General features: G+C 53.5%; 52 protein-coding genes (2 of these 52 only partly in view). 24 read left to right on the top strand and 28 right to left on the bottom strand.

From position 1 onward, the window contains the following. Positions 1 to 1,907, bottom strand: the 5' portion of a protein-coding gene (gene hrpB, locus OGV69_RS10940; protein ID WP_069324032.1) for an ATP-dependent helicase HrpB. Its footprint begins 523 nt before the window's first position; 1,907 of the gene's 2,430 nt are visible here — the first part of the coding sequence; its start codon is at positions 1,905 to 1,907; the stop codon falls past the left edge of the window. A gap of 73 nt (positions 1,908 to 1,980) precedes the next feature. Between hrpB and thpR the strand changes: the two genes are divergently transcribed. The 9 genes from thpR to panD all read left to right on the top strand — a co-directional run bounded on the left by thpR (position 1,981) and on the right by panD (position 9,152). Continuing rightward, the gene (thpR, locus tag OGV69_RS10935; protein WP_038637344.1) at positions 1,981 to 2,511 is read left to right on the top strand and encodes an RNA 2',3'-cyclic phosphodiesterase; all 531 of its coding nucleotides are present in this window, start codon (positions 1,981 to 1,983) and stop codon (positions 2,509 to 2,511) included. A 15-nt stretch (positions 2,512 to 2,526) separates the two neighbouring features. Beyond that, on the top strand, positions 2,527 to 3,231 hold the full coding sequence (gene sfsA / locus OGV69_RS10930) for a DNA/RNA nuclease SfsA (RefSeq protein ID WP_038637342.1): 705 nt from the start codon (positions 2,527 to 2,529) through the stop codon (positions 3,229 to 3,231). Between the two features lie 177 nt (positions 3,232 to 3,408). Continuing rightward, entirely contained in the window at positions 3,409 to 3,864 is a 456-nt protein-coding gene (gene dksA, locus OGV69_RS10925; protein WP_003018625.1) for an RNA polymerase-binding protein DksA, read from the top strand. Positions 3,865 to 3,934: 70 nt separating this feature from the next. After that, positions 3,935 to 4,831, top strand: coding sequence for a tRNA glutamyl-Q(34) synthetase GluQRS (gene gluQRS / locus OGV69_RS10920; protein ID WP_286469237.1), 897 nt, complete (start codon positions 3,935 to 3,937; stop codon positions 4,829 to 4,831). Between the two features lie 71 nt (positions 4,832 to 4,902). Next, positions 4,903 to 6,297: a polynucleotide adenylyltransferase PcnB gene (gene pcnB / locus OGV69_RS10915; RefSeq protein WP_204354934.1), complete on the top strand. Its 1,395-nt coding sequence runs from the start codon at positions 4,903 to 4,905 to the stop codon at positions 6,295 to 6,297. A gap of 110 nt (positions 6,298 to 6,407) precedes the next feature. After that, on the top strand, positions 6,408 to 6,899 hold the full coding sequence (gene folK, locus OGV69_RS10910) for a 2-amino-4-hydroxy-6-hydroxymethyldihydropteridine diphosphokinase (protein ID WP_069324035.1): 492 nt from the start codon (positions 6,408 to 6,410) through the stop codon (positions 6,897 to 6,899). 120 nt (positions 6,900 to 7,019) lie between these two features. Then, positions 7,020 to 7,811: a 3-methyl-2-oxobutanoate hydroxymethyltransferase gene (gene panB, locus OGV69_RS10905; RefSeq protein ID WP_038637330.1), complete on the top strand. Its 792-nt coding sequence runs from the start codon at positions 7,020 to 7,022 to the stop codon at positions 7,809 to 7,811. Positions 7,812 to 7,822: 11 nt separating this feature from the next. Then, a complete protein-coding gene (gene panC / locus OGV69_RS10900) occupies positions 7,823 to 8,677 on the top strand; it encodes a pantoate--beta-alanine ligase (protein WP_069324036.1) in 855 nt (284 codons plus the stop codon). A gap of 94 nt (positions 8,678 to 8,771) precedes the next feature. Then, complete coding sequence (panD, locus tag OGV69_RS10895) at positions 8,772 to 9,152, top strand: aspartate 1-decarboxylase (protein ID WP_023178331.1); 381 nt, start codon at positions 8,772 to 8,774, stop codon at positions 9,150 to 9,152. Between the two features lie 6 nt (positions 9,153 to 9,158). Here panD and OGV69_RS10890 read toward each other — a convergent pair whose 3' ends face one another. The 4 genes from OGV69_RS10890 to OGV69_RS10875 all read right to left on the bottom strand — a co-directional run bounded on the left by OGV69_RS10890 (position 9,159) and on the right by OGV69_RS10875 (position 12,692). Further along, positions 9,159 to 10,388: a polysaccharide deacetylase family protein gene (locus tag OGV69_RS10890; RefSeq protein ID WP_227408989.1), complete on the bottom strand. Its 1,230-nt coding sequence runs from the start codon at positions 10,386 to 10,388 to the stop codon at positions 9,159 to 9,161. A gap of 66 nt (positions 10,389 to 10,454) precedes the next feature. Then, positions 10,455 to 10,895, bottom strand: coding sequence for a PTS sugar transporter subunit IIA (locus tag OGV69_RS10885; RefSeq protein ID WP_069324038.1), 441 nt, complete (start codon positions 10,893 to 10,895; stop codon positions 10,455 to 10,457). A 103-nt stretch (positions 10,896 to 10,998) separates the two neighbouring features. Further along, positions 10,999 to 11,769: an ABC transporter permease gene (locus OGV69_RS10880; RefSeq protein WP_038637314.1), complete on the bottom strand. Its 771-nt coding sequence runs from the start codon at positions 11,767 to 11,769 to the stop codon at positions 10,999 to 11,001. Then, a complete protein-coding gene (locus tag OGV69_RS10875; protein WP_038637310.1) occupies positions 11,766 to 12,692 on the bottom strand; it encodes an ABC transporter ATP-binding protein in 927 nt (308 codons plus the stop codon). The genes OGV69_RS10880 and OGV69_RS10875 overlap by 4 nt, the downstream gene beginning before the upstream one ends. A 108-nt stretch (positions 12,693 to 12,800) precedes the next feature. Here OGV69_RS10875 and can point away from each other — a divergent pair, with 108 nt between their 5' ends. Beyond that, entirely contained in the window at positions 12,801 to 13,463 is a 663-nt protein-coding gene (gene can, locus OGV69_RS10870) for a carbonate dehydratase (protein ID WP_038637306.1), read from the top strand. A 93-nt stretch (positions 13,464 to 13,556) separates the two neighbouring features. On the opposite strand, the gene hpt is transcribed toward can, so the two are convergent. Next, the gene (hpt, locus tag OGV69_RS10865) at positions 13,557 to 14,093 is read right to left on the bottom strand and encodes a hypoxanthine phosphoribosyltransferase (RefSeq protein ID WP_042312274.1); all 537 of its coding nucleotides are present in this window, start codon (positions 14,091 to 14,093) and stop codon (positions 13,557 to 13,559) included. Positions 14,094 to 14,296: 203 nt separating this feature from the next. Between hpt and OGV69_RS10860 the strand changes: the two genes are divergently transcribed. Further along, positions 14,297 to 16,687, top strand: a complete 2,391-nt coding sequence (locus OGV69_RS10860; protein WP_069324159.1) for a glucose/quinate/shikimate family membrane-bound PQQ-dependent dehydrogenase — start codon at positions 14,297 to 14,299, stop codon at positions 16,685 to 16,687. An 85-nt stretch (positions 16,688 to 16,772) separates the two neighbouring features. Here the strand turns inward: OGV69_RS10860 and cueO are convergent, their stop codons facing one another. Further along, positions 16,773 to 18,383, bottom strand: a complete 1,611-nt coding sequence (gene cueO, locus OGV69_RS10855) for a multicopper oxidase CueO (protein ID WP_069324039.1) — start codon at positions 18,381 to 18,383, stop codon at positions 16,773 to 16,775. 153 nt (positions 18,384 to 18,536) lie between these two features. Here cueO and OGV69_RS10850 point away from each other — a divergent pair, with 153 nt between their 5' ends. Beyond that, entirely contained in the window at positions 18,537 to 18,884 is a 348-nt protein-coding gene (locus OGV69_RS10850) for a YacC family pilotin-like protein (protein WP_003018667.1), read from the top strand. A gap of 10 nt (positions 18,885 to 18,894) precedes the next feature. Here OGV69_RS10850 and OGV69_RS10845 read toward each other — a convergent pair whose 3' ends face one another. From OGV69_RS10845 to acnB, 6 genes are all read right to left on the bottom strand, one after another. Further along, entirely contained in the window at positions 18,895 to 19,662 is a 768-nt protein-coding gene (locus OGV69_RS10845; RefSeq protein WP_038637298.1) for a DeoR/GlpR family DNA-binding transcription regulator, read from the bottom strand. A gap of 9 nt (positions 19,663 to 19,671) precedes the next feature. After that, positions 19,672 to 20,655, bottom strand: a complete 984-nt coding sequence (locus OGV69_RS10840; RefSeq protein ID WP_077223888.1) for a D-threonate 4-phosphate dehydrogenase — start codon at positions 20,653 to 20,655, stop codon at positions 19,672 to 19,674. Further along, positions 20,645 to 21,916, bottom strand: coding sequence for a D-threonate kinase (dtnK, locus tag OGV69_RS10835; protein WP_069324041.1), 1,272 nt, complete (start codon positions 21,914 to 21,916; stop codon positions 20,645 to 20,647). The genes OGV69_RS10840 and dtnK overlap by 11 nt, the downstream gene beginning before the upstream one ends. Then, positions 21,913 to 22,866 carry a 2-keto-3-deoxygluconate permease 1 gene (locus OGV69_RS10830; RefSeq protein WP_069324042.1) on the bottom strand — a complete coding sequence of 318 codons (954 nt, stop codon included), beginning with the start codon at positions 22,864 to 22,866 and terminating at the stop codon, positions 21,913 to 21,915. Before OGV69_RS10830 ends, dtnK begins: the two co-directional genes overlap by 4 nt. A 180-nt stretch (positions 22,867 to 23,046) precedes the next feature. After that, positions 23,047 to 23,409 (bottom strand): protein YacL, encoded by a 363-nt coding sequence (yacL, locus tag OGV69_RS10825; protein WP_038637284.1) that lies wholly within the window; start codon positions 23,407 to 23,409, stop codon positions 23,047 to 23,049. A gap of 174 nt (positions 23,410 to 23,583) precedes the next feature. Further along, positions 23,584 to 26,181 carry a bifunctional aconitate hydratase 2/2-methylisocitrate dehydratase gene (acnB, locus tag OGV69_RS10820; protein WP_069324043.1) on the bottom strand — a complete coding sequence of 866 codons (2,598 nt, stop codon included), beginning with the start codon at positions 26,179 to 26,181 and terminating at the stop codon, positions 23,584 to 23,586. Between the two features lie 448 nt (positions 26,182 to 26,629). On the opposite strand from acnB, the gene OGV69_RS10815 reads away from it, so the two are divergent. Continuing rightward, entirely contained in the window at positions 26,630 to 28,231 is a 1,602-nt protein-coding gene (locus OGV69_RS10815) for a DUF3300 domain-containing protein (protein WP_069324044.1), read from the top strand. A gap of 10 nt (positions 28,232 to 28,241) precedes the next feature. After that, complete coding sequence (locus OGV69_RS10810) at positions 28,242 to 29,036, top strand: DUF2950 family protein (RefSeq protein WP_069324045.1); 795 nt, start codon at positions 28,242 to 28,244, stop codon at positions 29,034 to 29,036. Between the two features lie 62 nt (positions 29,037 to 29,098). Here OGV69_RS10810 and traT read toward each other — a convergent pair whose 3' ends face one another. The 6 genes from traT to pdhR form a co-directional block, all read right to left on the bottom strand. Then, positions 29,099 to 29,830, bottom strand: a complete 732-nt coding sequence (gene traT, locus OGV69_RS10805; protein WP_038637274.1) for a conjugal transfer complement resistance protein TraT — start codon at positions 29,828 to 29,830, stop codon at positions 29,099 to 29,101. Positions 29,831 to 30,038: 208 nt separating this feature from the next. Next, positions 30,039 to 30,323 (bottom strand): hypothetical protein, encoded by a 285-nt coding sequence (locus OGV69_RS10800; protein WP_060855471.1) that lies wholly within the window; start codon positions 30,321 to 30,323, stop codon positions 30,039 to 30,041. 270 nt (positions 30,324 to 30,593) lie between these two features. Next, positions 30,594 to 32,018 carry a dihydrolipoyl dehydrogenase gene (gene lpdA, locus OGV69_RS10795; RefSeq protein WP_003018686.1) on the bottom strand — a complete coding sequence of 475 codons (1,425 nt, stop codon included), beginning with the start codon at positions 32,016 to 32,018 and terminating at the stop codon, positions 30,594 to 30,596. 175 nt (positions 32,019 to 32,193) lie between these two features. After that, positions 32,194 to 34,086: a pyruvate dehydrogenase complex dihydrolipoyllysine-residue acetyltransferase gene (aceF, locus tag OGV69_RS10790; RefSeq protein WP_069324046.1), complete on the bottom strand. Its 1,893-nt coding sequence runs from the start codon at positions 34,084 to 34,086 to the stop codon at positions 32,194 to 32,196. A gap of 14 nt (positions 34,087 to 34,100) precedes the next feature. Then, entirely contained in the window at positions 34,101 to 36,764 is a 2,664-nt protein-coding gene (gene aceE, locus OGV69_RS10785; RefSeq protein ID WP_038637266.1) for a pyruvate dehydrogenase (acetyl-transferring), homodimeric type, read from the bottom strand. 162 nt (positions 36,765 to 36,926) lie between these two features. Then, positions 36,927 to 37,691: a pyruvate dehydrogenase complex transcriptional repressor PdhR gene (pdhR, locus tag OGV69_RS10780; protein ID WP_003018699.1), complete on the bottom strand. Its 765-nt coding sequence runs from the start codon at positions 37,689 to 37,691 to the stop codon at positions 36,927 to 36,929. 565 nt (positions 37,692 to 38,256) lie between these two features. Between pdhR and aroP the strand changes: the two genes are divergently transcribed. From aroP to OGV69_RS10765, 3 genes are all read left to right on the top strand, one after another. Next, complete coding sequence (gene aroP, locus OGV69_RS10775) at positions 38,257 to 39,630, top strand: aromatic amino acid transporter AroP (protein WP_087857667.1); 1,374 nt, start codon at positions 38,257 to 38,259, stop codon at positions 39,628 to 39,630. Positions 39,631 to 39,787: 157 nt separating this feature from the next. Next, on the top strand, positions 39,788 to 41,194 hold the full coding sequence (locus OGV69_RS10770; RefSeq protein ID WP_038637261.1) for a glycoside-pentoside-hexuronide (GPH):cation symporter: 1,407 nt from the start codon (positions 39,788 to 39,790) through the stop codon (positions 41,192 to 41,194). Next, complete coding sequence (locus tag OGV69_RS10765; RefSeq protein ID WP_069324047.1) at positions 41,194 to 42,144, top strand: glycoside hydrolase family 43 protein; 951 nt, start codon at positions 41,194 to 41,196, stop codon at positions 42,142 to 42,144. Before OGV69_RS10770 ends, OGV69_RS10765 begins: the two co-directional genes overlap by 1 nt. Positions 42,145 to 42,235: 91 nt before the next feature. Here the strand turns inward: OGV69_RS10765 and ampE are convergent, their stop codons facing one another. After that, positions 42,236 to 43,090, bottom strand: a complete 855-nt coding sequence (ampE, locus tag OGV69_RS10760; RefSeq protein WP_069324048.1) for a beta-lactamase regulator AmpE — start codon at positions 43,088 to 43,090, stop codon at positions 42,236 to 42,238. Beyond that, positions 43,087 to 43,650, bottom strand: a complete 564-nt coding sequence (gene ampD, locus OGV69_RS10755) for a 1,6-anhydro-N-acetylmuramyl-L-alanine amidase AmpD (RefSeq protein WP_038637254.1) — start codon at positions 43,648 to 43,650, stop codon at positions 43,087 to 43,089. Before ampD ends, ampE begins: the two co-directional genes overlap by 4 nt. 87 nt (positions 43,651 to 43,737) lie before the next feature. Between ampD and nadC the strand changes: the two genes are divergently transcribed. From nadC to hofC, 4 genes are all read left to right on the top strand, one after another. Then, a complete protein-coding gene (nadC, locus tag OGV69_RS10750; RefSeq protein ID WP_038637251.1) occupies positions 43,738 to 44,631 on the top strand; it encodes a carboxylating nicotinate-nucleotide diphosphorylase in 894 nt (297 codons plus the stop codon). 231 nt (positions 44,632 to 44,862) lie between these two features. Next, positions 44,863 to 45,300 (top strand): prepilin peptidase-dependent pilin, encoded by a 438-nt coding sequence (ppdD, locus tag OGV69_RS10745; protein ID WP_069324049.1) that lies wholly within the window; start codon positions 44,863 to 44,865, stop codon positions 45,298 to 45,300. 9 nt (positions 45,301 to 45,309) lie between these two features. Further along, entirely contained in the window at positions 45,310 to 46,692 is a 1,383-nt protein-coding gene (gene gspE, locus OGV69_RS10740) for a type II secretion system protein GspE (protein WP_038637246.1), read from the top strand. Beyond that, on the top strand, positions 46,682 to 47,884 hold the full coding sequence (gene hofC / locus OGV69_RS10735) for a protein transport protein HofC (protein ID WP_069324050.1): 1,203 nt from the start codon (positions 46,682 to 46,684) through the stop codon (positions 47,882 to 47,884). The genes gspE and hofC overlap by 11 nt, the downstream gene beginning before the upstream one ends. A 34-nt stretch (positions 47,885 to 47,918) precedes the next feature. On the opposite strand, the gene OGV69_RS10730 is transcribed toward hofC, so the two are convergent. Further along, the gene (locus OGV69_RS10730) at positions 47,919 to 48,962 is read right to left on the bottom strand and encodes a GMP reductase (RefSeq protein WP_038637240.1); all 1,044 of its coding nucleotides are present in this window, start codon (positions 48,960 to 48,962) and stop codon (positions 47,919 to 47,921) included. 225 nt (positions 48,963 to 49,187) lie between these two features. Here OGV69_RS10730 and coaE point away from each other — a divergent pair, with 225 nt between their 5' ends. The 3 genes from coaE to yacG are packed head-to-tail and all read left to right on the top strand — an operon-like array spanning position 49,188 to position 50,755. After that, the gene (coaE, locus tag OGV69_RS10725) at positions 49,188 to 49,808 is read left to right on the top strand and encodes a dephospho-CoA kinase (RefSeq protein WP_069324051.1); all 621 of its coding nucleotides are present in this window, start codon (positions 49,188 to 49,190) and stop codon (positions 49,806 to 49,808) included. Next, positions 49,808 to 50,551, top strand: coding sequence for a cell division protein ZapD (gene zapD / locus OGV69_RS10720; protein WP_038637234.1), 744 nt, complete (start codon positions 49,808 to 49,810; stop codon positions 50,549 to 50,551). Before coaE ends, zapD begins: the two co-directional genes overlap by 1 nt. Before the next feature lie 9 nt (positions 50,552 to 50,560). Further along, the gene (gene yacG / locus OGV69_RS10715) at positions 50,561 to 50,755 is read left to right on the top strand and encodes a DNA gyrase inhibitor YacG (protein WP_003018740.1); all 195 of its coding nucleotides are present in this window, start codon (positions 50,561 to 50,563) and stop codon (positions 50,753 to 50,755) included. A 90-nt stretch (positions 50,756 to 50,845) separates the two neighbouring features. Here yacG and mutT read toward each other — a convergent pair whose 3' ends face one another. The 6 genes from mutT to ftsA form a co-directional block, all read right to left on the bottom strand. Then, the gene (gene mutT / locus OGV69_RS10710; protein WP_038642991.1) at positions 50,846 to 51,235 is read right to left on the bottom strand and encodes an 8-oxo-dGTP diphosphatase MutT; all 390 of its coding nucleotides are present in this window, start codon (positions 51,233 to 51,235) and stop codon (positions 50,846 to 50,848) included. A gap of 56 nt (positions 51,236 to 51,291) precedes the next feature. Further along, positions 51,292 to 53,997 (bottom strand): preprotein translocase subunit SecA, encoded by a 2,706-nt coding sequence (gene secA, locus OGV69_RS10705; protein ID WP_069324052.1) that lies wholly within the window; start codon positions 53,995 to 53,997, stop codon positions 51,292 to 51,294. 60 nt (positions 53,998 to 54,057) lie between these two features. After that, complete coding sequence (gene secM / locus OGV69_RS10700) at positions 54,058 to 54,564, bottom strand: secA translation cis-regulator SecM (protein ID WP_069324053.1); 507 nt, start codon at positions 54,562 to 54,564, stop codon at positions 54,058 to 54,060. A gap of 282 nt (positions 54,565 to 54,846) precedes the next feature. Then, entirely contained in the window at positions 54,847 to 55,764 is a 918-nt protein-coding gene (gene lpxC / locus OGV69_RS10695) for a UDP-3-O-acyl-N-acetylglucosamine deacetylase (RefSeq protein WP_006686706.1), read from the bottom strand. A gap of 100 nt (positions 55,765 to 55,864) precedes the next feature. Continuing rightward, positions 55,865 to 57,016, bottom strand: coding sequence for a cell division protein FtsZ (ftsZ, locus tag OGV69_RS10690; RefSeq protein WP_003018753.1), 1,152 nt, complete (start codon positions 57,014 to 57,016; stop codon positions 55,865 to 55,867). A gap of 62 nt (positions 57,017 to 57,078) precedes the next feature. Further along, on the bottom strand, positions 57,079 to 57,671 hold the end of the coding sequence (ftsA, locus tag OGV69_RS10685; protein ID WP_003018755.1) for a cell division protein FtsA. Its footprint extends 670 nt past the window's final position; the window shows 593 of its 1,263 coding nt (coding positions 671-1,263); its start codon lies beyond the right edge, outside the window — the gene reads right to left on this strand; it ends in the stop codon at positions 57,079 to 57,081.

The raw sequence follows: 57,671 nt of genomic DNA, 5'->3' as shown, positions 1-57,671 counted from the left end.
CGCAGCCGAAACTGCTCGGCCTCCGGCGTCCAGTTGAGCATACTTAGCCCTTTATCGCGAATGCCATTCAACATCGCCTGGTGCAACTCCTCTTCCGAGGGTTTAGCCAGCGGCTGGACTTTTACCGTGAGCTGACCAATGCACGAGCGGCGTAAGGCTTTTAATGTGCCCTGGGTTTCATCCCACTCGATAGTGTCGGACTGCTTGAGCAGTTCAGGACATGCCTGCATCAGCACGTCAATCTCCAGTGGCAGAGCCAGCAAAATACGCGCATCCGGCGAAGCGCTGCCCTGTAGCAACAGGGGGGCTATCAGCCATTCATGGCGTCCGGAAGCGTCATCAGCATCCAGTATTGCGCCCATACCATTAGCCAGCTGATAACGCCCTTCCTGCCCGCGTCGACGCGCGATCCGGTCGGCAAACGCCTGCGCCAGCAACGGGGAAAGCAGCGTACTGTCGGGCTGTCCGCTGCGAGCATTGAGCCGTTTCAGCAATTGTTGGCTGCGCTGCTGCCAGGCGGGGTGATTGCGTGAAAACGCCACAGCCAGATCGGTACAGCCACCACGCGGCGGCTCCTCCAGAATCGCTGTCAGTTTTGCCGCCGTTGCCGCTTCGGTATCATTGCTGGCGCTGACCAGCATAGCCGCCAGGCGAGGATCGTTCCCCAACATCGCCATTTTCTGCCCGCGAGCGCTGAGCCTGTCACCCGCAAGCGCACCCAGCATCTGCACCAGTTGTTTTGCCGCCTGCAGGTTGATAGCGGGCGGCGTATCCAGCCAGTTTAGTTGCGCGGGATCGGTGCATCCCCATTGCAGCAACTCCATTAGCAGTCCGGACAGATCGCTCTGTAATATCTCCGGCTCCCCTTGCGAAGCCGCTCTTTCCGCCTGCTCTTTGGCAAGCAGATGCAGACAAATTCCGGGTTCCAGACGCCCTGCGCGTCCCGCTCGCTGCGTCATCGAGGCCTGACTGATGCGCTGGGTAATCAGTCGCGTCAGTCCAGTGCGAGCGTCATAGCGCGCCACGCGCTCCTGAGCGCAGTCTACCACCAGCCGAATACCTTCAATCGTTAAGCTGGTTTCAGCAATGTTGGTGGCCAGCACCACTTTGCGCTGGCCTTGCGGCGCGGGCAAAATCGCCTGACGCTGCTCGGCAAGCGTCAGCGCGCCATACAGTGGGCACAGCACAACATCGCTGCCCACACGCGTTGCCAGTTGCTCCTGCACGCGCTGGATTTCCCCAACGCCCGGTAAAAACAGCAGCAGCGACCCGCTTTCATAGCGCAGTAGCTCCGCCGTGGCTATCGCCACCGCTTCGTCAAAACGCAGATGTGCCGCCAGCGGTTGATACCGTCGCTCAACCGGAAATGTGCGGCCTTCAGAGATAATCATGGGCGCATCGGGCAATAACTGCTGCAAGCGCCCGTTATCGAGCGTTGCGGACATGATCAACAGTTTCAGATCGTCACGCAGACCCTGCTGTACATCCAGCAACAGCGCCAGCGCCAGGTCGGCCTGCAAGCTCCGTTCGTGAAATTCATCGAGGATCACTAATCCGACGTCCGTGAGTTCGGGATCGCGTTGGATCATGCGCGTCAGGACGCCTTCCGTCACCACTTCCAGCCGGGTCTGCGGCCCCACGCAGCTTTGCGCACGCATGCGATACCCCACGGTCTCGCCGGGCTTTTCGTTCAGCAACTCCGCCAACCGCTGCGCCACATTGCGTGCCGCCAGACGGCGCGGCTCCAGCAAAATTATCCGCCCCTTGATGCCACCATGCTCAAGCAGTCGCAACGGCAGCCAGGTCGATTTCCCGGCACCGGTCGGCGCGGTCAGCAGCACCTGCGGCGAGGCATCAAGGGCGGTAAGCAGTGCAGGCACTACGGCGGCAACGGGCAACGACGTCACAAATGGCTCCAGAGGGTTAACATTCTTCGCGCTGCATTGTAGCATCGCGTTAATTCATAACCGAGTATCCATCATGTCTGAGCCAAAAAGGCTGTTCTTTGCGATTGAATTGCCTGCCGAGGTTCGGGAGCAGTTAATCCACTGGCGAGCCGCGCAGTTCCCTCCTGAAGCAGGCCGTCCCGTCGCCGCTGAGAATCTGCATCTGACATTGGCCTTTTTAGGCGATGTCAGCGCAGAGAAGCAACAGGCGTTGTCGCAGCTAGCCGGACGCATTCGCCAGCCCGGTTTTACGCTCAAACTGGATGATGCCGGGCAATGGCTGCGTTCGCGAGTAGTGTGGCTGGGGATGCGTCAGCCGCCGCGCGGACTGTTACAACTGGCGAATATGCTGCGGGCGCAGGCCTCACGCAGCGGGTGCTATCAAAGCCCGCAGCCGTTTCACCCGCATATCACGCTGCTGCGCGATGCCGGACACGCGGTTCCCATTCCGCCCCCCGGCTTTGGCTGGTCGTTCCCGGTCACCGGGTTTGCGCTCTATTCCTCCACATTCACGCGGGGGCGTACGCGTTACACGCAGTTGCAACGCTGGATGCTGACTGAATAATCAAAGGGACTGTTCATGCAATTTTCTCCACCTTTACAACCCGCTACGCTCATCCAGCGCTACAAGCGCTTTTTAGCGGATGTGATCACACCGGATGGCACAACGTTAACGTTACACTGCCCAAATACCGGCGCGATGACCGGATGCGCAACGCCTGGTGATACCGTCTGGTATTCGACATCAGAAAATACCAAACGAAAATATCCGCATACCTGGGAATTAACGCAAACGCAATCCGGGGCATTTATTTGTGTTAATACGCTGTGGGCGAACAGATTAGCGAAAGAGGCGATTCAGCAGTCGCTAATTTCAGAAGTTTCAGGCTATAGCATATTGAAAAGTGAAGTAAAATACGGCGCTGAAGGGAGTCGTATAGACTTTTTGTTACAGGCGGATTCCCGACCTGACTGCTATATTGAAGTGAAATCAGTCACGTTGGCGGAAAAAGATCAGGGTTATTTTCCCGATGCCATCACTGAACGAGGTCAGAAACATCTTCGGGAATTGATGAGCGTAGCGGCTGAAGGTAAGCGGGCGGTGATATTTTTCGCAGTGCTACATTCAGCCATTACACGGTTTTCACCCGCGCGCCATATTGATACGAAATATGCGCAATTATTGGTCGAAGCTCGGCAAAAGGGGGTCGAAATTCTGGTTTATAAAGCGGAACTTTCTGCCCATGGTATGACTCTTAAAGAGCCGTTGCCCATTACCTTGTAATGGTGTAAACATCTGGTTAATTAATATTCTGGGCGCGTGTGCAAATACGCTTTTCCTCACAGGGTTGTCAAGTGTTACGTTTAGATAATTGCTATCCGGAAAAGCATCTGCTATTTATAGCGACCTGATTTTTCCCCCGAACATGGGGATCGATAGTGCGTGTTAAGGAGAAGCAACATGCAAGAAGGGCAAAACCGTAAAACATCGTCCCTGAGTATTCTCGCCATCGCTGGGGTGGAGCCGTACCAGGAGAAACCGGGCGAAGAGTATATGAACGAAGCCCAGCTGTCGCACTTCAGGCGTATTCTTGAGGCATGGCGTAATCAACTTAGGGATGAAGTCGATCGCACCGTATCTCATATGCAAGACGAAGCGGCTAACTTCCCTGATCCGGTGGACCGCGCCGCGCAGGAAGAAGAATTCAGCCTTGAGCTGCGTAACCGTGACCGTGAGCGCAAACTGATCAAAAAGATCGAGAAGACGCTGAAGAAGGTAGAAGACGAAGATTTCGGCTACTGCGAATCATGCGGCGTAGAAATTGGTATTCGCCGTCTGGAAGCGCGTCCGACAGCCGATCTGTGTATCGACTGCAAAACGCTGGCAGAAATCCGCGAAAAACAAATGGCAGGTTAATTCCGGTCATTTTTACCACGTTTACTACAGGCGGGAGTTTCTCCCGCCTTATTATTTGTTAGTCCGCAAAATGAGCGATTCACACTATATTGGCCGCTTCGCCCCCTCCCCTTCCGGCGAACTGCACTTCGGTTCACTCATTGCCGCCCTCGGGAGCTACCTGCAGGCCCGTGCCCGGCGCGGCATCTGGCGAGTACGTATTGAAGACATTGCCCCCCCTCGTGAAGTTCCCGGTGCTGCAGAGACGATTCTGCGTCAGCTGGAACATTACGGCCTGCACTGGGATGGCGAAATTTTATGGCAATCCCAGCGTCATGAAGCCTACCGAGAGGCGCTTAGCTGGCTGCATCAGCAGGATCTGAGCTATTACTGCACCTGTACGCGGGCGCGTATTCAAAGCGTCGGCGGTATTTACGACGGCCACTGCCGTGAGTTACGCCTCGGGCCAGAGCAGGCGGCTGTCCGCATCAAGCAACGCCGCCCCGTGCTGCAGTTTACTGACCGGCTACGCGGTGTAATTCAGGCTGACCCGCAACTTGCTGGCGAAGATTTTATTATTCACCGCCGCGACGGGCTGTTTGCCTATAACCTCGCGGTAGTGGTAGATGACCATTTCCAGGGCGTGACGGAAATTGTGCGCGGCGCCGATCTCATAGAACCGACGGTGCGGCAAATTTCGTTGTATCAGCAGTTTGGCTGGCAGGCGCCAGACTATATTCATCTGCCGCTGGCGCTTAACGAACAAGGCGCTAAACTTTCCAAACAAAATCATGCACCTGCCCTGCCGCAAGGCGATCCACGTCCGGTGATTATTGCCGCGCTGCGCTTTCTCGGCCAGCGTGCGGATATCGCGTGGCAGGAAATGCAGGTCGATCAGATCCTTCAGTTTGCCGTCAAAAACTGGAGTCTGACAACGGTGCCAGAATCAGCGATCGTAAATACGCCATTCTCAAATGCGCCACGCTGAGCTATGATTAGCCGCTATTTTTACACAGCAACACTTGTTCTGATTGAAGTTTGACACTACCGAGGTGCACTATTTTTACCCGAGTCGCTAATTTTTGCCGCAAGGTGCTAAGCCGCGAGGAGCGCGAGGCCGAGCTTGCCGTCGCCCGTCCACATATGACGGTAATCCCGCGTGAGCAGCACTCAATCTCCCGCAAAGATATCAGTGAAAATGCCCTGAAGGTAATGTACAGGCTCAATAAGGCCGGATACGAGGCATGGCTGGTTGGCGGGGGCGTGCGCGATCTTTTGCTGGGCAAAAAGCCAAAAGATTTTGATGTCACCACTAACGCAACGCCGGATCAGGTGCGAAAACTGTTTCGCAACTGTCGTCTGGTCGGTCGCCGTTTCCGCCTTGCGCATGTGATGTTTGGCCCGGAAATTATCGAAGTGGCGACCTTTCGCGGCCATCATGAAGGCAGCGACGCCGATCGCACCACGTCGCAACGCGGGCAAAACGGTATGCTGCTGCGCGATAACATCTTTGGCTCCATTGAAGAAGATGCCCAGCGTCGCGATTTCACGATCAACAGCCTGTATTACAGCGTGGCCGATTTCACCGTGCGTGATTACGTCGGTGGCATGCAGGATCTCGAAGAAGGCATCATTCGCCTGATCGGTAATCCGGAAACGCGCTATCGCGAAGATCCCGTACGTATGCTGCGCGCCGTGCGCTTTGCCGCCAAGCTCGACATGCGTATCAGCCCGGAAACCGCAGAGCCGATCCCGCGTCTGGCAACGCTGTTGAACGACATTCCTCCCGCACGCCTGTTTGAAGAAGCGCTTAAGTTGTTACAGGCGGGCTATGGGTATGAAACCTATAAAAAACTGCGTGAGTACAGCCTGTTCCAGCCGCTGTTCCCAACCATTACGCGCTACTTCACCGAAGACGGTGACAGCCCGATGGAACGCATTATCGCCCAGGTGCTGAAGAATACCGATAACCGCATTAACAATGATATGCGCGTTAACCCGGCGTTCTTGTTCGCCGCCATGTTCTGGTATCCGTTACTGGAAGCCGCGCAGAAAATCGCGCAAGAAAGCGGCCTGGCCTATTACGACGCTTTCGCACTGGCAATGAATGACGTACTCGACGAAGCCTGTCGCTCGCTGGCAATCCCGAAACGATTAACCTCGCTGACCCGCGATATCTGGCAGTTGCAGTTACGCATGTCCCGTCGTCAGGGCAAACGCGCCTGGAAGCTGATGGAACATCCGAAGTTCCGCGCCGCCTACGATCTGCTGGCCCTGCGTGCAGAAGTGGAAAACAACGCCGAGCTGCAGCGTCTGGCTCAATGGTGGGGTGAATTCCAGGTTTCAGCGCCGCCGGAGCAAAAAGGCATGCTGAACGAGCTGGATGAAGAGCCTGAACGTCGTCGTCATCGTCGCCCACGTAAACGCGCGCCACGCCGCGAGGGCTCCGCGTGACCAATCGCGAATACCCAATGGATTTCGGGTTGCATCAAGGCGGCGACACAGCGAACTCCCGGGAGCGTACATCAGTACGTGACTGGGATGAGCGAGGAAAGCCAACACAGATGCAGCTTGAAAGACGACGGGTATATATCGCTATTGGCAGCAACCTCGCCTCCCCGCTGGAACAGGTGAATGCTGCCGTACAGGCGATCGGTGAAATTCCCGACAGCCGTATTGTGGCCGTCTCTTCATTTTACCGCACACCGCCATTAGGCCCACAGGATCAGCCCGATTACCTGAACGCCGCCGTGGCGCTGGATACCGCTCTCGCCCCAGAAGAATTGCTTAACCATACCCAGCGCATTGAGCTGCAGCAGGGGCGTGTGCGCAAGGCCGAACGCTGGGGTCCGCGTACGCTGGATCTCGACATTATGCTGTTTGGCAATGAAGTGATTAACACCGACCGTCTGACCGTGCCGCACTACGACATGAAAAACCGGGGCTTTATGCTGTGGCCGCTGTTTGAGATCGCCCCTGATCTGATCTTTCCGGATGGTATCAGCTTGCATCAGCATCTCACCGATCTTGGTGCGGCAAAACCCGCCCACTGGTAAAACATAGCCTCCCCTTTAGCGTTTACTGCTTTAGCGCCAAACGATTGCTTAAATCAATTGCCCCCCTGAATGTGACTGTTAGAATGCCGGTAAATATGACTTTCATCATCAGGAAATGTTATGAAACCGACCACCATTTCGCTGTTACAGAAATGCAAACAGGAAAAGAAACGCTTCGCCACCATTACCGCGTACGATTACAGCTTCGCCAAATTATTCGCCGATGAAGGCATCAACGTGATGCTGGTGGGCGACTCACTGGGCATGACAATTCAGGGGCACGACTCCACCCTGCCGGTCACCGTGGAAGATATCGCCTACCACACCCGCGCCGTTCGCCGTGGCGCGCCGAACTGCCTGCTGCTCTCCGACCTGCCGTTTATGGCTTATGCCACGCCGGAACAGACGTTTGAAAACGCGGCCATCGTGATGCGTGCGGGGGCCAATATGGTCAAGATTGAAGGCGGCGCATGGTTGGTTGATACGGTGAAAATGCTCACCGAACGCGCCGTCCCGGTTTGTGGTCATCTGGGGCTGACGCCGCAATCGGTGAATATCTTCGGCGGCTATAAAATTCAGGGCCGCGGCGACGCCGGGCAGGTACTGCTGGATGACGCGCTGGCCTTAGAAGCGGCAGGCGCTCAACTGTTGGTGCTGGAATGCGTGCCGGTTGAACTGGCGAAGCGCGTTACTGAAGCGCTGTCGATTCCTGTGATCGGCATCGGCGCGGGCAACGTCACCGATGGTCAGATCCTGGTAATGCACGATGCGTTTGGCATCACCGGCGGTCATATTCCAAAATTCGCGAAAAATTTCCTTGCCGAAGCGGGCGACATGCGCGCCGCCGTACGGCAGTATATGGCAGAAGTGGAGTCCGGCGTTTATCCGGGCGAAGAACACAGTTTCCATTAAGGAGTCCAGGTGTGTTAATTATCGAAACCCTGCCGCTGCTGCGTCAGCATATCCGTCGTCTGCGCCAGGAAGGCAAACGCGTCGCATTGGTTCCCTCTATGGGCAATCTGCACGACGGCCATATGAAACTGGTTGATGAGGCAAAAGCCCGGGCTGATGTGGTCATCGTCAGCATTTTCGTCAATCCGATGCAATTCGACAGACCGGAAGATTTGGTGCGCTATCCGCGCACGCTGCAGGAAGACTGCGAAAAACTGAACAAGCGCAAAGTCGATTATGTCTTTGCTCCAGCCGTTGAGGAAATCTACCCGCAGGGGCTGGAAGGCCAGACGTACGTTGATGTTCCCGGCCTCTCTACCATGCTGGAAGGCGCCAGCCGTCCGGGCCACTTCCGCGGCGTCTCAACTATCGTCAGCAAGCTGTTCAACCTGATCCAGCCGGATATCGCCTGCTTTGGCGAGAAGGATTTCCAGCAACTGGCGCTGATTCGCAAAATGGTCGCCGATCTGGGCTACGACATTGAGATAGTCGGCGTGCCGATTATCCGCGCCAAAGATGGTCTGGCGCTCAGCTCGCGTAACGGGTATCTGACGGCAGAGCAGCGTAAAATCGCCCCGGGATTATACAAAGTGATGAGCGGCATCGGCGAAAAGTTACAGGCCGGTGAGCGTGACCTGGACGAGATGATTGCCATTGCAGCGCAAGAACTGAATGAAAAAGGCTTCCGCGCCGACGATATTCAGATCCGCGATGCCGACACGCTGCTTGAACTCACCGAAAACAGCAAACGTGCGGTCATTCTGGTCGCCGCATGGCTGGGACAGGCGCGTTTGATCGATAATCAAAGCGTTATATTAGCCCAGTAGACAGGGGTTAAAAATCGGGCAATACTGCCTGAGAATTTCCAAAGCAGGCTACAAGCGCCTGCTTAGCCAAGATAAACGACAGGGTATAGAAGTTATGATTCGCACCATGCTGCAAGGCAAGCTCCACCGCGTAAAAGTCACGCAGGCGGACCTGCACTACGAAGGTTCCTGTGCCATTGACCAGGATTTCCTCGATGCCTCCGGTATTCTGGAAAACGAAGCGATTGATATCTGGAACGTGACCAATGGGAAACGTTTCTCAACCTATGCGATTGCGGCTGAACGCGGCTCCAAAATCATCTCGGTGAACGGTGCGGCGGCGCATTGCGCTGAAGTTGGCGACATTGTGATTATCGCCAGCTTCGTCACCATGTCTGATGAAGAAGCCCGGACATGGCGGCCGAAAGTGGCCTACTTTGAAGGCGACAACGAAATGAAGCGCACCGCGAAAGCTATTCCGGTCCAGGTTGCCTGATAGTCCTTACCCCTGCGGCTGATTGACGATCAGCCGCGACATCGTTTCCAGCGAATCCGTGCGTAAAATATACAGCCTTTTGAGCAGCATCGGATTATCGCCCGGCTTCACCTTCCCTCTCACCGTAGTTACCGCCATGTGAAATCCCGCATCGCCCGCCGCTTTTACCGCCGTGGCGTTATAACCGCCAAACGGATATGAAAGGTACAGGACGTGAGGATTGAACTGGGACAGCGCCCGACGCGAACGGGCAAAATCGAACAGAATGTTGTGATAGTTGCGGCTCAGCAGGATCGGCCGATGATGAGCGTCCACGCGATGTAAAAAATGGGTATGCGACTGGAAGTCAAACACATCCCTGATCCCATTCAGTTCAGAGACGCTCATAAACTGTAGCGATTTCGGATCCCACTTCTGCGGATGGCGCTTAATGCGTGACGAGATGATAAACGCCGTCGCCTTCATGCCGTTCTGTTTCAACACCGGATAAGCATAACGACTCACCGACTTCAGACCATCGTCGAAAGTCAGCACCACCGCCCGCGCCGGGAGGTTCATATTGTTGCGTACATAGCCTTCCAGTTGATACATCGTCAGCGTCGTGTAGCCGCGATCGTGTAGCCAGGCCATCTGGTTGCTAAAAGCGCGTACGGAGGTTGTGGTGGAGGTGTGACGAAAGCGGGTATTCTCTTCATCACGCAGAATATGATGATAGGTTAACACCGGGATGCCGTTGTCTTCCTGCGCATCCAGAGCACTGATATAGGCCAGTCTGCCACCAATGCGGATCTGGTACCACGTCTGGTTGAGTCGGTCTTTAAGCTTACTGATTATGGGATAGCGCAGATTATCCGCCAGCACGCCAAACGGGGCGCTACCGACATCCGGGGCATTATAAACCGGAGTATCTTTCCAGGTAATCAGGCTTTGGTTGCTGAGGGGTTTATTGAGATCGCCCAAACCATCGTCAACTTTCTGCCGCCCCTGAACAGGCTCCAGATGCCCCTTATCAATAAACCCGGTACCAAAGCCAAAGGTGAATTCGTAATAGTCAGCCGCTATCGGCTCTACGGCAAGGAGCTGCCCGGCGCGAACATTCCCCACCGTCACCATTTTGTCACCTATCTGCGCCCACACGGCAGCCGCTTCGGTAGTTTGCATGTAGCGAGCAGGCAAAGCCGCAGCTACGCTGCCAGAAGACAGGAGCAACAAAATAAGCACAACGCGCATAACCATATGAGATAACCGAACCGAGGCGAGAAACCTCGGCTATTGTAGCAAAAGCGCCATCAATACCAACGATTAATACTCGTACAAATCATGCTTCAACACAAAGGGGGGATTTTTTTGTTGTTGATGCCAGAGGCTTGAGACCTCCGGCCCGCCAAGCGCAACAATGCAATCGCGAAACGCAGAGCTGCTCATTGATTCCCGCGACGAAAGCATTCGCTCAAGCAATGAATAGCTGATACCTGAAATCACTTCACACTGGGGGTGTTTGTGGCTCATTAACGAGGCCACGCGGTACGGTGCGGCCCCCGCGGTATCCGTCAGGAAGATCACGCCCTCGCCTGAGTCAGTAGCATGCAGAGCGTGGCACATCATGCGGCTCAGCATATTTGAGCTGAGCCCACGCCAAAAACTTACCGCCTGGCATTGGGCCAACGGGCCGTGCTTCTGCTCCAGACGATGCAGCATATCCTGTGCCTTATCGTCATGACAGGTAATTACCCAACCTAACATTGCCTTCCTCCTTAGCAGGCAAGTAGTTTATCAATGTGATAAATCCATAATGGTGATAAGCGTCAAAAGTCTTCCTCTCCCGAGCAGAGAGAGGAAGAAAGAATTAACTGCGCAAACCGCGTCCACGCTGGATCAGGTACCAGCACAGCAAATAAAACACCGCGATGAACACCACCAGCACGCCAAACGTGGTGACCAGCGGAACATCATGGATACCCAGGAAGCCGTAGCGGAATCCGCTGATCATGTAGACAATTGGGTTCAGGTGCGACAGCCCCTGCCAGAACGGCGGCAGCAGCGTTAACGAATAGAATACGCCCCCCAGATAGGTCAGCGGTGTTAGTACGAAGGTTGGGATCAGGCTGATATCGTCAAAGGTTTTGGCGAAGACTGCATTCAGTAAGCCCGCCAGCGAGAACAGAATCGCGGTCAGCACCAATGTGAGCGCCACAAACACCCACGAATGTACCTGGAACGGCACAAAGAACAGCGACACCGCGGTAACCAGAATGCCCACGCACAGCCCGCGCGCCACGCCGCCGCCGACAAAACCAGCGATAATGACGTGCGTCGGTACCGGAGCGACCAGCAGTTCTTCAATATTGCGTTGAAACTTGGCGCTAAAGAATGACGATGCCACGTTAGCGTACGAGTTGGTGATTACAGCCATCATAATCAGCCCCGGCACAATAAACTGCATGTAGCTAAAACCATGCATTTCGCCGATACGCGAGCCAATCAAATTACCAAAAATAATAAAATAGAGCGTCATGGTGATGACGGGAGGAACCAAAGTCTGGACCCAGATACGCATAAAGCGGTGGATCTCTTTCGCCCAGATGCTTTTCAGCGCAACCCAATACAGCTGCATCATGCGCGATCTCCTTGTTTTTCATGCACCAGAGAAACAAACAGTTCTTCCAGTCGGTTCGCTTTGTTACGCATACTCAATACCTGAATACCCTGGGCGCTCAGTTGTGAGAACACGCTGTTAACCCCTTGCTCACGCAGAACTTCCACTTCCAGCGTCGAGGTATCAACCAGACGATACTGATACCCTTCCAGTTTTGGCAGCGGACTTTTCGGCGCCAGATCGAGAATAAAGGTTTCGGATTTCAGTTTAGAGAGCAGGCTCTTCATGGAGGTATTTTCCACCAGCTCGCCGTGCTGAATAATACCGATATTGCGACACAGCATTTCCGCTTCTTCGAGATAGTGGGTGGTCAGAATAATCGTGGTGCCTTTGTCGTTTAAATCTTTTAAAAAGCCCCACATTGAACGACGTAGCTCAATGTCGACGCCCGCCGTCGGTTCGTCGAGAATCAACAGCTTTGGCTCATGCATCAGCGCACGAGCGATCATCAGACGACGTTTCATCCCGCCGGAAAGCATACGCGCACGTTCGTTACGCTTTTCCCACAAGTCGAGCTGTTTTAGATATATTTCGCTACGCTTAACGGCTTCTTTATGCTCAACGCCGTAGTAACCTGCCTGGTTGACCACGATCTGCTGCACGGTTTCAAACGGGTTAAAGTTAAACTCCTGCGGCACAAGACCAAGCTGACGTTTAGCGTTAACCGTATCTTTATCGAGATCGTATCCGAAGACGCTTACCCGTCCGGAAGTTTTATTCACCAGCGAACTGATAATGCCGATGGTGGTGGATTTACCTGCGCCATTCGGTCCCAAAAGCGCATAAAAATCACCCGCTTCGACTTGCAAATCTATGCCGCGTAGCGCCTGCACGCCACCGGGATAGGTTTTCTTAAGTTCTTGAAGTTCCAGAGCAATGGTCATGGTTTTTTACTTACCTTACGTTCTGACATTTCATATATAGTTTAATTAATGCTGGAGTTACCCTATATTAGCCCATCGAATTTATCTGGTTTCGGGTCGTACAACTCCATGAAAGACATAGATACACTCATCAGCAACAATGCACTATGGTCAAAGATGCTGGTAGAAGAGGATCCCGGATTTTTTGAAACGCTGACACATGCGCAGAATCCACGTTTTCTATGGATTGGATGTTCCGATAGCCGCGTTCCCGCTGAACGATTGACCGGTCTGGAACCGGGCGAATTATTCGTCCACCGTAATGTTGCCAATCTGGTTATTCACACCGACCTGAACTGCCTCTCAGTGGTTCAGTATGCGGTGGATGTGCTGGAAGTGGAACATATTATTATTTGCGGCCACTACGGATGCGGCGGCGTCCAGGCGGCTATTGAAAATAAAGAACAGGGGCTGATTGATAACTGGTTACTGCATATTCGCGATATCTGGTTTAAACACAGCTCACTGCTGGGCGAAATGCCGCAGGAACGCCGCATGGACACTCTGTGCGAACTGAATGTCATGGAGCAGGTCTATAACCTGGGTCATTCAACGATTATGCGATCCGCCTGGAAGCGCGGTCAGAAAGTCACGATTCACGGCTGGGCCTACGGTATTCATGATGGCCTGCTGCGCGATCTCGACGTCACCGCCACCAGCCGCGAAACGCTGGAGCAGCGCTATCGCCAGGGCTTATCTAACCTCAGCCAGAAACACTGCAACCATAAATAATGTGACATTGCCGGGAGGCGGCTATGCCTTACCCGGCCTACAAACCTGCGCCGTAGGCCTGATAAGCGAAGCGCCATCAGGCACTCCAGCCAATTACTCGTCCAGCAGCACTACTTTGCCAACGTACGGCAGATGGCGATAACGCTGAGCATAGTCAATGCCGTAGCCGACCACAAACTCATCTGGAATAGAGAATCCGATAAACTCAACCGGCACATCCACTTCACGACGGGAAGGTTTATCCAGCAGCGTACAGATAGCCAGGGATTTCGGCTCGCGCAGGCTCAGAATCTCACGCACTTTAGACAGCGTGTTGCCGGAGTCGATGATGTCTTCAACAATCAGCACGTCTTTGCCACGAATGTCTTCATCCAGGTCTTTCAGGATTTTAACATCACGCGTGGTAGACATTCCGCTGCCATAACTGGATGCAGTCATGAAATCGACTTCGTGGGAGACATGCACTTCACGGCACAGGTCCGCCATAAACATAAATGAGCCGCGTAACAGACCAACCAGCACCATATCGCTGCCGCTGTCCTTATAACGTTCGTTAATCTGACGTCCCAGTTCAGCAATACGCGCTTTGATCTCCGCTTCCGGGATCATGACTTCAACAGTATGTTTCATATCTCTAACCATATGATTTAAAAACAAATCACTCAATGCTTACTTTTAATAAGCGAGCATCTAAGCGCAAGGCACGCAGTATACCAGCAAAAGCATTCATCCGCGGCATCTGTTGATAAAGTTCATTGTGTGACAATCATCACGCGTTTTAACTCCTATAATTAACTGCTATTAAAGAAATAACCCCTGTGATGGTATTTTTTATGGCAAATAACAACGTACGATCCCAACGACTTATCGTGACACTGAGTGCTCTGTTCGCCGCACTTTGTGGACTCTATCTCCTGATTGGCGGAGGCTGGCTGGTCGCCATCGGTGGCTCCTGGTATTACCCTATTGCGGGTCTGGCCATGCTCGGCGTGGCCTTCCTGCTATGGCGTAGTCAACGCTCCGCGCTTTGGCTGTATGCCGTCCTGCTTCTCGCCACTATGATTTGGGGCGTATGGGAAGTCGGGTTTGATTTCTGGGCATTAACACCGCGTAGCGATATCCTGGTCTTCTTCGGTATCTGGCTGATTCTGCCGTTCGTCTGGCGCCATCTGATCGTACCTTCCAGCGGGGCGGTAACAGCGCTGGTCGTCGCACTACTGATTAGCGGCGGGATCCTGACCTGGGCGGGTTTCAACGATCCCCAGGAAATACACGGCACGCTGAGCGCGGATACCACCCCGGCCGAAGCAATTTCACCGGTGGCCGACGAGGACTGGCCCGCTTACGGGCGCAATCAGGAAGGTCAACGCTACTCACCGTTAAAACAAATTAACGCCGACAACGTACATCAATTGAAAGAAGCCTGGGTATTTCGTACCGGTGATTTAAAACAGCCGAACGATCCGGGTGAAATCACCAATGAAGTCACGCCGATCAAAGTTGGTGATACGCTCTATCTGTGTACCGCCCACCAGCGTCTGTTTGCACTTGATGCGGCGAGCGGTAAAGAGAAGTGGCATTTCGATCCGCAACTCAATACCAACACCTCTTTCCAGCACGTGACCTGTCGCGGCGTTTCTTATCATGAAGCACGGGCCGATAACGCCAGCCCGGAAGTGGTTGCTGACTGTCCGCGCCGCATCATCCTGCCGGTGAACGATGGCCGTCTGTTTGCCCTGAACGCGGAAACCGGTAAGCTGTGCGCAACCTTCGCCAATAAAGGCATCCTTAACTTACAGACCAACATGCCGGATACCACGCCGGGTCTGTATGAGCCGACGTCGCCGCCCATCATTACTGATAAAACCATCGTGATTGCCGGGTCGGTGACCGATAACTTCTCCACCCGCGAAACCTCCGGCGTTATCCGTGGTTTCGATGTGAATACCGGTAAGCTGCTGTGGGCGTTCGACCCAGGCGCCAAAGATCCCAATTTCATCCCGTCAGATGAACATACGTTCACCTTTAACTCACCAAACTCCTGGGCCCCTGCGGCCTACGACGCGAAGCTGGATCTGGTGTATCTGCCGATGGGCGTCACCACTCCGGACATCTGGGGCGGTAACCGCACGCCGGAACAGGAACGTTATGCCAGCGCCATCCTGGCGTTAAATGCCACGACCGGGAAATTGGCCTGGAGCTATCAAACCGTTCATCACGATCTATGGGATATGGACTTACCGGCGCAGCCGACGCTGGCGGATATCACCGTTAAAGGGCAGAAAGTCCCGGTCATTTACGCCCCGGCGAAAACCGGTAACATCTTCGTGCTCGACCGCCGTAATGGTGAACTGGTGGTACCTGCCCCGGAAAAACCGGTGCCGCAAGGCGCAGCCAAAGGTGATTACGTCAGCAAAACCCAGCCGTTCTCCGATCTCACCTTCCGTCCGCAGAAAGATTTGAGCGGTGCGGATATGTGGGGCGCCACCATATTCGACCAGTTGGTGTGTCGTGTGATGTTCCACCAACTGCGTTATGAGGGCATCTTCACCCCGCCTTCGGAGCAAGGTACGCTGGTGTTCCCCGGCAACCTGGGGATGTTTGAATGGGGCGGCATCTCCGTTGATCCCAACCGTCAGGTCGCGATTGCTAACCCGATGGCGCTGCCGTTTGTGTCGAAGCTAATCCCACGCGGCCCTGGCAATCCGATGGAGCCGCCGAAAGATGCCAAAGGCACCGGCACAGAATCAGGGATTCAGCCGCAGTACGGCGTGCCGTTTGGCGTCACGCTGAATCCGTTCCTGTCGCCATTTGGCCTGCCGTGTAAGCAGCCAGCCTGGGGCTACATCTCCGCCGTGGATCTGAAGACCAATGAAGTAGTGTGGAAAAAACGTATTGGCACACCGCAGGACAGCATGCCGTTCCCAATGCCGATTCAGGTGCCGTTCAATATGGGAATGCCAATGCTGGGGGGGCCTATTTCCACCGCCGGTAACGTGCTGTTCATTGCCGCGACCGCCGACAACTATCTGCGCGCCTACAACATGAGTAACGGTGAGAAATTGTGGCAAGGTCGTCTACCGGCAGGTGGACAGGCGACACCGATGACCTATGAAGTGAATGGCAAACAGTATGTGGTGATCTCCGCCGGAGGCCACGGCTCATTTGGCACGAAGATGGGCGATTATATCGTGGCGTACGCGTTGCCGGACGAGGCTAAATAACTGAAAAGCCCGGTGGCGCTATGCTTACCGGGCCTACGGATGCGACATACAGGCCGGGTAAGGCGAAGCCGCCACCCGGCTTTTTTTATACCGTGAATCCGAGCATCATGCCGGTATCTTCATGCTCTAACAAATGGCAATGCGCCATATAGGCATGCTCTTTCGGCGCGTCATGGTCAAACTTCACCAGCACCTCGCTGACGCCGCCTTCTACCCGTACCGTGTCCTTCCATCCCGCGCGGTGCGCGGCAGGCGCGTTGCCATTCTCAGACAAAATGCGGAACTGGGTGCCGTGAATATGGAACGGATGCAGCATCATGTCGCCCTGACCGGAAATCACCCAGCGCTCATGCTGCCCTTTCGCCGCAGCGAACATCGGTTTATTCATATCAAACGCCAGACCGTTAATCCGGTTAGCATTATGGAAATCAAATGATCCCGCCTGCTTCATGTTGCCATGCTGCATATTCCCCATGTTGCCATGGTTCATATTGCCATGATTCATCTTCCCGTGGCCCATATTGTCATTATTCATATGGTCCATCATCTTCCCATGATCCATACCCGCCATCGCCTGACCGCCGTACTTCTTCATCAGCATTTGCATGCCCATCATGTCGAGCATCGGATCCATAGACAGCTGTAGTTTGCGCACCGTCAGGCCATCCAGTGACGGTAGCGACGGCATGGATGTCAGCGAATCCGGCAGCGTTGCGGAAGCGGTAATCAACAGCGGTTGAATGCGCATCACCGGGTGCGGCTTATCAAATGGCGCAACCGCCATACCCATCTGGCTCACAGGCAGGGTAAGTAGATTGAAAGCTTTACCGTCGCTCACATCCACCAGCACTTCAAAGCGCTCGCCCATCAGCATGGGAAGTTCAGTGACTTTGACCGGTTCAGCCAACAGTCCACCATCGCTGGCAATAACGTACAGAGGACGATTGTCGCTGGCGGCAATATTCAGCGAGCGAGCGTTACACCCGTTCAGCAGGCGCAAACGCAGCCAACCGCGCGGCGCGGCATGCTGAGGATAAATCGCGCCGTTGGTCAGCAGCGTATCGCCAAACCAGCCGACGGCAGCGGTCATCATGTCCAGTTGATAGTTGATCTGTCCATCGGCGGAAAACTGCTTATCCTGAATAATCACCGGCACATCATCTATGCCCCACTGCTTCGGCAGTAGTAGTTTGTGGATCTCTTCATCTTCAATCAGCACCAGTCCGGCCAGCCCCATCGCCACCTGACGACCGGTTTTGCCATGCTGATGCGGGTGGAACCAACAGGTTGCTGCCCGTTGCTCCGGTGTGAAAGTGACTGAGCGTTTCCCGCCTGCCGGGATAATACCTTGCGGCCCACCGTCAACTTCACCAGGAATTTCCAGTCCGTGCCAGTGCAACGTCGTCTCTTCGGCAAGCTGGTTGTGGATATCCACCGTCACCGATTGCCCTTTATTCAGCTTTAGCGCCGGTCCGAGCAAATTGCCGTTATATCCCCACGTCGTGGCGGTTTTACCTGCAAAGCTCGACTGCCCGACTTGTGCAATCAACTGAATGCGATTAGAAGCATCGGCGGTTAACAGGTCTGGAATGGGCAATGCCGGACGGTCGGCGGCAAATACGCTACGGCTCCACAGAGGTAATGCTGACGCGACGCCCAGCGCCACGGAGTACTTTAAAAAGTCACGACGTTGCATAATCACTTCCTTATATTCAGCAGCTTAAGCAGGCTATCTTTTAAGCATAAGCCTTCCCCTTACGGGAAGGTCAAGTAAACGGCTAATAATAAAGGTCGTCGCTTCGCTCGCAGTGTGCTAACGTTTAAATTCCGTGATGCAGTGGTAGAAGCAATGAAGACGTTTTTCAGAACAGTTTTGTTCGGCAGCCTGATGGCCGTATGCGCAAATAGCTACGCGCTGAGCGAGTCCGAAGCCGAAGATATGGCCGATTTAACGGCAGTTTTTGTTTTTCTGAAAAATGACTGTGGATACCAGAATTTGCCAAATGGGCAGATCCGTCGCGCACTGGTCTTTTTTGCCCAGCAAAACCAGTGGGACCTGAGTAATTACGACACCTTCAACATGAAGGCGCTGGGTGAGGACAGCTATCGCGATCTCAGCGGTATCGGCATCCCAACGGCAAAAAAATGCAAAGCGCTGGCGCGTGATTCCCTGAGCCTGTTGGCTTACGTTAAATAATCCACCGCCGTTACTCTGGCTGTACCAGCGTCAGGGCCACGGATTGCGCTTTTAATTCAGCCTTTGCGCCTTGCGGTAAATTCACATCGGTAACAATATCAGTAAAGCGGCTAAGCGGCGCGACGTTAAATAACGAATGCGCGCCATACTTACTGCTATCCGCCAGTAATACCTTCCGTTGCGCATTGGCGATAATTTCTTGCTTCAGTCCCGCTTTGTCTTCCGTTGGCGTGGTCACACCCTTGTCCATGCTCCAGGTGTTACAGCTCATAAAGGCGATATCGGGATAGACGCTACGCAACATTTTCCGTCCAAACTCACCAATGCAGGACTGACTGCTGTCATCAATGCGCCCACCAACAATCGTCACTTCTATCTGGCGGAATTCTGACAAAAACAGGGCAATATGCAGATCAACAGTAATGACGCGCAGCGGCAAATGGGTCAGACATTTTGCCAGCTCCAGCATTGTGGTACCGGCATCAAGCACCACGGCATCGCCAGCATGCACCATTGAGGCGGCAAAACGCGCAATCGCCCGTTTCTCAGCGGGCGATCGCAGTTGCTTTTCATTGGTAGTCGGCTGCGCCGCTTCAAAACGTCGCAGGGCAACACCGCCGTGGCTACGGCTGATCACGCCCTGTTCATCCAGCTTGATGAGGTCGCGTCTGATTGTTGCTGGAGAGGCGTCAACCGCCTCAACCAGTTGCTCCACGGTAACCAGCGTATGATTTTTCAAATACGCCACAATCTTATCCAGACGGTGTTGGCCTTTCATAACAGTAAATTACGCCAGTTGCATTGCCAGTTTGATCGATACGGCCATGCTCTCAGATTTTGCTTTTCCCGTCCAGGCGATATCAAATGCCGTACCGTGATCGGCTGAGGTACGAATAAACGGCAAACCTGCTGTGATATTTACCCCATCATAAAAACCAAGCAACTTAAGCGGGATATGACCCTGATCGTGATACATCGCCACCACCATGTCGTACTGGCCTTCATAAGCCTGCAAAAAAACAGTATCCGGCGGGCACGGTCCGTATACATTCATCCCCTTCGCTTTCATATTCTCAATCGCAGGCCCGACAATGCGGATTTCCTCATCACCAAACAGGCCATTCTCACCGGCATGTGGATTCACCCCCGCGACGGCAATACGCGGATGCGCAAAACCGACGCGCTTCAGGAAGGTATCTGCAATGCCAATCACCGTTTCAACACGTTGCCCATTGAGCGTATCGAGAAATTTGCGCAAAGCAATATGCGTGGAAACATGGATGACTTTCAGCTTGTCGGTGTAGAGCACCATGGCGTAATCACGACTTTCCGTCAACGTTGCCAGTAGTTCCGTATGTCCGGGATAATTGTGTCCGCCAAGATGTAATGCTTCTTTATTCAACGGCGCGGTCGCAATAGCATGCACATCGCCCTTCATCGCCAGTTCCGTCGCCCGTTTTACACAGCGATAGGCCAGATCGCCTGCCTGCGCCTGCACTGTTCCCGGGACCAGTTCGTCGGGTTGCGCCAACGGTTCATCAATCACATGAATCGTACCCGGTTCGAATCGGGCATCAGCAACCTTTTCGATTGCGCGGAATGTCACCCCTTCAGCCAGCCCCTGGGTCTGTAATCGCTGCAGAGTTTGCAGGCACCCAACCACCACCAGCGGGGCGCCATTAAGGTCATCTTCACGCAGTGCTTTAACAATAATTTCCGGACCAATCCCCGCCGGATCTCCCATCGTAATCGCAATAGTTTTAGTTACCACGGTACATCTCCTCAATAAAATAAAGCGCATCACAAAGGGTCGTGTCGGAACCGAATCCACCCGCTTTGGTGATCACTGGCAAGTCATCAATCTCGCTGTTTACAAATGTTCCACACGGAATACAGGGGGCAACCTCACTTTGAATGCGATACCCTTCTGCCCCCAGCGCACTGGCGACCGCCGTAGCAATATCGCCTCCGGTCAGGAACAAACCGCCGATACGCGCCCGCTCAATAATCCGCAATGTTATCTCTCCAAGACGCCGACTCAGCAGCTCTCCCAACTGTTGCCGGCTCATCCCCAGGTTGGCGCACAGCGAGTCGATCATATTCCGGTCTTCTGCACGCCGACTGGTACGCAAGATCGTGTGCTGTTGCTGGCTCAACTGCGCGCAAGCCTGTTCAACAACAGAGGCCATTTCCTGCTCAAATGACGATGCAGACAATCGTGCAGCATCGATTTCAACCACCGTTGCCCGGCCCTGGCACAACGCTTTTTCCACCTGACGTCGCGTTGCTTCGCTCATTGAGCCCGCCACAACCAGCACCGGTAATGCCTGCTTTTCTTGCATAAACGTTCCGGCAGGTAAGGCATTGGCAAGCCCTGCCGCCCCAACCAATAACGGCATCTGTTTTTGTTCGCAAACAGCGTGTGCGATTAGCGACAGATCTCGCTCTTCCACTGCATCCACAACCACCATGCATTCGCCTTCTGTCGCAAAAGCGCGAAGCAGCGCACTTAAGCTTCCCCGACGCACATCCGATAGCGACACCTCATGTACCGGGATATCGCTTTGCAACGCGATCAGCTCAGCAATACGAGAAGAGTGAATGGGCGTTTTTGGATCGCTGGCAAATTCCGTCTCTAACAGCGGCACGCCATGTACCAGACATAATCCATCCTGCGTGGTACGCCCGGCAGCAGGGATCGCTGCCGCAATCACGGCCAGCGTCCGACCAGCAGCACGCATCGCTGAGGTGACTTCGGCCCCGACATTGCCCCGGAAAGTAGAGTCGATTTTTTTGTATACCAGCGGTGTTACTTCTTCTTCACACCATGGCGCTAACGCCTGTTGTACAGCTGCAGCGGCCTGCATTGCAGGCATCGCCCGACTTTCGGTGTTGATGACCAGAACATCGGCGCGACGAGAGGGTTTCTGCGCAGGTGTGAGCATGACCTCCGTACGTGCGCCTTTTTTCGCCAACTGTACGCCGGTATCGTTAGACCCCGTAAAATCATCGGCGATAACGATCATTTTCATGCTTTGTTCTCCTGAACTGCCTGGCGCGCCTGCTTTTTCGCCACCCACGACGTAAGAATTGGCGTCAGAATAGCGGTCGTGATGACTGATGCTGCGATCAACGGCGCAGCCGCAGCAGCAACCTCTGCCAGCGATGGATCGGCTTGTGCTATCGCCAACGGCGTCGCTACCGCGTTCCCTGCAGTACTGGATGCAGCAGCGCCAGCAATACCACTCCCTCCGACGAGACGGTCGGCGCGAATGTTAAAGAAGCCGCCAACAAAGGTGGTCAGCACCCCCAACAGAATGCCCGCCAGACCGCCCTGCAGCAGCATTTCCAGGTTAATACCGGCCCCAAGCGCAAAGGCAAAGAAAGGAATGAGCAACGGACCGCCTTTGGTCAGGAAGTCACGCATATTGGCATCGAGGTTACCGAGGATCATACCTACCACCAGCGGTACCAAAACCGCCACCAGCGCCATGACAGGAATATTTGCCATACCCGCCGCGCCCAATGCGATCATGGTAAAGAAAGGCCCATCATTCAGCGACAAGATAGAGATCGCACCGACATCACGTTCGTTGCCAAACTCCCCCACCAGCGCCGCATAAAGCCCGCCATTGGAGTTACTCATTGCCGCAATAATGGCGACACCGCTTAAGCCAAAGATACCTTCCGCGCCAAACAGATGTTCAACCCCGAGACCAATCGCGATGGCGACAAGTAATTTTGTCAGCGTAATCGTACCGCCTTGTAACAAAGCTTGTGGCGCCGCCTTTACGCTAATCCCTGCGCCCATGCAGAGCAGGAACGCGCCGATTAGGGGAGCTGCGCCATTTTTAAATAAAGCAGTGGTGAATCCACCAATCTGCAACGCCTGCGGGGCAAAAGTGTTGATAATGGCACCGATAACCAACGGCACAACCATCATGCCGCCGGGTACACGTTCTATTGCCTTCTTGATGTTCATGGTCTTCCCGCCTGTTGTTATGTTGTGATTAAATAAAATCATAACGATTATATTCAATCAAAATAAAAGCGCAAACGCGGCAGATCACAGTTTAATAATGATCAATAAAAATCAAATAATCATTTTTGTGAAAAAAAAGCCGGGTTCGTCTCACCCGGCTTGATTGATATCTGAAATTTCTCAGGATTGATGGACAAATTCACGGTACGCCGCGACCACTTGCAGAAAATCCTCTACGCCGCAGAGCGAAAAGCTCTCTTCGTCGTAGTAGCTCATCCCCTCTTCCATTTCATCGCCTGAGAACTCAAGCTGATTGGCGCGAATCATCACCTCTTCGCCATCCAGCCAGAGCGTGTATTCATGCCCTGCTCGCTGCCAGGAGCGCTCACTGCCCTTAACCGCACGCGCCGCCTGTTCCACTTCATCAAGTAAGGCCAGGTTCTCTTTCACTTCTTCATTAAACCAGTGCCCCACCACCTCGTGGCCCATGGACATACGCACTTTTACCACTCCGGTAATATCGCGCAGAAATTCGTAATCCATAATGTCTTCCTCTGCTCCCGGCAATGCGCCAATACCGCATTGCGCCTTGCTGTAATTATCGCAGCAGCGCGGCAGAAAAAAAGCGTAGCGGGTATAAGGAATAGAAATAAAAATGCCCGGAGAAGCAGACTTCTCCGGGCATTGATGCGTTTTTACACAAAACGCGTTAGCGCATTAGACTGCGGTCTGGAAAATCACGCCGTCCGCTTTCTCGGTGTACTGAGAAAGCTGGTCGAAGTTCAGATAACGGTAGGTATCCACCGCCGTCTTATCCACCTGCGCCACATAAGTCTGATACTCTTCCGCTGTAGGCAGTTTGCCAATCAGCGCCGCAACCGCCGCCAGCTCAGCAGAAGCCAGATAGACGTTTGCCCCAGTACCTAAACGGTTCGGGAAGTTACGGGTAGAGGTCGATACCACCGTTGCGCCGTCAGCCACACGCGCCTGGTTACCCATACACAGGGAACAGCCAGGGATCTCAATACGCGCGCCGCTCTTACCAAACACGCTGTAGTAGCCTTCTTCGGTCAGTTGCGCCGCGTCCATACGGGTCGGCGGAGCCACCCACAGGCGCGTCGGCAGTTGGCCTTTGTGCGCATCCAGCAGCTTACCAGCGGCGCGGAAGTGGCCGATGTTGGTCATGCAGGAACCGATGAACACTTCGTCGATCTTCTCGCCCTGCACATCGGACAGCAAACGCGCGTCGTCCGGATCGTTCGGCGCACACAGGATCGGCTCTTTGATATCCGCCAGATCGATGTCGATCACCGCCGCGTATTCCGCGTCAGCATCGGCTTCCAGCAGCTGCGGATCCGCCAGCCATTTTTCCATGCCCTGCACGCGACGTTCCAGCGTACGACGATCGCCGTAGCCTTCTGCAATCATCCACTTCAGCAGCACGATGTTGGAGGTCAGGTACTCGATAATCGGTTCTTTGTTCAGCTTGATGGTACAACCGGCAGCGGAACGCTCGGCAGAAGCATCGGTCAGTTCAAACGCCTGCTCGACTTTCAGATCCGGCAGACCTTCAATTTCCAGGATGCGGCCAGAGAAGATGTTTTTCTTCCCTTTCTTCTCCACGGTCAGCAGGCCCTGTTTAATTGCATACAGCGGGATGGCGTGTACCAGATCGCGCAAAGTGATGCCCGGCTGCATTTTGCCTTTGAAGCGCACCAGAACGGATTCCGGCATATCCAGCGGCATCACACCGGTCGCGGCAGCAAACGCCACCAGACCAGAGCCCGCCGGGAAGGAAATACCAATCGGGAAACGGGTATGGGAGTCACCGCCAGTACCGACGGTATCCGGCAGCAGCATGCGGTTCAGCCAGGAGTGGATAACGCCGTCGCCCGGACGCAGCGACACACCGCCGCGGTTCATGATGAAGTCTGGCAGCGTGTGGTGCGTGTTCACGTCCACCGGCTTCGGATACGCCGCAGTGTGACAGAAGGACTGCATCACCAGGTCAGAAGAGAAGCCCAGACACGCCAGGTCTTTTAGTTCATCACGGGTCATCGGGCCAGTGGTATCCTGGGAACCCACGGAAGTCATCTTCGGTTCGCAGTACGCGCCCGGACGGATACCTTTCACACCGCAGGCGCGGCCAACCATTTTCTGCGCCAGAGAGAAGCCGCGGCTGCTTTCCGCCACGTCTTTCGCCTGACGGAAAACGTCTGAGTGCGGCAGACCCAGCGCTTCACGCGCTTTGGTGGTCAGGCCACGACCGATAATCAGCGGGATACGGCCGCCGGCGCGGACTTCGTCGATCAGCACGTCGGTTTTCAGTTCAAATGTCGCCAGCAGCTCACCGGTTTCGTGGTTGCGCACTTCACCGCTGTAAGGGTAAACATCAATCACGTCGCCCATGTTCATGTTCGACACGTCGACTTCAATCGGCAGCGCGCCCGCATCTTCCATCGTGTTGAAGAAGATAGGCGCAATTTTGCCGCCGAGGCACAGACCGCCGCCGCGCTTGTTCGGCACATGCGGGATATCATCGCCCATGAACCACAGTACGGAGTTGGTCGCCGATTTACGGGAGGAACCGGTGCCGACAACATCACCGACGTAGGCCAGCGGGTAGCCTTTTTTCTGTAATGCTTCGATTTGTTTGATCGGGCCAACGACGCCCGGCTGATCCGGGTCAATGCCTTCACGGGCGTTTTTCAGCATCGCCAGGGCGTGCAGAGGGATATCCGGGCGTGACCACGCATCCGGGGCCGGAGAGAGGTCATCGGTGTTGGTTTCACCCGTCACTTTAAAGACGGTAACGGTGATTTTTTCAGCAAGCTGAGGACGGTTCAGGAACCATTCGGCATCAGCCCAGGACTGCATTACCTGCTTCGCATATTCGTTACCCGCTTTGGCTTTTTCTTCTACATCGTAGAAGTTATCGAACATCAGCAGCGTTGAAGAGAGCGCTTTCGCAGCAATCGGCGCCAGTTTGGCGTCGTCCAGCGCATCGATCAGCGGATGAATGTTGTAACCACCCTGCATGGTGCCCAGCAGTTCAATGGCTTTTTCTGGCGTGACCAGTGGGGAGGTGGTGTCGCCTTTCGCGACAGCAGCGAGAAAACCGGCTTTAACATATGCGGCTTCATCTACGCCAGGAGGAACGCGGTTGATCAACAGGTCTAACAGGAATTCTTCTTCGCCCACAGGCGGGGTCTTCAGCAGCTCGACAAGTGCGGCCATTTGGGTTGCGTCTAAAGGTTTGGGCACAATCCCCTGGGCAGCACGCTCAGCTACGTGCTTACGGTATTCTTCTAGCACGACGATATCTCCTCGCTCTCATTGTCATAATGCGGCGCTTTTGTTGATGGGCGATTCTCTTCACGCTCCTGTGAGACAGTAGTTAGTAGGGTAAATGCCCGGTACCGCATAAGGCACAATAACAGGATTTTCTTTAAGTGTTAATCTGTTTACAAAAAAGCAACATAAAAAATTGGCTGAATCGTTAAGAATGGTGTAGCGGCGAGGCGGGACGCATTTCAGAGGGATAAAGAGCGCCGTAAAGCGGTTGATTTTCAAGCGTGACGCGCTGAATTTTCCAGCGTTTTTTTAGCCGTCAGATATAATTGTGTAATAAATACTCACACTCTTTTTCCGGACCTGCCGGCTGAATCCCCAATAAAAGTCAAAACTGTCAAACACGGGTGCATGATACTCGCGGCAACAGGAACGCCTCACGGCACAGCGCTTGTCTCGTTGGAGTCATTTTATGAAGTTGCCATTTAAGCCACATCTGCTTGTTCTTCTGTGCAGTGCCGGGTTGTTTGCCGCCTCTGGCGTGATGTTCGTTAAAAGTCGCGTAACGGAGCCCGCTGCGCCGGCCCCCGTCGCACAACAACCTTCAACGCCGGCACCAGCTCCCGTAGCGGCCCCTGCTCCCGTTGACCAACCTGCGCCTGCTGCCGCGCCGACATACTCGGCTGCGCAAATCGATCAGTGGGTGGCACCTATCGCGCTCTATCCGGATTCACTGCTGTCACAAATTTTGATGGCCTCAACCTATCCGGCTAACGTCATCCAGGCCGCGCAGTGGTCAAAAGATAATCCCAAAATGCAGGGCGATGCCGCCATTCAGGCCGTTGCTGGTCAACCCTGGGATCCCAGCGTGAAATCGCTGGTTGCCTTTCCACAGTTGATGTCACTGATGGGTGAAAATCCACCGTGGGTACAAAGCCTGGGTGACGCTTTCCTCGCGCAACCGAAAGACGTCATGGACTCCGTACAACGCCTGCGCGCGCTGGCGCAACAAACCGGGGCGTTGCAATCGACACCGCAACAGACCGTCACTACTGTGACAAAAGCGGCACCGGCTAAAACCGTCACCAGCGAGTCAACAACCAGTTCTACTACCACGACCGCCACGACAAGCCCAACGATTATCAAAATTGAATCCGCCGATCCACAGGTGGTGTACGTCCCCACCTATAACCCGAACACGGTTTACGGCACCTGGCCCAATACCGCCTATCCGCCAACCTATCTGCCGCCAACGCCCGGCGAGCAGTTTGGCAACAGCTTCGTGAACGGTTTAGGCTTCAGCCTCGGTGTCGCCACAACCTATGCCATCTTCAGCAACATCGACTGGGATGATGACGATGACTGGGACCACCATCATCACGATGACTGGGATAACCATGGCGGGTATAACCGCAACGGCGATAACAACATCAATATCAACGTTGATAACTTCAATAAAATCAGCGGACAACGGCTAACGGACGCCAACCGTAACTGGCAGCACAACCCGGCCTATCGCGAGGGTGTGCCGTACCCTAATAGCCAGCTCAATAACCGCTTTCACTCCACTAATACGGCAACGGGCTTAAGCTCAACCCAGCAACGACCGGTCAACCGTGATAGCCAGCGTCAGGCAGCCCTGAGCCAGATGGAAAAATCAACGGGGAAAACTTTCCCGCAAACGGCGCGTACGGGCACGAGAGACGCCCAGCGTCAGGCATCCAGTCAACAACTGAAGCAAATTTCTCAGCGTAATAACTACCGCGGTTACGATACCAAACCGCAAACGGCGCAACGGGCAAACACTCAGCAGCGTGAAAATCGCCAGGCTGCCGCCCAGCGCCAGGAGAAACGGATCACGCAACCGGCGCAGCAACGCAATATACAGCAACATAATTTTCTACAACGGACCAGCCAGCCGCGCGCCAATGCGCTGAGCGGCAATGACAGTCGCTCCGCCAGTTGGCAGGCGCAGCAGCAGCGAGGGGCCCAAAGCAGGCAGTTCGCCCGCAACCAGCCATCTCGCCAGCTATCCGGCGGTCGTGCTGAACACCGTGAATTCCGTCATCGTTAAGGGAACCGACATGAAAAATAAACTACTCAGTGGAATGGTGTTGTTCATGGTTTCGGCCACCGCGATGGCACAGCAATCCTTCAGCACGCCAGACCAGGCCACCAATGCGCTGGCAAACGCTATTAGTGAGCAAAATGAAAGTGCGATGAACAACCTGCTCGGGGAAAACTGGCGCGAGTTTCTGCCGCCGGAAGGCGTCGATCCTGATGCGGTTGATCGCTTCCTGCGCGACTGGAAGGTTCGCCATAACACCGTTGTTGATGGCAATACCGCGCATCTGGTGGTCGGAGACAGCGACTGGCAACTGCCGATCCCGATGGTTAAAACCACCTCTGGCTGGCAATTTGATATTAAGGAAGCGGCCGAAGAGATCCTGACCCGTGAGATTGGGCGCAACGAACTCGCTGCCATCGAGGCGTTACATGCCTACGTCGATGCTCAGCAAAGCTACTTTGCGATGAACCAGACATACGCACAAAAGATTGTCAGCTCTGAAGGGAAAAAAGATGGTCTGTACTGGCCCGTTTCACCCGGTGAAGCGCCAAGCCCGCTTGGACCAGCCTTCAGTCCGCAGGAACCCGGTACAGGCTATCACGGTTATCATTTCCGTATTCTTCCCGACAAAACCAGCGGCTTTGCGATGGTTGCCTGGCCCGTTAGCTACGATCATACTGGCGTGATGAGCTTTATGGTTAACGGTGATGACAAGGTCTATCAGGCGGATCTTGGCGAGGAGTCGCAGCAAAAAGCACAGGCGTTAACCGCCTACCACCTGGATAAAACCTGGCAGCCTGTCGCGCCCTGAATCCCCAGAGTCGAAGGATGAGTTGCCGGGTAAGCGTACCCCCCCCGGCAACTCGCAACAAATTACAGGATGTTAGCGACAGATTTCGCCAGTTGAGCTTCCAGAACCGGCTTCGCTTCTTCGAACTTCAGGTTTACCTTATTTGCATTTGAAACAACACGAGTCTGGTATTTTGCGCGATCGCCTTGCGCAGTGCTGGTTTGCAGCTTGATGCCGGACGTCCCCTGACGCAGCGCGGCAACGTTATCCGTTGTCACTTTCGCTTTGCTGCGCTCGGAGATTTGCAGGTCAGTGACCATGGTGTAGTTTACGTCCTCCACCATCGCATCCGCAGCCATACCGATCAGTCCCGCAGCCAGGCCAACGCCCAGCGCCGCGCCGGAGGAGTTGCTGTTATAAGCGGTAATCCCCGCGCCTAAAGCTGCCCCCATCGCCGCCCCTTCATAACCGGTCTTCAGGAAGCCCTGAGCTTCGCGCAGATCCATTTTGTCCGCTTTCAGTACGTTCGCCTGCACCCAGTAGTAAGCGTTATCCGGCGAACTGGTCACTTTATAGCCCTTAGCCGACAGGTCATTTGCCAGCAGGGTTTGCAGATTGCTCATGTCTTTATCGGAAGTGTTTTTCACCTGAATGTAGACGGTCTTCTCGCTGGAAGGCTCCAGCCAGATGGTCTCACTCATCTGCGTTTTCACTTCAAGATTACGTTTTTTAACGGCGGTGGTCATGGCGCCACACCCGGTCAGGGTCATTGTCGCGACAACCATGCCAACAACCGCGATTTTTTTTAAAGACATGTTTTTTCCTTTTTTCGTGTAATAAAGAGTCCAGAGCCTCTTAACCGCGCGGCCAGTAGCCACACAATGGCGAAAAAAGTATCGGCAGTTGCGCAATTTTTTTTAGCGGAAATATCAATAAGATGACTACCAGAACTGGTAGTTTGGGATTGGCGTCATTGCCCAGACGCTCACGTCAGCGAAGATGTGTCTGACGTGAGCGGGAGAGTTAATTCTGATGCGGCATTAATTCAGGATAACCTTTAAACGCTGGCTTAGTGCTGGTAAGTGCTACTTCATCAGCCCGAATGCTGCCAGAGTTTGTTGCCCATACACCTTCCTGTGTCTGGCTAATCTGCTGATGCTGCGCATTCAAATTTTGTCCCATTGCCGCAATATGCGTGCTTTCGGTACCACCGCTGTTGGTAGCCCATGGGATGACGGCATCCTGCGCCAGCGCCATGCCGGAAATAAACACGGTAGTCATTACTGCTGCTTTTAAAAAACGTTTCATCATTTCCCCTCTCAATTTGTTATCACGCTATTAGTTTAGAGGGTTATTAGTTTCATCTAATGACAAGATAAGGTAATTTATTTCTTGTGAAACAGGAAGTTGATTTGGAATGCCGATTTCATGCGGTTCGGGCGTATCGTGCAGTACGGGAAAAAACATTTTCTGGCAATTCGGCTATTCACCTTAATTTTTGCCAAATTTTGACACCATTTTGTAACAAACACATAAAAAAAAGCGGCCATTCAGCCGCTTTTTATCATTTTGGAAAAATTACTTTTTCTTCGCTTTCGGATTCGGCAGGTCGGTGATGCTACCTTCGAACACTTCGGCAGCCAGACCGACGGACTCGTGCAGCGTCGGATGCGCGTGGATGGTCAGCGCGATGTCTTCAGCGTCACAACCCATTTCGATCGCCAGACCGATTTCACCCAGCAGCTCGCCGCCGTTGGTACCGACAATCGCTCCACCGATCACACGGTGAGATTCTTTGTCGAAAATCAGTTTGGTCATACCGTCTGCGCAGTCAGAAGCGATAGCACGGCCAGAAGCAGCCCACGGGAAGGTGGCGGTTTCGTAGCTGATGCCTTTTTCTTTCGCTTCTTTCTCAGTCAGGCCAACCCATGCAACTTCTGGTTCAGTGTACGCGATGGATGGGATAACTTTCGGATCGAAGTAGTGTTTCTTACCGGCGATAACTTCAGCGGCAACGTGACCTTCGTGAACACCTTTATGCGCCAGCATCGGCTGACCGACGATATCACCGATAGCAAAGATGTGCGGCACGTTGGTGCGCAGCTGTTTGTCAACGCGGATGAAGCCACGGTCGTCAACTTCCACGCCAGCTTTGCCCGCATCGAGGTTTTTGCCGTTCGGTACACGACCGATAGCCACCAGCACGGCATCGTAACGCTGTGCTTCAGCAGGCGCTTTTTTACCTTCCATGGAAACGTAGATACCGTCTTCTTTCGCTTCAACGGCGGTCACTTTGGTTTCCAGCATCAGGTTGAATTTCTTGCTGATGCGCTTGGTGAAGACTTTAACCACGTCTTTATCGGCAGCCGGGATAACCTGATCGAACATTTCAACTACGTCGATCTCTGAACCCAGCGCATGGTACACGGTACCCATTTCCAGACCGATGATACCGCCGCCCATAACCAGCAGGCGCTTAGGAACCGTTTTCAGTTCCAGCGCGTCAGTGGAGTCCCACACGCGCGGATCTTCATGCGGAATGAACGGCAGTTCGATCGGACGGGAACCCGCCGCGATGATCGCGTTGTCGAAGTTGATCACGGTTTTGCCGTTTTCGCCTTCAACTTCCAGGGTGTTCGCCCCGGTAAATTTACCCAGACCGTTAACCACTTTCACTTTACGGCCTTTAGCCATACCAGCCAGACCGCCGGTCAGTTGAGTGATAACTTTTTCTTTCCAGGTACGAATCTTGTCGATATCGGTTTTCGGCTCGCCAAAAACGATACCGTGTTCAGCCAACGCTTTGGCTTCTTCGATAACTTTAGCTACGTGCAGCAGCGCTTTAGAAGGGATACAGCCGACGTTCAGACAAACACCGCCGAGGGTGCTGTAACGTTCTACGATGACGGTCTCCAGACCTAAATCTGCGCAACGGAAGGCAGCAGAGTAACCTGCAGGGCCTGCCCCAAGTACCACGACCTGAGTTTTGATTTCAGTGCTCATCATGACCTCTTAATTTATACCCGTCGTCCACCGGGTCGTTCTATCCGCCCGTATTTTACAAAATTGTTAACAATTTTGAAACAACAAACGGCAACCGATTTGTCTTTCGCACAATAACCTCACTGACTTCATGAGATTACCAGAAAAAAGCCGGCCGTCGGGCCGGCTTTTTCGCTTACATCACCAGGCGGCGAATGTCAGACAGCATGTTGTTGATGATGGTGATAAAGCGCGCACCATCCGCACCGTCGATTACGCGGTGGTCAAAGGAGAGCGAAATCGGCATCATCAGACGCGGCATAAACTCTTTACCGTTCCACACTGGCTCCATTGCGGACTTGGAGACACCGAGGATCGCCACTTCCGGCGCGTTAACAATCGGCGCGAAGTGGGTAGTACCCAGGCCACCGATGCTGGAGATGGTGAAGCAACCGCCCTGCATTTCGCCAGCAGTCAGCTTGCCATCACGCGCTTTCTTGGAGATGGTGGTCAGTTCGCGAGACAGCTCGGTAATGCTCTTCTTGTTCACGTCTTTGAAGACCGGAACAACCAGACCATTCGGCGTATCAACCGCAACACCGATGTTGATGTATTTCTTCAGGGTCAGACGCTGACCATCTTCGGACAGAGAGCTGTTGAAGCGCGGCATCTGTTCCAGAGCGGCGGCAACGGCTTTCATGATGAAGACCACTGGGGTGAATTTCACGTCCAGTTTACGTTTTTCAGCTTCGGCGTTCTGCTGTTTACGGAACGCTTCCAGATCGGTGATATCGGTCTTATCAAAGTGCGTAACGTGCGGGATCATCACCCAGTTACGGCTCAGGTTCGCCCCAGAAATTTTCTGGATACGGCCCAGTTCCACTTCTTCGATTTCACCAAACTTGCTGAAGTCCACTTTCGGCCAAGGCAGCATGCCCGGGATACCGCCGCCAGTAGATGCTGCCGGTGCAGACTCGGCGCGTTTAACCGCGTCTTTCACGTAAGCCTGAACGTCTTCACGCAGGATACGACCTTTACGACCGGTACCTTTCACTTTCGCCAGGTTCACACCAAACTCGCGCGCCAGGCGGCGAATCAGTGGAGTCGCGTGGACGTAAGCGTCGTTTTCAGCGAAGTCAGATTTACCTTCCGCTTTTGCAGCTGGAGCTGCTGGCTTCTCAGCTTTCGCCGCAGGAGCCGGAGCCGCCGCTTCTTGTTTAGCCGGAGCGGCCGCAGGCGCTGCGCCTTCAACTTCGAAGACCATAATCAGAGAACCGGTTTTCACTTTGTCGCCGGTGCTGATTTTGATTTCTTTCACGGTGCCCGCGAACGGCGCCGGAACTTCCATTGACGCTTTGTCGCCTTCAACGGTGATCAGTGATTGTTCAGCGGCAATTTTATCGCCCACTTTAACCATCACTTCAGTGACTTCAACTTCATCACCACCGATGTCCGGCACGTTCACTTCTTTCGAGCCAGAGGCTGCCGGAGCCGGAGCTGCTGCTGGAGCCGCTTCAGCTTTCGCCGGGGCAGCCGCACCAGCTTCGCCTGCTACTTCAAAGATCATAATCAGGGAGCCGGTAGACACTTTGTCGCCAGTGCTGATTTTGATCTCTTTCACGGTGCCTGCGAACGGCGCCGGAACTTCCATAGAGGCTTTGTCGCCTTCAACGGTGATCAGAGACTGCTCAGCCGCAACGGTGTCGCCCACTTTAACCATCACTTCGGTCACTTCGACTTCGTCGCCGCCGATGTCCGGTACGTGTACTTCTTTCGCCGCTGCCGCAGCAGGTGCTGCTGCCGGAGCCGCTTCTTTTTTCTCTTCTGCCGGAGCAGGTGCAGCAGCTGCTGCACCGTCGGCGGAATCGAAAATCATGATCAGTTTGCCGGTCTCAGTTTTATCGCCAACAGAGACTTTGATCTCTTTAACGATACCAGCCTGAGGAGACGGAACTTCCATAGAGGCTTTGTCGCCTTCTACGGTGATCAGCGACTGTTCAGCTTCAACTTTGTCGCCCACTTTGACCAGGATCTCGGTGATTTCAACTTCATCAGCCCCGATGTCCGGTACATTGATTTCGATAGCCATTATTCTTTTACCTCTTACGCCAGACGCGGGTTAACTTTATCTGCATCGATGTTGAATTTGGTGATTGCGTCAGCAACCACTTTCTTATCGATTTCGCCACGTTTAGCCAGTTCGCCCAGGGCCGCTACAACCACGTAGGAAGCATCAACTTCGAAGTGGTGACGCAGGTTTTCACGGCTGTCAGAGCGACCGAAGCCGTCAGTACCCAGTACGCGGTAATCATCAGCCGGTACATAAGTACGAACCTGTTCGGCAAACAGTTTCATATAGTCAGTAGATGCTACTGCCGGTGCGTCGTTCATTACCTGAGCGATGTACGGAACGCGCGGCGTTTCCATCGGGTGCAGCATGTTCCAGCGCTCACAATCCTGGCCATCACGCGCCAGTTCAGTGAAGGAGGTTACGCTGTACACGTCAGAACCCACACCGTAGTCGTTCGCCAGGATCTGAGCAGCTTCACGCACGTGACGCAGGATAGAACCGGAGCCCAGCAGCTGAACTTTACCTTTCTTACCTTCGAGGGTTTCGAGTTTGTAGATACCTTTACGGATACCTTCCTCGGCACCTGCTGGCATTGCCGGCATGTGGTAGTTTTCGTTCAGGGTGGTGATGTAGTAGTAAACGTTCTCTTGTTTCTCACCGTACATACGCTCCAGACCATCGTGCATGATGACCGCAACTTCGTACGCGTAAGACGGATCGTAAGAGATACAGTTCGGGATAGTCAGAGACTGAATATGGCTGTGACCATCTTCGTGCTGCAGACCTTCGCCGTTCAGCGTAGTACGACCGGAAGTACCACCAATCAGGAAGCCGCGAGCCTGCTGGTCGCCTGCCTGCCAGCACAGGTCGCCGATACGCTGGAACCCGAACATGGAGTAGTAGATGTAGAACGGAATCATCGGCAGATCGTTGGTGCTGTAAGAAGTCGCAGCAGCCAGCCAGGATGCGCCGGCACCCAGTTCGTTGATACCTTCCTGCAGGATCTGACCTTTCTCGTCTTCTTTATAGTAAGCAACCTGCTCACGGTCCTGCGGGGTGTACTGCTGGCCGTTCGGGCTGTAGATACCGATCTGACGGAACAGACCTTCCATACCGAAAGTACGCGCTTCGTCAGCGATGATCGGAACCAGACGATCTTTGATCGACTTGTTCTTCAGCATCACGTTCAGTGCACGAACGAACGCGATAGTGGTGGAGATTTCTTTGTTCTGCTCTTCCAGCAGCGCACCGAAGTCTTCCAGCGCCGGCAGTTCCAGCTTCTCGGTGAAGTTCGGCTGACGAGCAGGCAGGTAGCCGTGCAGTTTCTGACGCTGGGCGTGCAGATAAGTGTGCTCTTCAGAACCTTCCGGGAAGGTGATGTAAGACAGGTTTTCAACCTGCTCATCGGTCACTGGAACGTTGAAACGGTCGCGGATATAACGCACGCCGTCCATGTTCATTTTCTTAACCTGGTGAGCGATGTTTTTACCTTCGGCGGTGTCACCCATGCCGTAACCTTTAATGGTATGGGCGAGGATTACAGTTGCTTTGCCTTTGGTTTCCTGCGCTTTTTTCAGTGCAGCGTAGACTTTCTTCGGATCGTGACCACCACGGTTCAGAGCCCAAATCTGCTCATCGGTCCAGTCAGCAACCAGAGCTGCGGTTTCCGGGTATTTACCGAAGAAGTGCTCACGTACGTATGCGCCATCTTTGGATTTGAAGGTCTGGTAGTCGCCGTCAACGGTTTCGTTCATCAGTTGGATCAGTTTACCGCTGGTGTCTTTACGCAGCAGCTCATCCCAACGACCGCCCCACATGACTTTGATAACGTTCCAGCCAGCACCTGCAAAGATGCCTTCCAGTTCGTTAACAATCTTGCCGTTACCGGTGACCGGGCCGTCAAGACGCTGCAGGTTACAGTTGATAACAAAGACCAGGTTGTCCAGTTTTTCACGGGTCGCGATAGTGATCGCACCTTTAGATTCTGGCTCATCCATCTCGCCGTCGCCGAGGAAGGCGTAAACGGTTTGTTTAGAGGTATCTTTCAGGCCACGGTGTTCCAGATATTTCAGGAATTTAGCCTGGTAGATAGCACCGATTGGACCCAGACCCATAGAGACGGTCGGGAACTGCCAGAATTCCGGCATCAGTTTCGGGTGCGGGTAGGAAGACAGGCCTTTGCCGTGAACTTCCTGGCGGAAGTTGTTCATCTGCTCTTCGGTCAGACGACCTTCCAGGAATGCGCGTGCGTAGATACCCGGAGAGATGTGACCCTGGAAGTATACCAGGTCGCCGCCATCCTGCTCGTTGCGTGCACGGAAGAAGTGGTTGAAGCAAACATCATATACCGTTGCGGAGGACTGGAAGGATGCCATGTGGCCACCCAGCTCAAGGTCCTTTTTAGACGCGCGAAGTACGGTCATGATGGCGTTCCAGCGGATAGCAGAACGGATACGACGTTCCAGATCCAGATTACCCGGGTATTCCGGCTCATCTTCAACGGCAATAGTGTTGACATAATTGCTGGCCCCTGCACCTGCCGCTACTTTCACGCCGCCTTTGCGCGCTTCTGAAAGCAGTTGGTCGATCAGATACTGAGCACGCTCAACACCTTCTTCACGGATGACCGATTCGATCGCCTGTAGCCAGTCGCGAGTTTCGATCGGATCCACGTCATTTGGGAAACGTTCTGACATGGGGGTATTCCTTATCTATCTAATACGTTGAGTTATCTGGAACCTGTCCCATTACGTTCTCGCCAGAGAGCGTAATAAGACAGGTTCTGCGTTTAGTTGCCGCGCTTTTAGTTCGCGCTTGATTTACAACATCTTCTGGTTAACGTTCTGCCAGAAAAATCACTAATTCTTTCGTTGCTCCAGACGGCGTAAGGCGCGTTCTCGACGGCTTTCCTCACGGCTTCTGTCCAGTAAAATCTCTTCGATAAACGCCAGGTGACGGTGAGACGCTTCACGCGCCTCTTCAGGCTTCCCGGCGATGATTGCTTCAAAGATACGGGTACGATGACTGCTTACCAGCGGCAGCATCTCGCGACGCGCATACAGCAATTCGAAGTTTTGCCGAACGTTCTGGGCCAGCATCGGCTCCATACACCTTAGCAGATGGAGCAGCACCACATTGTGTGCGGCTTCGGTGACAGCAATTTGATACTGGAGTACCGCATCGGATTCGCCGTCCAGATCGCCGGACTGTTGCGCAAGCTCGATCGCATGGTGGAGTTCACGGATACGCGTTTTGTCTTCATCCGTGCTGCGCAGTGCAGCGTAATAGGCTGCAATACCTTCCAACGCATGGCGCGTCTCAAGCAGGTCAAACTGGGATTCAGGATGGTCAGAGAGCAGCTCTACCAGTGGGTCGCTAAAGCTTTGCCACAGGCTGCTCTGTACAAAAGTGCCGCCGCCCTGACGACGAAGCAGTAACCCCTTCGCTTCAAGGCGTTGGATCGCCTCGCGTAAGGAGGGGCGGGAGACGTCGAACTGTTTTGCCAGCTCGCGTTCCGGTGGGAGTTTTTCTCCGGGGCGAAGTGTCCCCTCAAGAATTAAAAACTCCAGCTGCTGCTCAATCACATCGGAGAGTTTTGGTTGGCGGATTTTGCTGTAGGCCATGATTTCCTGTCTTAAGCCATTTGCCCGGAGTCAATTGGTCTTACCAATTTCATGTTCTTGACGCTAAAGTAACAAAGTATTCACCTTCTGTCCATACAGGTTTTGATTGAAATCAGTAAAGGAGGCACATTTTAACAACATTACAGAAATAACGTTTCAAACATGTAACTATGCACAAATGTTAAATTTACCCACCACGGGGTAGTTTTAACCTAATTTAAACGAAAAAATATATTATCTGAACCGATTCACCCACTTAATCATCGAGTTTATAAGCAAAATTTATGAATAAAAATTCATAATGGAAATTTTGTGGTAGTTAAACTCGCATTTACAAATGGTTTCTTTTTATTCAACTCGTCAACACCCTCGCATAAAGCAGGTGCATTCGCGCCCGCATACCATTATTCTGATCAAGACAAAAGTATTAAGGCAACATTTCTTTATTGGCATCTGTAAACAAATTAATACAACAAACGGAATTGCAAACTTACACACGCATTGCTGTGTAGTTCAAAAAATAAGTACTCGAAATTATGAAGAGTAAAACCACACACGAGGTTTAATGATGGAAAGTCAACCGCATGGCGATCAGCTCAAGCGCGGCCTTAAAAACCGCCATATACAGCTAATCGCGCTGGGTGGCGCGATTGGTACCGGGTTATTCCTCGGTAGCGCATCCGTTATCCAGTCTGCAGGACCGGGGATTATCCTGGGTTACGCTATTGCCGGCTTTATCGCCTTTTTGATCATGCGCCAGCTCGGTGAAATGGTCGTTGAAGAGCCGGTTGCAGGCTCCTTTAGCCACTTTGCCTATAAATACTGGGGCGGTTTCGCGGGTTTCTCTTCCGGCTGGAACTATTGGGTACTGTACGTTTTGGTTGCCATGGCAGAGCTAACTGCCGTAGGTAAATACATTCAGTTCTGGTATCCGGAGATCCCAACCTGGGTTTCTGCGGCGGCCTTCTTCGTTCTGATCAACGCCATCAACCTGACCAACGTGAAGGTGTTTGGCGAGATGGAGTTCTGGTTTGCCATTATTAAAGTCATCGCCGTAGTCGCCATGATCCTGTTCGGCGGCTGGCTGCTGTTTAGCGGCAACGGCGGCCCACAGGCCACCGTCAGCAACTTGTGGAGCCAGGGGGGATTCCTACCGCACGGCTTCACCGGTCTGGTGATGATGATGGCGATTATCATGTTCTCCTTTGGTGGGCTGGAACTGGTCGGCATCACCGCGGCAGAAGCCGATAACCCGGAGCAAAGCATTCCCAAAGCGACTAACCAGGTTATCTACCGTATCCTGATTTTCTATGTCGGTTCGCTGGCGGTTCTGCTTTCCCTGATGCCGTGGACGCGCGTCACCGCTGATACCAGCCCGTTTGTCCTTATTTTCCACGAGCTGGGCGACACCTTTGTTGCCAATGCGCTGAACATCGTGGTGTTGACCGCCGCCCTTTCTGTCTATAACAGCTGCGTATACTGCAACAGTCGTATGCTGTTCGGTCTGGCGCAGCAGGGTAATGCGCCGAAAGCGCTGATGAACGTCGACAAACGCGGCGTACCGGTGAACACTATTCTGGTCTCCGCGCTGGTAACGGCTCTGTGCGTGCTGATCAACTATCTGGCGCCGGAATCCGCCTTTGGCCTACTGATGGCATTGGTGGTTTCCGCCCTGGTGATCAACTGGGCGATGATCAGCCTGGCGCACATGAAGTTCCGCAAAGCCAAACAGCAGCAGGGCGTAACCACTCGCTTCCCGGCGCTGTTCTACCCGCTGGGTAACTGGGTATGCCTGCTGTTCATGGCCGCAGTGCTGGTGATTATGCTGATGACGCCGGGCATGGCGATCTCGGTGTACTTAATCCCGGTATGGATTGGTATTCTTGGCATCGGCTATCTGTGCAAGCAGAAAACGGCCCGCGCGGTTAAAGCGCATTAAACTTCCCTCCCCCACCTGGACCGGGTGGGGGTTGTTACCTGCCTCACACTTTCCCATTCACGACTGTTTCGTCCATATCAGCGGCGTTATCCTGCAACGTAAAAACACCGGTACCAGACAATAATTCTCTCCATATCTCATTAATGGAGTGCAGTTGATGGAAACCAGTAAGCTCACGGTGAAAGAAAAGATCGGCTATGGAATGGGCGACGCCGGATGCAACATCATCTTTGGCGCCATCATGTTGTTTGTTAACTATTTTTACACAGATATTTTTGGTCTTGCACCTGCCCTGGTCGGCGTATTACTGCTCTCAGTACGCGTTATCGATGCCGTTACCGACCCTATAATGGGCGCGATGGCCGACCGCACACGCAGTAAATATGGTCGATTTCGTCCATGGCTTTTGTGGATGGCTTTCCCTTACGCATTATTCAGCGTGCTTATGTTTACCACCCCTGAGTGGACGTATAACAGCAAGGTTATCTATGCCTTCGTCACCTACTTCCTGCTCTCTATTACCTATACGGCGATCAACATTCCCTACTGCTCGCTCGGCAGCGTTATCACCAACGATCCCAAGGAACGCGTCGCCTGCCAGTCATATCGCTTTGTATTGGTAGGAATCGCAACCCTACTGCTCTCCCTTACCCTGCTGCCAATGGCCGACTGGTTTGGCGGGGAAGACAAAGCTAAAGGGTATCAGATGGCGATGGCGGTACTCGCCTTCATCGGCATGTGTATGTTCCTGTTTTGCTTTGCATCAGTCCGTGAACGCGTTCGCCCCGCCGTGCAGACTAACGACGATTTAAAAGCCGACCTGAAAGACGTGTGGAAGAACGACCAGTGGGTAAAAATCCTGCTGTTAACCCTGTGCAACGTCTGCCCGGGCTTTATTCGCATGGCCGCCACCATGTACTACGTTACGTGGGTTATGCAACAAAGCACGCAGTTCGCCACGTTGTTTATCAGCCTCGGCGTCGTCGGCATGATGATCGGCAGCATGCTGGCGAAGGTATTAACCGATCGCTGGTGCAAACTGAAGGTGTTCTTCTGGACCAACATCATCCTGGCGATTTTCTCCGCTGCATTTTATTTCTTCGACCCGAAAGCCACCATGATGATTATGGTGCTCTACTTCCTGCTCAACGTCCTGCATCAGATCCCTTCCCCGCTGCACTGGTCGTTGATGGCGGATGTCGATGACTACGGCGAGTGGAAAACCGGTAAGCGCATCACCGGGATCAGTTTCTCCGGTAACCTGTTTTTCCTCAAGCTGGGCCTGGCAATTGCCGGGGCGATGGTAGGCTTCCTGCTCTCCTGGTACGGCTACGACGCAGGGGCGAAAGCGCAAAGCGACTCCGCCATTAACGGTATTATGCTGCTGTTCACCATCATACCTGGCGTAGGTTATCTGATTACCGCAGGCGTGGTTCGCCTGCTAAAAGTAGACCGCGAGTTTATGCAGCAAATCCAGACCGATCTGGAAAAACGCCGTACCAACTACCGTGAACTCAATGAATACCACGATATAAAAACGACTGAACCCGTAAGGAAAGCCTAATGAAACAGTGGCCAAATCCCTTTATCGAACAACGCGCCGATCCGTTTATCTTACGCGACGGTAGCCACTACTATTTCATTGCGTCAGTGCCAGAATATGACCGACTGGAGATTCGTCGGGCCGACTCTCTGGAGGGATTGCGCTCCGCCACTCCCGTTGTCGTCTGGCGTAAGCCGGAAAGTGGTCCTATGAGCCAACTCATCTGGGCGCCGGAACTTCATCATCTGGCGGGCAAGTGGTACATCTATTTTGCCGCTACCCATACTCAGGCGCTTGATAAGCTCGGGATGTTCCAGCACCGCATGTTTGCCCTGGAGTGCGCAGACGCCGATCCGCTGACCGGCAAGTGGACAGAGAAAGGCCAGATTAAAACGCAGTTTGATACCTTCGCCCTGGACGCCACCACCTTTAATCATCAGGGGAAACAGTGGTATTTGTGGGCACAGAAATCGCCAGATATCGCCGGAAATTCCAATATTTATCTCGCAGAGCTGGAAAACCCATGGACGATTAAAGGCGAGCCGGTCATGCTCAGCCATCCTGAGTATGACTGGGAATGCCGGGGTTTCTGGGTCAACGAGGGTCCGGCAGTCATGGTGCATGGCGACAAGCTGTTTATCAGCTATTCGGCCAGCGCCACCGATGAGAATTACTGTATGGGGTTACTGTGGATTGGCCTCAACGACGATCCGCTCACCCCGCAGAACTGGCATAAATCACCGCGCCCGGTCTTTACCACCAGCTATGAAAATCGCCAGTATGGACCGGGACACAACAGTTTTACGCAAACGCCGGATGGTGAAGATGTACTGGTGTACCACGCGAGAAATTACACCGAGATTGAAGGCGATCCGTTGTACGATCCAAACCGCCATACGCGTCTGAAACTGGTGCGCTGGGACGAAAACGGGATGCCCGATTTTGGCATCCCGCCTGCTGATACGATCTAAGCCGTTGCACTGCCCGGTGGCGCTAATGCTTACCGGGCCTACACGTTTTCCATTCCAGGCCGGATAAGCATTAGCGCCATCCGGCACAACGCTACACTAATGTGCCATAAATGGTGAGCAACGCGATAATCACCACCACCACAAAAGAGGTCTTCTTCGCCATTGAAACAGCCGCTTTTGGCGTTTCGACTTTATCAGTATGCGGTTCACGCGCCAGAGAGAACTGCGCCAGACGCGTTAACACCTGATATTGCGAAGTATGCAGATCCGCCAGTGAGGCAAACCAGGCGGGCAACGCTTTCTCGCCGTGTCCCAGCAACGCATAGACTACGCCAGCCAAACGAACCGGGATCCAGTCCAGCACATGCAGGATCGCATCAATACCCGATTGCAGACGCTGATGCGGCGTCTGATAGCGCGCCAGCCAGGACTGCCAGGCGCGTAAAAAGGCATAACCAACCAGCGTCACCGGTCCCCACGGACCACCGACAATCAACCAGAATAACGGCGCCAGATAAAAGCGGAAGTTGTTCCATAACAACGCGTTTTGCAGCTCGCGCAAGAACTCTCGCTCATCGCAATCCGGCGGAACCCCATGTATAAGCGTCAGCTCGCTGGCCATCGCCTCACGAGCATGTGCGTCATCGCGAGCGGCCGCCTGCAAATAGGCATGATAGTGGAGACGCGCCTTCCCTGCGCCGATGCACAGCAAGCCAATTAAGATCCATGCCACCAGCAACGGAACGTTAAACAGCAGCCCATGAACCGCGCGCAGCAGCAGGAATGTCAGCCCCATTGCAATCAGGGTCATGCCCACCGTACGCATCATCGAGAAGTGCTTAATTCGGCGGAAAAAAGCTTCCACCCGATGATCAAGCTGCCAGTGCTCACCCAGCTTAAACAGGCGTTCAACAATCAACACCAGTAATGTTGTAAACAACGTCATGTCATCTCCTTGTGCGACGAGGGGGTGACCAGGGCGCGAAATTTTGCCCAGTCAAAAGACGGCCCGGGATCGGTCTTACGTTCGGGGGCAATATTACAGTGTCCAGTCATATTGTTGGCAATGGCCGGATAACGCGTAATCAGCGCATTCGTCACGGCGGCCAGTTGCTTATACTGTGCATCGGTATAGGCCAGCGTATCCGTTCCTTCCAGCTCAATACCAATTGAAAAATCATTACAGCGCTCACGCCCCTGATAATTTGACACGCCCGCATGCCAGGCGCGTTTATCAAAAGGGACGTACTGCACAATCTCACCATCTCGGCGGATCAAACAATGGGCCGAGACGCGCAAATGGGCGATCTCAGCAAAAAAAGGATGGGCCTTGGGATCAATCGTGCCGGTAAATAACGCGTCTATCCACGGGCCGCCAAACTCGCCGGGCGGCAGACTGATATTATGCACCACCAGCAGAGAAGGGGTTTCGTCATCCGGGCGGCAATCGTAATGAGGAGAGGGAACGCGTCGCGCCTCTGCCAGCCAGCCCTCGTCTAACAACATGCAGAATCTCCTTATTGGTGGTGCTCATACCAGGTTCAGGGTAGCATGTTTCTACCTTATGATTCGTTAGCAATTTGGAGTTTTATCATGCCGCCTCGCCGCTATAACCCTGACTACCGACGTGACGCGCTGTTGGAACGCATAAATCTGGATATCCCTGCCGCTGTAGCTCAGGCACTGCGCGAAGATTTAGGCGGAGAAGTTGATGCCAATAACGATATCACCGCACAGCTTTTACCCGAAGATATGCGTTCCCACGCCACCGTGATTACCCGAGAAAATGGCGTTTTTTGCGGGAAACGTTGGGTGGAAGAGGTCTTTATTCAATTGGCTGGCGATGATGTCAACATCATCTGGCATGTCGAAGATGGCGACAGCATTAAGGCTAATCAACCGCTGTTTGAGCTGGACGGCCCCTCCCGCGTACTGCTGACCGGCGAACGTACCGCGCTTAATTTTGTACAGACGCTTTCGGGCGTGGCGAGCGAGGTGCGTAAATACGTCGATCTGCTGGCGGGGACAAAAACCCAACTACTGGATACACGTAAAACGCTGCCAGGACTGCGTACCGCTCTGAAATATGCCGTGTTATGCGGCGGCGGCGCGAATCATCGCCTGGGGCTTTCTGACGCCTTCCTGATTAAAGAAAACCACATTATTGCTTCTGGTTCGGTACGTAAGGCCGTTGAAAAAGCCTTCTGGTTGCATCCGGATGTGCCTGTTGAAGTTGAAGTTGAAAGCCTGGAAGAACTGGACGACGCACTGAAAGCCGGGGCGGACATCATCATGCTCGATAACTTCGAAACTGAGCAAATGCGCGAAGCGGTAAAACGCACCAACGGCCAGGCGCGTCTGGAAGTCTCGGGTAACGTCACCCATGAAACGCTGCGCGAATTTGCCGAAACCGGTGTGGACTTTATCTCCGTTGGCGCACTGACCAAGCACGTCCGCGCGCTCGATCTCTCCATGCGTTTTCGTTAATTGCTCATTGCAAGGCCCGATGGCGCTTCGCTTATCGGGCCTCCCCCAGCCGGATAAGGCATTTACGCCGTCATCAGGCAGTTTCTTCGAGCCCCTTCGCAAATACGTTGTCTGATCCTGTAATTTCGTAAAAATCCTCTGAACCCGCTTTCCCGTTCTGTTTTTTGTCTCTCGCCTAAGATCCGTTCGATTTGCCAAAGTAGCGCCAGCTAACTCAGGAGCGAATCAACAATGGATAAACAACGAGGCTTCACGCTTATCGAACTGATGGTGGTCATTGGCATCATTGCCATTCTTAGCGCCATCGGCATTCCGGCTTATCAAAACTATCTACGCAAAGCCGCCCTGACAGACATGCTACAAACCTTTGTCCCCTATCGCACTGCGGTCGAGCTCTGTGCGCTGGAGCATGGTGGAACAGAGACTTGCGATGCCGGGACCAATGGCATTCCCTCCCCCACAACCACCCGTTATGTCTCAGGCATGAGGGTTGAAAAAGGCGTTGTCAGCCTCACAGGCCGGGAAAGCCTGAATGGGCTAAGTATCACGATGACGCCGGGTTGGGACAATGCCAACGGTATTACCGGCTGGAACCGTAACTGCGCCATTCCAAATGACAGCGCACTACAACAGGCTTGCGAAGACGTTTTCCGCTTCGACACGTACTAAGGAAAAGAGATGAATACCACGCAACTCACGGCGCTATGCCAACGTTATCAGGGAATATTACTCGATGCAGACAATGAAGTAGTGCACATCGCCGTGGTGGATGCACCGTCCCATGAGCTGCTGGACGCCCTGCATTTTGCCACCACCCGACGTATCGACATTGTTTGCTGGACTCGCCAGCAAATGGAAGGCCACACGCATACGCCACAGAAAATGTTACCGGTCGTAGTGTCTGAAAGCAGCGCCACCGCAGCTGGGTTGCTGAATCAGACGTTTCAATCCGCCCTGGCGCAACGGGCTTCTGATATTCACTTTGAACCAGCGGAACATCGCTATCAGATCAGATTACGCGTGGATGGCGTATTACACGTTTTGCCGGAAGTCACAACTGAGATGGGCATCGCTATCACCGCAAGATTAAAAGTATTAGGCAGCCTGGATATTGCCGAGCACCGGCTGCCACAAGACGGACAATTTACCATTGAGATTTCAGGACAACCCATCTCGTTTCGTATCTCCACCCTGCCCTGTCGTTGGGGTGAAAAGGTTGTACTACGGCTACTTCATCAGGTCGATCAGACACTGGATATCACCGCGCTGGGCATGCAGGACGCGCAGCTGGCAGCATTTTCGCAAGCGTTGCAGCAGCCTCAAGGGCTGATTCTGGTTACCGGGCCTACCGGGAGTGGTAAAACGGTCACCCTGTACAGCGCGCTACAAACCCGAAATACATCAGAGGTGAATCTTTGTAGCGTAGAGGATCCGGTAGAGATCCCCATCGCAGGCCTTAACCAGACACAAATTCATCCACGCGCAGGTCTTACTTTTCAGGGCGTATTGCGCGCTCTGCTGCGCCAGGATCCCGACATCATTATGGTCGGCGAAATCCGCGATGGCGAAACGGCTGAAATAGCGCTTAAGGCGGCACAAACCGGTCATCTGGTTCTGTCAACACTGCATACTAATTCCACCAGTGAAACGCTGGTACGCCTGCAGCAAATGGGGGTTGCGCGCTGGATGATCGCCTCCGCGCTGACGCTCGTCATTGCCCAGCGCCTGGTCAGAAAGCTATGCCCCCATTGCCGACAACGCCTGGAGACATCCATTACGCTCCCCCAAGCAATCTGGCCCATGCCACTGCCACGTTGGCATGCGCCTGGTTGCGAACATTGTTATCACGGCTTTTATGGTCGTACCGCATTGTTTGAAGTGCTCCCGGTGACACCTGCATTACGCCAGAGCATCGCCAGTGGCACATCCGCAGACGGAGTCGAGTCAGATGCTCAGCTATCAGGGCGTACGCTTTTCGAGAATGGCTGTCAGGCTGTCGAACAAGGCTTAACGACATATGAAGAACTTATTCGCGTACTGGGCATGCCGCATGTCAGCTAAACAGCTTTGGCGCTGGCAAGGCATTAACAACGAAGGTGAGCCGTCGGAAGGAGTATTATGGGCTGATACCCGACTCTCGCTGATACAAGCGCTGGAGCAGCGGCATATCACGCCGTTACGTATTAAACGTATCCGTGTCAAAAACTCTCACTGGAGCCGTGAAAGAAGCGCCGAAACCATACATCAGTTGGCAACCTTACTGAAAGCAGGGCTAACACTCTCGGCAGCGCTAACCCTGCTGGCTGAACAGCATCCCAGCAGCCAGTGGCAGGCGCTCCTGCGCACGCTGGCTCACGATATGGAGCAGGGCATTTCCCTCTCCACCTCACTCGCAACATGGCAACACGTTTTTCCGCCACTTTATCAGGCGATGATTCGTACCGGAGAGCTTACAGGTAAGTTGGATGACTGCTGTTTTGAACTCGCCAGACAGCAAAAAAACCAGCAGCAACTCGCTGATAAAGTTAAAAAAGCCCTGCGCTATCCGATAATCATCATCACGATGGCGGTAATAGTGGTATTTGCGATGCTGCAGTTTGTGCTCCCTGAGTTTGCCGCCATCTACCAAACGTTTAACACCCCACTACCAGCGCTCACTCGGGGGATGATTGCCATCGACCACTACAGCAGCCAATGGGGGTGGCTGGCGGTAGCATTCACGATGCTCTCGGTTATGATATATCACGTGATCAAACAGAAACCGTATTGGCGCATTCTGAGTCAGAAATGGTTGCTTGGGCTCCCTGTTACAGGAGCAATGGTCAGAGGGCAAAAACTCACGCAGATCTTTACCGTTCTGGCGTTAACACAAAACGCTGGCATTCCCTTTTTACAGGGTCTTGAGAGCGTTAGTGAAACGCTTGCCAGCCCTTTCTGGTCTCAACGTTTAGCGCAGGTTCATCACGATATCAGCGCCGGGAAACCTGTCTGGTTGGCGCTGAAAAATTGCGGCGAATTCAGTCCATTATGTATACAGCTGGTAAGAACGGGGGAAGCATCCGGCTCGCTGGATGCAATGCTGCGTAATCTCGCCCACCATCACGGGGAGAAAACGCTGTCTCAGGCGGAAAATCTGGCTGCGCTACTTGAGCCCGCGTTACTGGTCATTACGGGTTTGATCATCGGTACGCTGGTTGTCGCGATGTATTTACCGATTTTCCATTTGGGAGATGCAATGAGCGGCGTAGGATGAAGCTGGCGCATTACCACACGCCAGCTTCATCATGTTACAGGCTATTGAAAACGCGGTTTTCTTGTTCCTGTACACGAATAAACGTTGTACGTTTGGTTAGCTCTTTCAGACGGGAGGCGCCTACATAAGTACAAGCTGAACGCAGGCCACCGAGGATATCGCGAGCGGTATTATCAACCGGACCACGCAGCGGCAGCTTAACGGTTTTACCTTCTGCAGCGCGGTACTGTGCAACACCACCTACGTGACGTGTCATGGCAGATTCAGAGCTCATACCGTAGAACAGCATGAATTTCTCACCGTTCTCTTCAACAATTTTGCCGCCACTTTCTTCATGACCGGCCAGCATGCCGCCGAGCATAACGAAGTCCGCACCGCCGCCGAATGCTTTTGCCACGTCGCCCGGCATTGTGCAGCCGCCGTCGCTGACAATCATACCGCCCAGACCGTGGGCTGCATCGGCACATTCAATCACTGCAGAGAGCTGCGGATAGCCAACGCCGGTTTTTACACGCGTGGTACATACAGAACCAGGCCCAATACCGACTTTGACAATGTCCGCACCGGAAAGTATCAGCTCTTCACACATTTCGCCGGTAACCACATTGCCCGCACAGATCGTTTTCGTCGGCCATGCTTCACGCGCTTTTGACACAAACTGAACAAAATGCTCAGAGTAGCCATTTGCCACATCAATGCAGATAAAGTTCAGCGCCGGGTTGAGCGCCAGAATCTGTTTGGTTTTTTCGAAATCTGCGTCAGACGTGCCGGTGGAAACCATCACATGCTTGAGGATATCGGCAGAGCTATCCGCGATAAAGGCAGACCAGTCTTCAACAGAATAGTGTTTGTGCACAGCGGTCAGGATGTCGAAGGATGCCAGCGCCTTTGCCATGGCAAATGTCCCGACAGTGTCCATGTTCGCAGCGATAATCGGTACGCCGGACCAGGTCTGACCTGAATGCTTAAAGGTAAATTGACGTTCCAGCTCAACATCGGAACGGCTTTTGAGAGTAGAACGCTTAGGGCGGATAAGAACGTCTTTGAAACCTAACTTCAGATCTTCTTCGATACGCATGTGCGGATTCCTGGGGTTAATGGCGAAAAATCGAAACTCACAACTCCAGTGACGCTATCATACGCACTAATCAATGCCGCGCAAGACTGCGAAATTCTCTTTTTTTACGCTACAATCCCATAAATTTACCTGGCGAATAGTAGGTTAATCCTGCAGCAGCCTCGCCTTCGCGCGCTTAACTTTTAACTGTTTGATAATCAAACTTAAACTCCAGGATCTGCATCTATGAGGTATACAGTAGCCTTAACCGGCGGCATTGGCAGTGGTAAAAGCACCGTTGCAAATGCGTTCGCTGACCTCGGAATAAACGTGATTGATGCAGATATCATTGCGCGTCAGGTGGTTGAACCAGGTACGCCTGCCCTCATGGCGATTGAAGAACATTTTGGTTCCGACGTGATAGCCGCGGACGGGTCGCTACAGCGACGCATTTTACGCGAACGTATTTTTTCCAATCCTGAGGAAAAAAGCTGGCTAAATGCACTGCTCCATCCGCTTATTCAGCAGGAAACACAGCGTCAGTTTGATCAAGCGACCTCGCCCTATCTGTTATGGGTTGTCCCGTTGCTGGTAGAGAATTCGCTGTATAAAAAAGCCAACCGCGTGCTGGTGGTGGATGTCCCCCCCGAGACCCAGCTCAGACGAACAATGCAGCGTGATGATGTGACGCGCGAGCATGTTGAACAAATTCTTGCTGCCCAGGCTACGCGTGAAGCGCGTCTGGCCGTGGCAGACGATGTTATTGATAATAATGGCGCACCGGAAGCCATCGCCTCGGATGTCGCCCGCCTGCACGCGCTCTATTTGCAATGCGCGTTGCAGTTTGTCTCACAGGAAAAACCGTAATGCACACCCAGGTCCTTTTTGAACACCCTCTCAATGAGAAGATGCGTACATGGCTGCGCATAGAGTTTTTGATCCAACAGCTCTCCGTTAATTTACCTATTGCAGACCATGCAGGCGCACTGCATTTTTTCCGTAATATCGGCGATTTACTGGATGTCTTTGAACGCGGTGAAGTTCGCACCGAACTCCTGAAAGAACTTGAACGACAACAGCGTAAACTCCAGGCCTGGGTTGAAGTTCCCGGCGTCGATCAAAGCAGAATCGACGCATTGCGCCAACAGTTAAAAAGCGCGGGCAGCATTCTGATTTCGGCCCCACGCATTGGACAAACGCTGCGTGAAGATCGTCTGATTGGCCTCGTGCGTCAGCGTTTAAGCATTCCTGGCGGATGCTGCAGTTTCGATCTCCCCACCCTGCATATCTGGTTACATTTACCACAGCCGCAACGCGACGCGCAGGTTGAAACCTGGCTTGCCAGCCTGAATCCACTCAACCAGGCGTTGTCGCTGGTGCTGGATTTAATTCGTAACTCGGCGCCGTTTCGTAAACAAACCAGCCTGAATGGTTTTTACCAGGACAACGGCGAAGATGCCGATTTGCTGCGCTTGCAGCTGCCGCTGGATTCGCAGCTTTATCCGCAAATTTCTGGTCATAAGAGCCGTTTTGCCATTCGTTTTATGCCGCTGGATAGCGAGAATGGCCAGGTGCCTGAGCGTCTCGATTTTGATCTGGCGTGCTGTTAAGGAGTCAACATGTCTGAACAAACCATCGTCAACTGCCCAACCTGCGGTAAACCCGTGGTGTGGGCTGAAGTCAGTCCGTTTCGCCCATTCTGCAGCAAACGCTGCCAGTTAATCGATCTGGGTGAGTGGGCCGCAGAAGAGAAACGTATCCCAAGCTCTGGCGATCTGTCGGAAAGCGACGACTGGAGTGAAGAGCAGAAATAATTCTGCTAAAACGGGATAAAGCAACGCCGCATCCGGCGTTGTATGTTGTTTTGCCTGATGGCGCTGCGCTTATCAGGCCTACGAACACCCTTAGCCCGCAATCAGCTTTTCAATTACCGGGGCATTCGCGGGCGGGAAGTCCTCCACATTCAGAGCATCTTGCGCAATCCACTGCGCCGGTTGCCCCTCTTTTCCCCACGGTTCGCCCTCCCAGCTTTCCACCAGCCAGAACCACAGCGTAATGTGCCGGTCCGGAAACTGATACTCCAGCTTTTCGAACAGTGAATTCTGAGTCGGTGTGATCCCAACTTCTTCCTGTAGTTCGCGAATCAGCGCCTGCTCTGGCGTTTCACCCGCTTCAATTTTCCCGCCGGGGAATTCCAGCTTATTTGCCATATGGGCATCCGCCGCACGCTGGGTGATAAAAATTTCATTGTGCTGGTTACGAATAATCCCGACGGCGATCTGCAATTTTTTCATTTTCATCGTCCATAAAAAAGGCGCAGAAGTCTGCGCCTTTTCAATAAGTTATTTTCTTAGCTCAGACGGCCATGACACTGTTTGTATTTTTTGCCGGAACCGCAAGGGCACGGATCGTTACGACCCACTTTACGCTCGCCGGTTTGTGCTGCCATCTCTTCTGCCGCGGCGGCATCGTCGCCTTTATGGCTCAACTGCTGCATCTGCGCTAAACGCTCAGCCTCTTCACGACGCTGCTGCTCCATCGCTTCGACTTCTTCAGGCATACGTACCTGAACTTTGCTCAGGGTGCTGATCACTTCATACTTCAGTGATTCCAGCATTGATGCAAACATAGAGAAGGATTCACGCTTGTATTCCTGCTTCGGATCTTTTTGCGCGTAACCACGCAGGTGAATACCCTGACGCAGGTAATCCATCGCCGCCAGGTGCTCTTTCCACAGCGAGTCGAGCGTTTGCAGCATCACGCCTTTTTCGAAGTGACGCATCATCTCTGCGCCCACAACGTCTTCTTTACGCTGATAAACTTCTACCGCGTTTGCCAGAATACGTTCGCGCAGCGTTTCTTCGTGCAGCTCAGGTTCTTTATCCAGCCACTCTGAAATCGGCATATCCAGATCAAAGTCGTTTTTCAGGCGCTCCTGCAGACCCGGAATATCCCACATCTCTTCCAGAGACTGCGGCGGAATATAGGCATCAATCGTCGCTTTGAAGACGTCTTCGCGGATGCTGTTAATGGTTTCGCTAACGTCAGAGACATCCAGCAGTTCGTTACGCTGGGTGTAGATTGCGCGGCGCTGATCGTTAGCAACGTCATCATATTCCAGCAGTTGCTTACGAATGTCGAAGTTGCGGCTTTCCACTTTACGCTGCGCGTTTGCAATCGCTTTCGTCACCCATGGGTGTTCAATCGCTTCACCCGGCTTCATACCCAGTTTACGCATCATGCCGGACACGCGGTCAGAGGCAAAAATACGCATCAGCGCATCTTCCATCGACAGGTAGAAACGAGACGAACCCGCATCACCCTGACGACCGGAACGACCACGCAGCTGGTTATCGATACGACGAGATTCATGACGCTCAGTGCCGATAATATGTAAACCGCCGGCCGCTAACACCGCGTCATGACGAACCTGCCAATCAGCTTTGATCTGGGCGATCTGTTCCGGAGTTGGGTCTTGCAGCTCGGCAACTTCCGCCTGCCAGCTACCACCCAGCACGATATCGGTACCACGACCCGCCATGTTTGTCGCAATAGTGACGGCTGACGGATAACCCGCCTGGGCGACGATATCCGCTTCGCTGGCGTGGAACTTGGCGTTCAGCACGTTGTGCTTAATGCCTGCTTTGGTCAGCTCGTTAGAGACCACTTCCGATTTTTCAATGGAGATAGTACCCACCAGCACCGGCTGGCCATTTGCGGTACGCTCTTTAATATCTTCAATAATCGCCTGAATTTTTTCCGCTTCGGTCATGTACACCAGATCCGGTAAATCCTTACGGATCATCGGACGGTTGGTCGGAACGACCACGGTATCCAGTTTGTAGATGGAGCTGAATTCAAACGCTTCAGTGTCTGCAGTACCGGTCATACCGGCCAGTTTTTCGTACAAACGGAAGTAGTTCTGGAAGGTAATGGATGCCAGCGTCTGGTTTTCGTTCTGGATCTCCACGCCTTCTTTCGCTTCAACAGCCTGGTGCAGGCCATCGGACCAGCGACGCCCCTGCATCGTACGACCAGTGTGTTCGTCGACGATGATAACTTCGCCATCTTTCACGATGTAGTCGACGTCACGGGTAAACAGCACGTGCGCGCGCAGTGCGGCAGTCACGTGGTGCATCAGCATAATGTTGCCCGGAGAGTACAGCGACTCGCCCTCATCCATAATGCCTTCGTTCACCAGCAGTTCTTCAATCAGCACCAGACCACGTTCGGTCAGGTTAACCTGGCGCGCTTTCTCATCAACGGAGAAGTGGCCTTCACCCTGGAAAGTGTCGGAATCTTCCTTCTCCTGACGGATCAGATGCGGGATGATTTTGTTCACTTTTTTATACATTTCCGAGCTGTCTTCAGCCGGACCGGAAATGATCAGCGGCGTACGCGCTTCATCGATCAAAATGGAGTCGACTTCATCGACCAACGCATAGTGCAGTTTACGCTGAACACGCTCTTCCGGGCTAAACGCCATGTTGTCACGCAGGTAGTCAAAGCCGTATTCGTTGTTGGTACCGTAGGTAATATCGGCATTATAAGCTTCACGCTTAGCTGGCGCTGGCAGGCCAGACATGTTGATACCGACAGTCATGCCGAGGAATTCAAACAGCGGGCGGTTATTTTCGGCGTCACGCTGGGCCAGATAGTCGTTCACGGTAACCACGTGTACGCCTTTCCCGCTTAACGCGTTCAGGTACGCCGGCAGCGTTGCGGTCAGGGTTTTACCTTCACCGGTACGCATTTCCGCGATGCAGCGATCGTTAAGCACCATACCGCCCAGCAGCTGAACGTCGAAGTGGCGCATGCCGAACACACGCTTACTCGCTTCGCGAACCACCGCGAACGCTTCCGGGATCAGGCTCTCAACGCTGGCGCCTTTTTCCAAACGGGCGCGGAATTCCGCGGTCTTTGCTTTCAGCTCATCATCGGAGAGTTTTTCCATCTCCGGTTCCATGGCGTTGATGACATTGACCACTTTACGCATACGACGCAGCGTACGTTCGTTACGGCTACCGAATACTTTTGTTAATAATTTGATTAGCATAATAAAATCTCAAACGCCCCGCGGTGCGGAGTCAAAAATTATAAGTTGGAAGGTTCTTTTTTAGCTGAGGCGTTGAGGGCCAGCGCGGATGCCCTGCAGCTGGCTGATCCAGACCGGAACGCTAAACGCGGCCAGAGAGGTAAAGTGGGAGTATGTCACGCGACTCACGGTCGCTGGCGGTCTGCCTTCTTGCGTCAGCATCGCGCTGAGCGTATTCAATAACGCAAGATGGTGCGCCTGGATTGGCAACGGCTCTTCGGCAACGGGCAGCGCCTGAGGAGCCATAGCAAAAGAAAGATGGCGAATAACCGTACGAATAGCATGCTGATGCCAGTAGTCGACGGTAAAATTCGGGCGGCGATTGGTCGCTTCCAGCAAAGCAAGCTGGTTAAAGTTAACTTTAGCGCCTTGATCGTGATTGCTGGCGGTCGCCTTCGCGGGGGTATTAGGTTCAGCAGCATTACCGAGCGCGGGCAGGCCAAAACTAGCCGCGACCATCCCCAACAGGAGATGCGGCCAGAAGTACCGTCTGCCTAACTGTCGCCAGCGCGTCAGTATTCCACTCACGTTATTGCCACCTGATATACCCTGCGTTTGGGGTTACATATGCAAAACCATTTTTTGCGCACAAATATTACCATTAATGCGTTCGCACCACAGCAGTAATGACGCAAGTCGCGGGTAAATATGCTTAAGAAAGCAGCGATCGAACGCTATTTTACTCTGCCGGTGGGGAGAAAGTCGCTTCAGGGAAGGTGGTTTGCAATCGGAAAATAAAAAAACGACTGGTTCACCTGGCCGGAGAGAGTGCCAGATTAACCAGTCGAATTTATGCGACAGCGTATGTCGTTATGCCAGTACGGTCGAAGGTGCTTTGAACGCCAGCGGCAGTTCTGCATCGTCCTGGAAGGTCACATATTCCCAGGCTTCCTGTTTCGCCAGGACCGCCTGCAACAATTTGTTATTCAATGCATGACCGGATTTATACGCGGTGAATGCACCAATAATGTTGTGACCACACATGAACAAGTCACCAATCGCGTCGAGCATTTTGTGACGAACGAATTCGTCTTCAAAACGCAGGCCGTCTTCGTTCAATACGCGATAATCGTCAACAACGATGGCACAATCGAAGCTGCCGCCCAGGCACAGGCCGCGGGACTGCAGATATTCGATATCACGCATGAAGCCGAAAGTACGCGCGCGGCTGATCTGGCGCATGAACGCATCCGCAGAGAAGTTCATCGCGTAGCGCTGCGTGCTGGAGTCGATTGCCGGATGGTTAAAGTCGATGGTGAAATCCAACGTAAAACCATTGTACGGCTTAAACTCAGCCCACTTATCGCCATCTTCGACACGAACGGTCTCTTTGATGCGAACAAATTTTTTGGCGCTGCTCAGTTCTTCAATACCCGCATCAAGCAGCAGATAAACGAACGGAGCGGCACTGCCATCCATAATCGGGATTTCCGGGGCGTTAACTTCAATAACGATGTTATCGATACCTAAGCCCGCCAGAGCAGCGTTAAGGTGCTCAACGGTTGAAATCCGTACATCATGCTCGTTGACCAGACACGTACAGAGCATGGTATCACGCACAGATTTGGCATCGGCCGGGAAATCTACCGGAGGATTCAAGTCGGTGCGACGATAGATGACCCCGGTGTTGGCCGGCGCAGGGCGTAATGTCAGGGTGACTTTTTTGCCGGTATGCAAACCGACGCCAGTCGCCTGAACGATACGTTTAAGAGTCCTTTGTTTGATCATCGTATAATCTCGCCAAATTACCTATCCAACCGAAGTGTACTATACATTCGGTGGGCCAGTTTAGCACAAAGAGCCACAATTCCCAAATTCCAGCTAATTCTTAATCAGCTTGCTTACGCAGGAACGCAGGGATATCCAGATAATCCGGCTCTTTGGTGGTTTGCGGCGTATTGTCGTTAACCACTTTCGCAACCGGTTTTTGCTCTTGCGTCAACGGCGCCATACCGTGCTGCTGGTAACGATCCATTACCGGCTGCTGGACCTGCTTGTTGGTTACCAGAGTGATTTCAGGACGCTTGTCCATACCAATTCCAGTCGCAACAACGGTCACGCGCAGTTCGTCGTTCATATCCGGGTCCAGAGAGGTACCAATAACCACGGTCGCGTTATCCGATGCAAAGGCACGGATGGTGTTACCGACGGTTTCGAATTCATCCAGACGCAGGTCGAAGCCCGCAGTAATGTTGACCAGCACGCCGCGCGCGCCAGACAGATCGATATCTTCCAGCAGCGGGGAAGAGATAGCCATTTCAGCCGCTTCTTCCGCACGGTCTTCACCGCTTGCCACGCCGGAGCCCATCATCGCGTAGCCCATTTCGGACATCACGGTGCGCACGTCTGCAAAGTCGACGTTCATTAGGCCCGGACGAGTGATCAGTTCAGCGATACCCTGGACTGCGCCTTTCAGCACGTCGTTCGCTGCGCCAAACGCATCCAGCAGGGAGATACCACGGCCCAGCACTTTCAGCAGTTTGTCGTTCGGGATAGTGATCAGAGAGTCCACGTGTTTGGACAGTTCGGTGATACCCTGCTCCGCGAATGCCATACGCTTCTTGCCTTCAAAGTTGAAAGGCTTAGTCACGACAGCAACGGTCAGGATACCTAAATCTTTTGCCACTTCAGCAACCACTGGCGCAGCACCGGTTCCGGTACCGCCGCCCATTCCTGCTGCGATAAACACCATGTCTGCACCGTCAAGCGCTGCACGCAGAGCTTCACGATCTTCGTCTGCCGCATTACGACCGACTTCCGGGTTTGCACCCGCGCCCAGACCTTTGGTGATGCCGCTACCAATCTGAATGGTCTGTCCAACCGCCGTTTTACGCAACGCCTGAGCGTCGGTATTCACCGCAAAGAATTCAACACCTTCGATGCGCTCGCGCACCATGTGTTCAACGGCATTACCGCCGCCGCCGCCGACGCCGATGACTTTAATCACCGCGTCATTGGTTAGTTCCATAGGTTCAAACATAGTTTCTCTCTCCGTTGTGCCTGTCGCCTGAGACCTTTAATGTGCGTCGGTCTCTTTAAAAATTAAAACTCTTTTCTCAGCCAGCTATTGAGTCGTTTAATCCACGAGCCAACTGACGCCGTTACGCGTTTTTCAACTTCAGCCTCACCACTCAAATGGGACTCTTTCCCGTAGTGAAGCAGCCCCACCGCCGTTGAATAATACGGCTCCTGGGCATAATCCGTCAGACCGGTAATATTCAGCGGTGCGCCAATACGGACTTGCGTATGGAACACGCGCTGTGCGCAGGCTGCAAGACCTTCAATTTGCGCTGCGCCACCGGTTAACACAATCCCCGCCGCCAGATGATGTTTCACCCCCTGCTGGCGAAGCTGTTCTTGTAATTGCAAAATTTCTTCGTTGACCAGGTTGAGCAGCTCGGTATAACGCGGCTCAATGACCTCTGCCAAAGTCTGACGCTGCAGGCTACGCGGCGGACGACCGCCCACGCTTGGCACCTCAACGCTCTCGTCTTTACCGACGATGGAGCCCAGCGCGCAGCCATGACGTACTTTGATGGCTTCAGCATCGCTCGGCGGCGTACCAAAGGCATACGCGATATCGCTGGTCACCACATTCCCTGCATAAGGGATCACTTTGGTATGGCGCAACGCCC

The organism is Citrobacter sp. Cc139, assembly GCF_030334645.1.
GTDB classification, from domain to species: Bacteria; Pseudomonadota; Gammaproteobacteria; order Enterobacterales; family Enterobacteriaceae; genus Citrobacter; species Citrobacter werkmanii.
This window is presented reverse-complemented; position numbering and strand designations above follow the sequence as displayed.

What these genes read in the sequence shown, in the direction of transcription:
- thpR (WP_038637344.1), top strand. Translation starts at nt 1,981, where the DNA reads ATGTCTGAGCCAAAAAGGCTGTTCTTTGCGATTGAATTGCCTGCCGAG.
- sfsA (WP_038637342.1), top strand. Translation starts at nt 2,527, where the DNA reads ATGCAATTTTCTCCACCTTTACAACCCGCTACGCTCATCCAGCGCTAC.
- dksA (WP_003018625.1), top strand. Translation starts at nt 3,409, where the DNA reads ATGCAAGAAGGGCAAAACCGTAAAACATCGTCCCTGAGTATTCTCGCC.
- gluQRS (WP_286469237.1), top strand. Translation starts at nt 3,935, where the DNA reads ATGAGCGATTCACACTATATTGGCCGCTTCGCCCCCTCCCCTTCCGGC.
- folK (WP_069324035.1), top strand. Translation starts at nt 6,408, where the DNA reads ATGCAGCTTGAAAGACGACGGGTATATATCGCTATTGGCAGCAACCTC.
- panB (WP_038637330.1), top strand. Translation starts at nt 7,020, where the DNA reads ATGAAACCGACCACCATTTCGCTGTTACAGAAATGCAAACAGGAAAAG.
- panD (WP_023178331.1), top strand. Translation starts at nt 8,772, where the DNA reads ATGATTCGCACCATGCTGCAAGGCAAGCTCCACCGCGTAAAAGTCACG.
- OGV69_RS10890 (WP_227408989.1), bottom strand. Translation starts at nt 10,388, where the DNA reads ATGGTTATGCGCGTTGTGCTTATTTTGTTGCTCCTGTCTTCTGGCAGC.
- OGV69_RS10885 (WP_069324038.1), bottom strand. Translation starts at nt 10,895, where the DNA reads ATGTTAGGTTGGGTAATTACCTGTCATGACGATAAGGCACAGGATATG.
- OGV69_RS10880 (WP_038637314.1), bottom strand. Translation starts at nt 11,769, where the DNA reads ATGATGCAGCTGTATTGGGTTGCGCTGAAAAGCATCTGGGCGAAAGAG.
- OGV69_RS10875 (WP_038637310.1), bottom strand. Translation starts at nt 12,692, where the DNA reads ATGACCATTGCTCTGGAACTTCAAGAACTTAAGAAAACCTATCCCGGT.
- can (WP_038637306.1), top strand. Translation starts at nt 12,801, where the DNA reads ATGAAAGACATAGATACACTCATCAGCAACAATGCACTATGGTCAAAG.
- hpt (WP_042312274.1), bottom strand. Translation starts at nt 14,093, where the DNA reads ATGAAACATACTGTTGAAGTCATGATCCCGGAAGCGGAGATCAAAGCG.
- OGV69_RS10860 (WP_069324159.1), top strand. Translation starts at nt 14,297, where the DNA reads ATGGCAAATAACAACGTACGATCCCAACGACTTATCGTGACACTGAGT.
- cueO (WP_069324039.1), bottom strand. Translation starts at nt 18,383, where the DNA reads ATGCAACGTCGTGACTTTTTAAAGTACTCCGTGGCGCTGGGCGTCGCG.
- OGV69_RS10850 (WP_003018667.1), top strand. Translation starts at nt 18,537, where the DNA reads ATGAAGACGTTTTTCAGAACAGTTTTGTTCGGCAGCCTGATGGCCGTA.
- OGV69_RS10845 (WP_038637298.1), bottom strand. Translation starts at nt 19,662, where the DNA reads ATGAAAGGCCAACACCGTCTGGATAAGATTGTGGCGTATTTGAAAAAT.
- dtnK (WP_069324041.1), bottom strand. Translation starts at nt 21,916, where the DNA reads ATGAAAATGATCGTTATCGCCGATGATTTTACGGGGTCTAACGATACC.
- OGV69_RS10830 (WP_069324042.1), bottom strand. Translation starts at nt 22,866, where the DNA reads ATGAACATCAAGAAGGCAATAGAACGTGTACCCGGCGGCATGATGGTT.
- yacL (WP_038637284.1), bottom strand. Translation starts at nt 23,409, where the DNA reads ATGGATTACGAATTTCTGCGCGATATTACCGGAGTGGTAAAAGTGCGT.
- OGV69_RS10815 (WP_069324044.1), top strand. Translation starts at nt 26,630, where the DNA reads ATGAAGTTGCCATTTAAGCCACATCTGCTTGTTCTTCTGTGCAGTGCC.
- OGV69_RS10810 (WP_069324045.1), top strand. Translation starts at nt 28,242, where the DNA reads ATGAAAAATAAACTACTCAGTGGAATGGTGTTGTTCATGGTTTCGGCC.
- traT (WP_038637274.1), bottom strand. Translation starts at nt 29,830, where the DNA reads ATGTCTTTAAAAAAAATCGCGGTTGTTGGCATGGTTGTCGCGACAATG.
- OGV69_RS10800 (WP_060855471.1), bottom strand. Translation starts at nt 30,323, where the DNA reads ATGAAACGTTTTTTAAAAGCAGCAGTAATGACTACCGTGTTTATTTCC.
- lpdA (WP_003018686.1), bottom strand. Translation starts at nt 32,018, where the DNA reads ATGAGCACTGAAATCAAAACTCAGGTCGTGGTACTTGGGGCAGGCCCT.
- aceF (WP_069324046.1), bottom strand. Translation starts at nt 34,086, where the DNA reads ATGGCTATCGAAATCAATGTACCGGACATCGGGGCTGATGAAGTTGAA.
- aceE (WP_038637266.1), bottom strand. Translation starts at nt 36,764, where the DNA reads ATGTCAGAACGTTTCCCAAATGACGTGGATCCGATCGAAACTCGCGAC.
- pdhR (WP_003018699.1), bottom strand. Translation starts at nt 37,691, where the DNA reads ATGGCCTACAGCAAAATCCGCCAACCAAAACTCTCCGATGTGATTGAG.
- aroP (WP_087857667.1), top strand. Translation starts at nt 38,257, where the DNA reads ATGATGGAAAGTCAACCGCATGGCGATCAGCTCAAGCGCGGCCTTAAA.
- OGV69_RS10770 (WP_038637261.1), top strand. Translation starts at nt 39,788, where the DNA reads ATGGAAACCAGTAAGCTCACGGTGAAAGAAAAGATCGGCTATGGAATG.
- OGV69_RS10765 (WP_069324047.1), top strand. Translation starts at nt 41,194, where the DNA reads ATGAAACAGTGGCCAAATCCCTTTATCGAACAACGCGCCGATCCGTTT.
- ampE (WP_069324048.1), bottom strand. Translation starts at nt 43,090, where the DNA reads ATGACGTTGTTTACAACATTACTGGTGTTGATTGTTGAACGCCTGTTT.
- ampD (WP_038637254.1), bottom strand. Translation starts at nt 43,650, where the DNA reads ATGTTGTTAGACGAGGGCTGGCTGGCAGAGGCGCGACGCGTTCCCTCT.
- nadC (WP_038637251.1), top strand. Translation starts at nt 43,738, where the DNA reads ATGCCGCCTCGCCGCTATAACCCTGACTACCGACGTGACGCGCTGTTG.
- ppdD (WP_069324049.1), top strand. Translation starts at nt 44,863, where the DNA reads ATGGATAAACAACGAGGCTTCACGCTTATCGAACTGATGGTGGTCATT.
- gspE (WP_038637246.1), top strand. Translation starts at nt 45,310, where the DNA reads ATGAATACCACGCAACTCACGGCGCTATGCCAACGTTATCAGGGAATA.
- hofC (WP_069324050.1), top strand. Translation starts at nt 46,682, where the DNA reads ATGTCAGCTAAACAGCTTTGGCGCTGGCAAGGCATTAACAACGAAGGT.
- OGV69_RS10730 (WP_038637240.1), bottom strand. Translation starts at nt 48,962, where the DNA reads ATGCGTATCGAAGAAGATCTGAAGTTAGGTTTCAAAGACGTTCTTATC.
- coaE (WP_069324051.1), top strand. Translation starts at nt 49,188, where the DNA reads ATGAGGTATACAGTAGCCTTAACCGGCGGCATTGGCAGTGGTAAAAGC.
- zapD (WP_038637234.1), top strand. Translation starts at nt 49,808, where the DNA reads ATGCACACCCAGGTCCTTTTTGAACACCCTCTCAATGAGAAGATGCGT.
- yacG (WP_003018740.1), top strand. Translation starts at nt 50,561, where the DNA reads ATGTCTGAACAAACCATCGTCAACTGCCCAACCTGCGGTAAACCCGTG.
- mutT (WP_038642991.1), bottom strand. Translation starts at nt 51,235, where the DNA reads ATGAAAAAATTGCAGATCGCCGTCGGGATTATTCGTAACCAGCACAAT.
- secA (WP_069324052.1), bottom strand. Translation starts at nt 53,997, where the DNA reads ATGCTAATCAAATTATTAACAAAAGTATTCGGTAGCCGTAACGAACGT.
- lpxC (WP_006686706.1), bottom strand. Translation starts at nt 55,764, where the DNA reads ATGATCAAACAAAGGACTCTTAAACGTATCGTTCAGGCGACTGGCGTC.
- ftsZ (WP_003018753.1), bottom strand. Translation starts at nt 57,016, where the DNA reads ATGTTTGAACCTATGGAACTAACCAATGACGCGGTGATTAAAGTCATC.